Origin of the sequence: Daejeonella sp. JGW-45 (assembly GCF_029360805.1) — a bacterium.
Classification (GTDB): domain Bacteria; phylum Bacteroidota; class Bacteroidia; order Sphingobacteriales; family Sphingobacteriaceae; genus Daejeonella.
The window spans coordinates 517,893-575,563 of the sequence record NZ_JARKNC010000008.1; the positions used below are offsets into that span (position 1 = coordinate 517,893).

General features: G+C 43.6%; 58 protein-coding genes and 1 tRNA gene (1 of these 59 only partly in view). 23 read left to right on the plus strand and 36 right to left on the minus strand.

What is annotated here, in order from left to right:
* Positions 1–98 precede the first annotated feature (98 nt).
* From P2W76_RS11865 to P2W76_RS11875, 3 genes are all read right to left on the minus strand, one after another.
* A complete protein-coding gene (locus P2W76_RS11865) occupies positions 99–380 on the minus strand; it encodes a hypothetical protein (protein ID WP_276348040.1) in 282 nt (93 codons plus the stop codon).
* Positions 381–443: 63 nt separating this feature from the next.
* Complete coding sequence (locus P2W76_RS11870) at positions 444–668, minus strand: DUF1456 family protein (protein ID WP_276348041.1); 225 nt, start codon at positions 666–668, stop codon at positions 444–446.
* Between the two features lie 2 nt (positions 669–670).
* Entirely contained in the window at positions 671–1,972 is a 1,302-nt protein-coding gene (locus P2W76_RS11875; protein WP_276348042.1) for a DEAD/DEAH box helicase, read from the minus strand.
* 149 nt (positions 1,973–2,121) lie between these two features.
* Here P2W76_RS11875 and P2W76_RS11880 point away from each other — a divergent pair, with 149 nt between their 5' ends.
* The 3 genes from P2W76_RS11880 (at position 2,122) to P2W76_RS11890 (ending at position 4,570) form a co-directional block, all read left to right on the plus strand.
* On the plus strand, positions 2,122–3,003 hold the full coding sequence (locus P2W76_RS11880; RefSeq protein WP_276348043.1) for a polysaccharide deacetylase family protein: 882 nt from the start codon (positions 2,122–2,124) through the stop codon (positions 3,001–3,003).
* A gap of 69 nt (positions 3,004–3,072) precedes the next feature.
* On the plus strand, positions 3,073–3,585 hold the full coding sequence (locus P2W76_RS11885) for a DUF2911 domain-containing protein (protein WP_276348044.1): 513 nt from the start codon (positions 3,073–3,075) through the stop codon (positions 3,583–3,585).
* An 85-nt stretch (positions 3,586–3,670) separates the two neighbouring features.
* The gene (locus tag P2W76_RS11890; protein ID WP_276348045.1) at positions 3,671–4,570 is read left to right on the plus strand and encodes an alpha/beta fold hydrolase; all 900 of its coding nucleotides are present in this window, start codon (positions 3,671–3,673) and stop codon (positions 4,568–4,570) included.
* 1 nt (position 4,571) lies between these two features.
* Here the strand turns inward: P2W76_RS11890 and P2W76_RS11895 are convergent, their stop codons facing one another.
* Together P2W76_RS11895 and P2W76_RS11900 are read right to left on the minus strand one after the other, a co-directional pair.
* Positions 4,572–5,024: a 3-oxoacyl-ACP synthase gene (locus P2W76_RS11895; RefSeq protein WP_276348046.1), complete on the minus strand. Its 453-nt coding sequence runs from the start codon at positions 5,022–5,024 to the stop codon at positions 4,572–4,574.
* A gap of 68 nt (positions 5,025–5,092) precedes the next feature.
* Positions 5,093–5,635 carry a hypothetical protein gene (locus P2W76_RS11900; protein WP_276348047.1) on the minus strand — a complete coding sequence of 181 codons (543 nt, stop codon included), beginning with the start codon at positions 5,633–5,635 and terminating at the stop codon, positions 5,093–5,095.
* Between the two features lie 91 nt (positions 5,636–5,726).
* Here P2W76_RS11900 and P2W76_RS11905 point away from each other — a divergent pair, with 91 nt between their 5' ends.
* Entirely contained in the window at positions 5,727–7,355 is a 1,629-nt protein-coding gene (locus P2W76_RS11905; protein ID WP_276348048.1) for an ATP-binding cassette domain-containing protein, read from the plus strand.
* A gap of 63 nt (positions 7,356–7,418) precedes the next feature.
* Here the strand turns inward: P2W76_RS11905 and P2W76_RS11910 are convergent, their stop codons facing one another.
* The 3 genes from P2W76_RS11910 to P2W76_RS11920 all read right to left on the minus strand — a co-directional run bounded on the left by P2W76_RS11910 (position 7,419) and on the right by P2W76_RS11920 (position 11,960).
* On the minus strand, positions 7,419–9,329 hold the full coding sequence (locus tag P2W76_RS11910) for a family 20 glycosylhydrolase (protein ID WP_276348049.1): 1,911 nt from the start codon (positions 9,327–9,329) through the stop codon (positions 7,419–7,421).
* A gap of 66 nt (positions 9,330–9,395) precedes the next feature.
* Positions 9,396–9,893 carry a peptidylprolyl isomerase gene (locus P2W76_RS11915; RefSeq protein WP_276348050.1) on the minus strand — a complete coding sequence of 166 codons (498 nt, stop codon included), beginning with the start codon at positions 9,891–9,893 and terminating at the stop codon, positions 9,396–9,398.
* Positions 9,894–9,932: 39 nt separating this feature from the next.
* Entirely contained in the window at positions 9,933–11,960 is a 2,028-nt protein-coding gene (locus tag P2W76_RS11920; RefSeq protein WP_276348051.1) for a thioredoxin domain-containing protein, read from the minus strand.
* Between the two features lie 167 nt (positions 11,961–12,127).
* On the opposite strand from P2W76_RS11920, the gene P2W76_RS11925 reads away from it, so the two are divergent.
* Positions 12,128–13,225 (plus strand): dipeptide epimerase, encoded by a 1,098-nt coding sequence (locus P2W76_RS11925; RefSeq protein WP_276348052.1) that lies wholly within the window; start codon positions 12,128–12,130, stop codon positions 13,223–13,225.
* A 52-nt stretch (positions 13,226–13,277) separates the two neighbouring features.
* Here the strand turns inward: P2W76_RS11925 and P2W76_RS11930 are convergent, their stop codons facing one another.
* The 3 genes from P2W76_RS11930 to P2W76_RS11940 all read right to left on the minus strand — a co-directional run bounded on the left by P2W76_RS11930 (position 13,278) and on the right by P2W76_RS11940 (position 15,191).
* On the minus strand, positions 13,278–14,648 hold the full coding sequence (locus P2W76_RS11930; RefSeq protein WP_276348053.1) for a dipeptidase: 1,371 nt from the start codon (positions 14,646–14,648) through the stop codon (positions 13,278–13,280).
* Between the two features lie 101 nt (positions 14,649–14,749).
* Positions 14,750–14,911, minus strand: coding sequence for a hypothetical protein (locus tag P2W76_RS11935; RefSeq protein WP_276348054.1), 162 nt, complete (start codon positions 14,909–14,911; stop codon positions 14,750–14,752).
* A gap of 34 nt (positions 14,912–14,945) precedes the next feature.
* A complete protein-coding gene (locus P2W76_RS11940) occupies positions 14,946–15,191 on the minus strand; it encodes a hypothetical protein (RefSeq protein WP_276348055.1) in 246 nt (81 codons plus the stop codon).
* Positions 15,192–15,307: 116 nt separating this feature from the next.
* On the opposite strand from P2W76_RS11940, the gene P2W76_RS11945 reads away from it, so the two are divergent.
* From P2W76_RS11945 to murA, 4 genes are all read left to right on the plus strand, one after another.
* Positions 15,308–16,765: a tetratricopeptide repeat protein gene (locus P2W76_RS11945; protein WP_276348056.1), complete on the plus strand. Its 1,458-nt coding sequence runs from the start codon at positions 15,308–15,310 to the stop codon at positions 16,763–16,765.
* Between the two features lie 98 nt (positions 16,766–16,863).
* Complete coding sequence (locus P2W76_RS11950) at positions 16,864–19,134, plus strand: UvrD-helicase domain-containing protein (RefSeq protein WP_276348057.1); 2,271 nt, start codon at positions 16,864–16,866, stop codon at positions 19,132–19,134.
* 64 nt (positions 19,135–19,198) lie between these two features.
* The gene (locus P2W76_RS11955; protein ID WP_276348058.1) at positions 19,199–19,888 is read left to right on the plus strand and encodes a DUF4290 domain-containing protein; all 690 of its coding nucleotides are present in this window, start codon (positions 19,199–19,201) and stop codon (positions 19,886–19,888) included.
* Between the two features lie 132 nt (positions 19,889–20,020).
* Positions 20,021–21,346 carry a UDP-N-acetylglucosamine 1-carboxyvinyltransferase gene (gene murA, locus P2W76_RS11960; protein WP_276348059.1) on the plus strand — a complete coding sequence of 442 codons (1,326 nt, stop codon included), beginning with the start codon at positions 20,021–20,023 and terminating at the stop codon, positions 21,344–21,346.
* 126 nt (positions 21,347–21,472) lie between these two features.
* Here the strand turns inward: murA and P2W76_RS11965 are convergent, their stop codons facing one another.
* From P2W76_RS11965 to P2W76_RS12000, 8 genes are all read right to left on the minus strand, one after another.
* Positions 21,473–22,834 carry a pyridoxal-phosphate dependent enzyme gene (locus P2W76_RS11965; protein ID WP_276348060.1) on the minus strand — a complete coding sequence of 454 codons (1,362 nt, stop codon included), beginning with the start codon at positions 22,832–22,834 and terminating at the stop codon, positions 21,473–21,475.
* 100 nt (positions 22,835–22,934) lie between these two features.
* Complete coding sequence (locus tag P2W76_RS11970) at positions 22,935–23,801, minus strand: AMP nucleosidase (protein ID WP_276348061.1); 867 nt, start codon at positions 23,799–23,801, stop codon at positions 22,935–22,937.
* Positions 23,802–23,850: 49 nt separating this feature from the next.
* Positions 23,851–25,089, minus strand: a complete 1,239-nt coding sequence (gene clpX / locus P2W76_RS11975; RefSeq protein WP_276348062.1) for an ATP-dependent Clp protease ATP-binding subunit ClpX — start codon at positions 25,087–25,089, stop codon at positions 23,851–23,853.
* Positions 25,089–25,790 carry an ATP-dependent Clp endopeptidase proteolytic subunit ClpP gene (gene clpP, locus P2W76_RS11980; RefSeq protein WP_276348063.1) on the minus strand — a complete coding sequence of 234 codons (702 nt, stop codon included), beginning with the start codon at positions 25,788–25,790 and terminating at the stop codon, positions 25,089–25,091. The genes clpX and clpP overlap by 1 nt, the downstream gene beginning before the upstream one ends.
* Positions 25,791–25,882: 92 nt before the next feature.
* The gene (gene tig / locus P2W76_RS11985; protein ID WP_276348064.1) at positions 25,883–27,229 is read right to left on the minus strand and encodes a trigger factor; all 1,347 of its coding nucleotides are present in this window, start codon (positions 27,227–27,229) and stop codon (positions 25,883–25,885) included.
* Between the two features lie 67 nt (positions 27,230–27,296).
* Positions 27,297–27,378, minus strand: a tRNA-Leu gene (locus P2W76_RS11990).
* Between the two features lie 118 nt (positions 27,379–27,496).
* The gene (locus P2W76_RS11995) at positions 27,497–28,294 is read right to left on the minus strand and encodes a helical backbone metal receptor (protein ID WP_276348065.1); all 798 of its coding nucleotides are present in this window, start codon (positions 28,292–28,294) and stop codon (positions 27,497–27,499) included.
* 11 nt (positions 28,295–28,305) lie between these two features.
* Positions 28,306–28,686, minus strand: a complete 381-nt coding sequence (locus P2W76_RS12000) for an SRPBCC family protein (protein ID WP_276348066.1) — start codon at positions 28,684–28,686, stop codon at positions 28,306–28,308.
* Between the two features lie 357 nt (positions 28,687–29,043).
* On the opposite strand from P2W76_RS12000, the gene P2W76_RS12005 reads away from it, so the two are divergent.
* From P2W76_RS12005 to P2W76_RS12020, 4 genes are all read left to right on the plus strand, one after another.
* Complete coding sequence (locus P2W76_RS12005; protein WP_276348067.1) at positions 29,044–29,478, plus strand: hypothetical protein; 435 nt, start codon at positions 29,044–29,046, stop codon at positions 29,476–29,478.
* 15 nt (positions 29,479–29,493) lie between these two features.
* Positions 29,494–30,363, plus strand: a complete 870-nt coding sequence (locus P2W76_RS12010; RefSeq protein ID WP_276348068.1) for a helix-turn-helix domain-containing protein — start codon at positions 29,494–29,496, stop codon at positions 30,361–30,363.
* A 132-nt stretch (positions 30,364–30,495) separates the two neighbouring features.
* On the plus strand, positions 30,496–30,951 hold the full coding sequence (locus P2W76_RS12015; RefSeq protein WP_276348069.1) for a nuclear transport factor 2 family protein: 456 nt from the start codon (positions 30,496–30,498) through the stop codon (positions 30,949–30,951).
* 97 nt (positions 30,952–31,048) lie between these two features.
* Positions 31,049–31,954, plus strand: coding sequence for a hypothetical protein (locus tag P2W76_RS12020; protein ID WP_276348070.1), 906 nt, complete (start codon positions 31,049–31,051; stop codon positions 31,952–31,954).
* A gap of 7 nt (positions 31,955–31,961) precedes the next feature.
* Here the strand turns inward: P2W76_RS12020 and P2W76_RS12025 are convergent, their stop codons facing one another.
* From P2W76_RS12025 to P2W76_RS12035, 3 genes are all read right to left on the minus strand, one after another.
* A complete protein-coding gene (locus P2W76_RS12025; RefSeq protein WP_276348071.1) occupies positions 31,962–32,927 on the minus strand; it encodes a helix-turn-helix domain-containing protein in 966 nt (321 codons plus the stop codon).
* 134 nt (positions 32,928–33,061) lie between these two features.
* On the minus strand, positions 33,062–33,241 hold the full coding sequence (locus P2W76_RS12030) for a histone H1 (RefSeq protein WP_276348072.1): 180 nt from the start codon (positions 33,239–33,241) through the stop codon (positions 33,062–33,064).
* A 192-nt stretch (positions 33,242–33,433) separates the two neighbouring features.
* Complete coding sequence (locus tag P2W76_RS12035) at positions 33,434–34,207, minus strand: ThuA domain-containing protein (protein WP_276348073.1); 774 nt, start codon at positions 34,205–34,207, stop codon at positions 33,434–33,436.
* Positions 34,208–34,400: 193 nt separating this feature from the next.
* Here P2W76_RS12035 and P2W76_RS12040 point away from each other — a divergent pair, with 193 nt between their 5' ends.
* Entirely contained in the window at positions 34,401–34,736 is a 336-nt protein-coding gene (locus P2W76_RS12040) for a metalloregulator ArsR/SmtB family transcription factor (protein WP_276348074.1), read from the plus strand.
* Between the two features lie 6 nt (positions 34,737–34,742).
* Complete coding sequence (locus tag P2W76_RS12045; protein ID WP_276348075.1) at positions 34,743–35,171, plus strand: SRPBCC domain-containing protein; 429 nt, start codon at positions 34,743–34,745, stop codon at positions 35,169–35,171.
* A gap of 91 nt (positions 35,172–35,262) precedes the next feature.
* On the opposite strand, the gene P2W76_RS12050 is transcribed toward P2W76_RS12045, so the two are convergent.
* From P2W76_RS12050 to P2W76_RS12085, 8 genes are all read right to left on the minus strand, one after another.
* Positions 35,263–36,417, minus strand: a complete 1,155-nt coding sequence (locus P2W76_RS12050) for a serine hydrolase domain-containing protein (protein WP_276348076.1) — start codon at positions 36,415–36,417, stop codon at positions 35,263–35,265.
* A gap of 274 nt (positions 36,418–36,691) precedes the next feature.
* Positions 36,692–37,873 (minus strand): cystathionine gamma-synthase family protein, encoded by a 1,182-nt coding sequence (locus tag P2W76_RS12055; protein WP_276348077.1) that lies wholly within the window; start codon positions 37,871–37,873, stop codon positions 36,692–36,694.
* Between the two features lie 67 nt (positions 37,874–37,940).
* Positions 37,941–39,308, minus strand: coding sequence for an amino acid permease (locus P2W76_RS12060; RefSeq protein WP_276348078.1), 1,368 nt, complete (start codon positions 39,306–39,308; stop codon positions 37,941–37,943).
* Positions 39,309–39,311: 3 nt separating this feature from the next.
* The gene (locus tag P2W76_RS12065) at positions 39,312–40,376 is read right to left on the minus strand and encodes a dipeptide epimerase (protein ID WP_276348079.1); all 1,065 of its coding nucleotides are present in this window, start codon (positions 40,374–40,376) and stop codon (positions 39,312–39,314) included.
* A complete protein-coding gene (locus P2W76_RS12070) occupies positions 40,373–41,413 on the minus strand; it encodes a DUF1611 domain-containing protein (RefSeq protein WP_276348080.1) in 1,041 nt (346 codons plus the stop codon). Before P2W76_RS12070 ends, P2W76_RS12065 begins: the two co-directional genes overlap by 4 nt.
* A gap of 16 nt (positions 41,414–41,429) precedes the next feature.
* Positions 41,430–42,992, minus strand: coding sequence for a serine hydrolase (locus P2W76_RS12075; RefSeq protein WP_276348081.1), 1,563 nt, complete (start codon positions 42,990–42,992; stop codon positions 41,430–41,432).
* A gap of 159 nt (positions 42,993–43,151) precedes the next feature.
* Complete coding sequence (locus P2W76_RS12080; protein WP_276348082.1) at positions 43,152–43,604, minus strand: cold shock domain-containing protein; 453 nt, start codon at positions 43,602–43,604, stop codon at positions 43,152–43,154.
* Between the two features lie 123 nt (positions 43,605–43,727).
* The gene (locus P2W76_RS12085; RefSeq protein WP_079704009.1) at positions 43,728–43,919 is read right to left on the minus strand and encodes a cold shock domain-containing protein; all 192 of its coding nucleotides are present in this window, start codon (positions 43,917–43,919) and stop codon (positions 43,728–43,730) included.
* 270 nt (positions 43,920–44,189) lie between these two features.
* Here P2W76_RS12085 and P2W76_RS12090 point away from each other — a divergent pair, with 270 nt between their 5' ends.
* On the plus strand, positions 44,190–45,071 hold the full coding sequence (locus P2W76_RS12090) for a DMT family transporter (protein ID WP_276348083.1): 882 nt from the start codon (positions 44,190–44,192) through the stop codon (positions 45,069–45,071).
* A 66-nt stretch (positions 45,072–45,137) separates the two neighbouring features.
* Here the strand turns inward: P2W76_RS12090 and P2W76_RS12095 are convergent, their stop codons facing one another.
* The 4 genes from P2W76_RS12095 to P2W76_RS12110 all read right to left on the minus strand — a co-directional run bounded on the left by P2W76_RS12095 (position 45,138) and on the right by P2W76_RS12110 (position 47,884).
* Entirely contained in the window at positions 45,138–45,698 is a 561-nt protein-coding gene (locus P2W76_RS12095) for a type 1 glutamine amidotransferase domain-containing protein (RefSeq protein ID WP_276348084.1), read from the minus strand.
* A 210-nt stretch (positions 45,699–45,908) separates the two neighbouring features.
* On the minus strand, positions 45,909–46,370 hold the full coding sequence (locus tag P2W76_RS12100; RefSeq protein ID WP_276348085.1) for a hypothetical protein: 462 nt from the start codon (positions 46,368–46,370) through the stop codon (positions 45,909–45,911).
* Positions 46,371–46,458: 88 nt separating this feature from the next.
* On the minus strand, positions 46,459–47,046 hold the full coding sequence (locus P2W76_RS12105; RefSeq protein ID WP_276348086.1) for a hypothetical protein: 588 nt from the start codon (positions 47,044–47,046) through the stop codon (positions 46,459–46,461).
* Positions 47,047–47,050: 4 nt separating this feature from the next.
* Complete coding sequence (locus P2W76_RS12110) at positions 47,051–47,884, minus strand: hypothetical protein (protein WP_276348087.1); 834 nt, start codon at positions 47,882–47,884, stop codon at positions 47,051–47,053.
* 225 nt (positions 47,885–48,109) lie between these two features.
* On the opposite strand from P2W76_RS12110, the gene P2W76_RS12115 reads away from it, so the two are divergent.
* Both P2W76_RS12115 and P2W76_RS12120 read left to right on the plus strand, forming a co-directional pair.
* Positions 48,110–48,283 (plus strand): hypothetical protein, encoded by a 174-nt coding sequence (locus P2W76_RS12115; RefSeq protein ID WP_276348088.1) that lies wholly within the window; start codon positions 48,110–48,112, stop codon positions 48,281–48,283.
* A gap of 106 nt (positions 48,284–48,389) precedes the next feature.
* Positions 48,390–49,139, plus strand: a complete 750-nt coding sequence (locus tag P2W76_RS12120; protein WP_276348089.1) for a hypothetical protein — start codon at positions 48,390–48,392, stop codon at positions 49,137–49,139.
* 135 nt (positions 49,140–49,274) lie between these two features.
* Here the strand turns inward: P2W76_RS12120 and P2W76_RS12125 are convergent, their stop codons facing one another.
* Positions 49,275–50,699, minus strand: a complete 1,425-nt coding sequence (locus P2W76_RS12125; RefSeq protein WP_276348090.1) for an MATE family efflux transporter — start codon at positions 50,697–50,699, stop codon at positions 49,275–49,277.
* A 215-nt stretch (positions 50,700–50,914) separates the two neighbouring features.
* Between P2W76_RS12125 and P2W76_RS12130 the strand changes: the two genes are divergently transcribed.
* From P2W76_RS12130 to P2W76_RS12140, 3 genes are all read left to right on the plus strand, one after another.
* Positions 50,915–51,841 (plus strand): sugar phosphate isomerase/epimerase, encoded by a 927-nt coding sequence (locus tag P2W76_RS12130; RefSeq protein ID WP_276348091.1) that lies wholly within the window; start codon positions 50,915–50,917, stop codon positions 51,839–51,841.
* A 39-nt stretch (positions 51,842–51,880) separates the two neighbouring features.
* On the plus strand, positions 51,881–52,912 hold the full coding sequence (locus P2W76_RS12135) for a sterol desaturase family protein (protein WP_276348092.1): 1,032 nt from the start codon (positions 51,881–51,883) through the stop codon (positions 52,910–52,912).
* 471 nt (positions 52,913–53,383) lie between these two features.
* A complete protein-coding gene (locus P2W76_RS12140; RefSeq protein ID WP_276348093.1) occupies positions 53,384–54,100 on the plus strand; it encodes a cupin domain-containing protein in 717 nt (238 codons plus the stop codon).
* A gap of 40 nt (positions 54,101–54,140) precedes the next feature.
* Here the strand turns inward: P2W76_RS12140 and P2W76_RS12145 are convergent, their stop codons facing one another.
* Entirely contained in the window at positions 54,141–55,028 is an 888-nt protein-coding gene (locus P2W76_RS12145) for a dienelactone hydrolase family protein (protein ID WP_276348094.1), read from the minus strand.
* 269 nt (positions 55,029–55,297) lie between these two features.
* Between P2W76_RS12145 and P2W76_RS12150 the strand changes: the two genes are divergently transcribed.
* Positions 55,298–55,927 carry a DUF6266 family protein gene (locus P2W76_RS12150; protein WP_276348095.1) on the plus strand — a complete coding sequence of 210 codons (630 nt, stop codon included), beginning with the start codon at positions 55,298–55,300 and terminating at the stop codon, positions 55,925–55,927.
* A 37-nt stretch (positions 55,928–55,964) separates the two neighbouring features.
* On the plus strand, positions 55,965–57,671 hold the 5' portion of the coding sequence (locus tag P2W76_RS12155; RefSeq protein ID WP_276348096.1) for a hypothetical protein. It continues 399 nt past the right edge of the window; 1,707 of the gene's 2,106 nt are visible here — the first part of the coding sequence; it begins with the start codon at positions 55,965–55,967; the stop codon falls past the right edge of the window.

A 57,671-nucleotide genomic window follows, 5' to 3' on the forward strand; every position in this document is an offset into this window, starting at 1 on the left:
GGATGAAGAAGCGCTCAGGCAAAACAAAAAGGTTATTCCCCATGTTTGGAAAATAACCTTTTTGATCAGCCTGATGGAATCGTACCGGGTTCAGGTATCTATTCATCCAGATCCTGCTCGTCTTTACGCTTGTTGGGATCAACCTCATTTGGAGCGTAGCTCCCGCCTTCATACTTCTGCTTCCCGAGCATGTGATTTTCTTCGTTTTCGCGAATACCGCGCACATTAGCTTCAGGAACCTTCGCGCGCTCAACCATTTCATGAAAGCTGCCTTTTGGTTCTCTCTCAATTCCGCCCGCCCCGCCCAGGGTTCCGTTATTATTTCTTGAATTATCAGAATTCTTTTCTGTAAATCCGCTTTTTCTGTCTTGTGTTGCCATGACGTTAAATTTATACTAATACAACACACCAAAATCAGGATTGTTCAAAACACGTTCAGACAACTATTGAGGTTTGGGACCTCTTTTGTAAATTATTAAGCCGTTAAGAAAATTTCGCAGGATCTGATCACCACAGGGTTTGAAATTTTCGTGCTCTTTATTACGGAATATTGCTGCAAGTTCGGATTTAGTGATCGCAAAATCCACCAGCTTCAGTATTTCTATTATTTCCTGGTCGTTAAGCTTCAGCGCTACCCGAAGCTTCTTCATGATATCATTATTGCTCATATTTATCTTGAAATTTCAATTTTAACTCGTCGGTTTTTGATCTTCTCGTTACGGATGAGCTCTAATACCTTTTCAACCTTAGCTCTGCGTACTGCTGCATAAGAAGAAAAATCCTGCACTTCAATCAGCCCGAGCTCATCTTTCTGAAGCTTCCCCTTTTTCATTAAAAGTCCGACAATGTCAATTTTGTTTATTTTGTCTTTTTTCCCTGCTCCGATATATAGTGTAATCCAGGGTGTATTAGCAGGAGTCTTTAAATTGAGCGACAGATTCCCAGGCTCCGCCTTACCCATTAAGAATGCAGGTTTCTCATCCTCAGTAAGAATTACATAGGCAGTCCCTGCCGCATTCATTCGGGCTGTCCGTCCGTTTCGGTGAAGGAAAGCTTCTTCGTTATGAGGTAACTGATAATGCACCACATTTTCTATCTCGGGAATATCCAGTCCGCGTGAGGCAAGGTCGGTGGTTATAAGAATCCTGTAACTGCCGTTTCTAAACTTCAATAAAGATTTTTCACGCTCGTCCTGCTCCATTCCCCCATGAAAAACACCATGATCCAAGCCCATATCATGCAATACGTCACTAATACGGTCCACCGCCTCACGATGATTGCAGAAAACCAGGGTTGATCTGTCACCGATAGTGCAAATCAGCGCGAACAGGCTTTCCAGTTTATCTGCGGCTTCAGAAATAATGTATTTGATCTTAAGATCTGGTATCACATTACTATCCTTCAGGAAATTAACTTCAAGGGGATTCTCTATTCCGACAAACGAGGGCAGTTCCTCCATTCGGGTTGCTGAAGTAAGAATTCTACGTTTGAGATTTTTAAATCTGCTGATTATGAAGTCCATATCTTCCTCGAATCCAAATTCCAGGGCCTTATCAAACTCATCTAATATAAGTACGTGAACGGACCCTGGAACAAAGTTTTCATGTTGAATATGATAGGCAATACGCCCGGGGGTGCCGATCAATACCGCAGGCGGTTGAATAAAATTATTCTTTTCTACTTTGACAGGATGACCTCCATAACAACAATTCACTTTATACCCGGTACCCATAGCTCTGAAAACCTGCTCTATTTGTAAGGCTAATTCCCTCGATGGTACCAGGATCATAGCCTGCACACCTGGCTTATCCGGATCGAGCAGGGAAAGAACCGGAAGCAAAAAAGCCAGTGTTTTGCCAGATCCTGTTGGAGAAAGAAGTACTACGTCACTCTTTAATGATGCCTTGATAGCAGCACGCTGCATTTCGTTAAGAGCTGTGATTTTTAAATTCCCCAGTACTTTGTCTATCATGATGCAAAGGTAGTGCTTTCCGCGCGTGCCCTGCTACGCTTATCATCACTAAAAAGTGGGCTTTTATTTTACGGCGACCAGTGTGAAGCAGGAATTTTCCTTATTTTCGCTGGAAGGAAAACAAACTCTCAATACTTACGTTTTCAAACATGATTAAGAAAATATTCCCTTTGTTTCTTCTTACAGGCACGCTTTATTTTGCTGCCTGCCAATCCAATTCTAAGTCGATAGTGTCTACCGACAGCCTCAATGTTCAAACTTCTGGCGATACTTCTTCGCAGGATATTGCAGCCGATGAAAAAGTTGTGCAACAAAAAGGGGGTAAAATTGCCAGTGCCGCCGAGATACTCGCGAGGCCCCAGGTACCGATACTTTGTTACCACCAGATTAGAAACTGGACAGCCTCAGATGGGAAAGTTGGCAAAGATTATATTGTTCCGGTAGCGGAGTTTAAGTCGCAAATGAAAATGCTGGCAGATAGTGGCTACAATACTATCCTTCCGGACCAGCTTTATAATTATCTCGCATACGGGGCTAAATTACCTGAAAAGCCTATCATGCTTACGTTCGATGACACAAAGCTCGATCAATGGACGGTTGCAATTCCTGAGTTGAAAAAATATGGATTTAAAGGAGTGTTTTTCATCATGACTGTTTCTCTGGGCCGGCCCAACTATCTGAGTAAAGACCAGGTAAAACAGATGTCAGACGCGGGACACATTATAGGGTCTCATACCTACGACCATCAGAACGTTAAGAAGTACCAGGGTGACGACTGGGTAACGCAAATTGAGAAGCCGACCAAGACTTTACAGGAAGTTACGGGTAAGGATATAAAATATTTTGCTTATCCGTTTGGACTTTGGAACAAGGAAGCCATCCCTGAATTAAAAAAGCGCGGATTTAGCTCGGCGTTTATTCTTGCCGAAAAGCGGGACGAGAATGATCCGTTGTTTACAATTCGTAGAATTATTGCAAGCGGTTATTGGAACACGAAGACGCTCCATAACAGCATTGTAAAAAGTTTCTAAGGGTAACAATTTCATTTGTTAATATTAGGTAACTCTAATTCAGTTATATTAGTAAATAAAAAACCAGTTATGAAAAGAATATTAATTTTAACCCTGATAGCAGGGCTTATTACCAGTTTTAATGTATCCGCTCAACAGGATAAAAGCAAAAGGCCAAGTCCTCCTGCTAAAGTTTCACAAACTCTGGCATCTGGTGCAGCTATTTCGATTGATTACAGTCAACCATCTCTTAAAGGCAGACCTTTGAGCCAATTGGCACCTGAAGGAAAAGTATGGCGTACCGGGGCAAATGAGGCGACAGTATTTGAAACCTCCAGGGATGTCAAAATTGAAGGAAAAACTCTCCCGGCAGGGAAGTACAGTGTTTATTCTATTCCTGGTGAAAAGGAGTGGACGATCATTTTCAATAAAACATGGAATCAATGGGGAACAGCACACAAAGCGGAGGATGACGTTTTACGGGTTAAGGTGAAGCCAGGTAAAGCGCCTAAATTTGCAGAAGTAATGGCTTTCGACATCAATAAGGCGGGTAACGTCTCGCTTACATGGGCAGATACGCAGGTAGATTTTAAAGTACAATAGAAAATTTTATTATATTAGAAGGGCTTAAGTTGATTACTTAAGCCCTTTTTTATTGCCTGAACTTTTTAAAACTCTTTAAACTTGTATGAAGCTTATTTGCGGTTATATTTTGGTTCTTTTTCTTATTCTTTCGTGTATCACCTCATGCAAGTCAGGCTCACAAAACAAAAAACCCAATAACAACTATTTAGATAATGACTTTAAGCCCGACCCGCTTTACCCGGCAGGACAGGTAGAACTTATCATCCCATCATCAGGTTCTGATATCTATGGCCTTGCCTATACCGCTGATGGGAAAGGCCCTCACCCTACTGTCATACTTTCACACGGCCTTCCCGGAAATGAACGGAACCTCGACCTTGCGCAAAGTATAAGACGAGCCGGCTACAATGTGATATTTTACAATTACCGTGGCTCGTGGGGAAGCAAGGGGACATTTGGTTTTAAGAATTCCATTGACGATGTGGCAGCTGTGCTTGATTATATTACAGATTCGTTAAACAAAGCGACGCTAAGAGTCGACGAAGATCGAATAGCGCTCTATGGTCATAGTATGGGGGCAAGTTTTTCATTATTTGCTGGCTTGGACGATCCCAGAGTAAAAGGAATTGCCGGCACTTCAGTTTTTAACCCCTATACCTTACTGCAGGGTGATGAAGCTAGAGGAAACCTTTTAAGCCTGAAACAATACCTTTTAACTCTCAAAATGCTTAACTGCGATCCGAACGAGTTTCTGACTGATATTCTCACCGATGTAGGTCAATATAATATCGCAGACAAGATTTCAAGGTCAAAGAAACCCATACTTATTATCGATGAACACATGAACAACCAGGAGTTTACGAAATTTAACAAAAAGAAGGACTTTAGTTATAAAATATGGAATACTGACCAGGCTTTTTCGAATCGTCGCGTGGCACTAACTGTAGAAATTAAGAATTGGCTGGATGTAACTATTCCGCGTCCGGAAGAACCTGCAGAATAACTTACTCTATTTTCTCTATCCTCAGTTGCTTACCGTTGAAATCAAACTCGTGCCCTTGCTGCTGCTTCATAAGTTTCAATCCAATTGGTGAGGCCGCTGAAACAGCAAAATAATTACAATTATCTACCTGGATCTGCCCGCAGCTTATGCTGATATAAAACTTTCCCAAATTTGTGCTGACAAGACTTCCATTTTTCACCACTGAATTTTCTTTCGACGGATTGATCTGGTTTAGAATCAGTTTTAACTTTTGCGATTCCTCCAGCTGCTTCCGGTTGCGGTCTATTTCCTGCTGCATCATTTCTCTACCCGTTTCATACTTATCACCGGCACTGCTTTTAGTATCATCGTTCGCCGATTCCCGGGCAGCTTTCATTGCATCTTCAGCACTCGCGATACGTTTCTCAACATAATCCATACAAAGCTGGTGAAGTTTTTCCTTGATTTCAGGCATGCACAAAGAAGCACAATTACGAAACTAATTTTCCGAAAAGATATTCACAAATCGACACAGCGAAATTTTTAACGGCGCTTTAACAATCTGTTAAGGACCCTCGTTCCGCGGCTTTGCAATGCCGCCGAACCATTCCTCATCTGAAATTTTATCTGAGCCGCCAGCTCATCCGGTATCCAGTCATGTTGCTCCCGAAGATTATATAGAATATCCATGCAATTTACGCGTACAGCAACAGGAGTGTCGGAATCGATTAACCATTGGAATGTTACGCAAACTACCGGTTCCAGATCCATGTTGGTCAATTGATACCGGATATTTGCAGGTAATGATAAACACATCAATATTTTAGTATAGTGTCTTTGGCAGCTTTGATTCTTTAGATTAAGGTATGCTTCAATAAATTCAGGGACCAATTTTTGAAACTCGGGGCCAAGGTTAAATGCAATTTGTTCAAGAATCCAAGCAGCTCTGAAGGCTACCTCATGGTTACTATGCAAGGATAACTCTATCAGATCTCTTGCTGAACCAGGGCTTTCAGCGGCGATACCATCAACTTTCTTTTTACTGATGGGGTTAGAAATTATTTGCATGATAGTAGCCGCATCCACGCCCAAATTTAAATTAATTCCTTTAAACCCAGAGCTTCCGAACCTTTTAAATACGTTGAAAATTACCTACCTTTGCACTTTATTTAAAACTATGATTACAGTATCAAATCTGTCTTTACGTTTCGGAAAAAGAACTCTCTTCGAGGATGTAAACCTAAAATTTACCCAGGGAAATTGCTACGGAATAATCGGGGCTAATGGCGCAGGTAAATCTACATTTCTGAAGATACTTTCCAAAGAGATAGATCCAAGCTCAGGATCGGTATCCTTTACCCCTGGCGAACGGATGGCGGTGTTAAGCCAGAACCATTATGCATTCGATGAATTTCCGGTTATTGAAACCGTGATGATGGGACATAAAGAGCTTTACAACGTGATGAAAGAAAAAGACGCATTGTATGCTAAAGAGGATTTTACTGAACAGGACGGAGAACGTGCAGGAGAGCTGGAAAACATATTCGCCGAGATGGATGGCTGGAATGCAGAGAATAATGCTGCGACTATGTTAAGCAACTTAGGTATTAAAGAAGAATTTCACTATAGCCTGGTTAAAGACCTGGACGGTAACCAAAAGGTAAGAGTGTTATTAGCACAAGCCTTATTTGGTAAGCCGGATATTCTTTTATTAGATGAGCCCACCAACGATCTTGACATTCAAACCATCTCATGGCTGGAAGATTTCCTTGCGTCATACGAAGGCATAATACTCGTTGTATCCCACGACAGGCACTTTTTAGATACGGTCTGTACCCACGTACTGGATATAGACTTCAACAAGATGACGATCTATACCGGTAATTATACGTTCTGGTATGAATCAAGCCAGTTAGCATTGAAACAACGCGCCGATCAGAATAAAAAGACAGAAGAGCGTGTTAAAGAGCTTCAGGAATTCATTCGCCGGTTCAGTGCAAATGCTTCTAAATCCAAGCAGGCGACAAGTAGAAAGAAAGCCCTGGACAAGATCAATATCGATGAGATCAAGCCGTCTAATCGTAAATACCCGGGAATTATTTTTAATCATCAGGGACGCGAAGCCGGGGATCAAATCCTGCAGATTGAAAACCTTAAAAAAGAGCTTAACGGTGAAGTACTATTCTCCGGGATCAATCTGATGGTAAATAAAGGAGATAAGATTGCAGTCCTTTCGGAAAATAGTTTGGCTACAACTGCCTTTTACGACATCCTGACAGGAAGAGATAAGGATTATAAAGGAGAGTTTAAGTGGGGTGTCACCATCAATACTGCAGACATACCAAATGACAATTCAGAATATTTCAAAGGCAAGGATACAAATCTGGTTGATTGGCTGCGCGAGTATTCAGAAGGCGAAAAAGACGAGCAATTTATTCGCGGATTCCTGGGCCGTATGCTTTTCTCCGGCGAAGAAGTCTTGAAACAATCTTCAGTACTTTCAGGTGGCGAGAAAATGCGGTGTATGTTTTCGAGGATGATGCTTCAGCAGGCTAATCTGTTGATGTTCGACGAACCGACGAATCACTTGGATCTGGAGTCTATTACCGCTCTGAACAATGGCATGAAAGATTTCAAAGGAGTGATCTTGTTTACTTCAAGAGATCATGAGCTAACGGAAACGGTAGCAAACAGAATTGTAGAGCTGACTCCAGGCGGTATCATTGACAAGCTTATGACTTATGACGAATATATAAACAGCGATGTTGTCAAGCGACAGCGTGAAGAGATGTATTCTTTAGCCTAAGGTTAATTGATTAAACTAAAAAAGCCATTGATTTACTCAATGGCTTTTTTAGTTTAGCTATTTTTAGAACCTGGCTCTCGCCTTTAACTCAGAAATTGGCATTGTCAGCATCCTGCCTACCGGTTTACCATCTTTATAGGTAATAAGCTTGAACTGGGAAGCGTCAACTGGTGCTGTTAACGGAGTTGTATACTTTGGATAAAACTTATCCGGGAACGAATTGTCGAAACTGTAATGGATGCTTAAGCCTGGCACTTCTGTACTCAGCTCTATCTTTAGACGGTTATCAGCCGTTTTAGTCGCCTTAAATATCGGATCGTATACACTAGGCGCATACTTCGTTTCGGCAAGGTCGAAGCGTTTAAAATGGCTTTCAACCCTGGCGAAGAAATGGGGCCAGTTCTTCTTTGCCTTTGGTGACCAAACCGACTCAGCGATCGCGAACCCTCTTGGCCAAGTCATGTATTCAGCCTGGCGAATATTGTAGATCTGTTCCGTCCACAGGTTGCCCTGCCCCCCCTTGATATATTGTGGGTCCACCCCATCAGGAACAGGCTCGAACTCATACGACTTGTTTAAGCGTAACGACGCGTAAACCCGGGGTTCGGAGATGACATCGGATTGCATATAATCGAGGTATGCATAAGTGGTGGGACTCATGACAACCTGGTGCTTATTATGAGCAGCCTCTATTCCATATTTCATTCCTCGCCAGCTCATCACAGCTGTTGACTGGCTGACACCCCCTTCCAGGACCTCATCCCAGGCCATCATCTTTTTACCCTTTGACTCGACGATCTTCTCTACACGCTTAGTAAAATATCCCTGCACGTCCTTAATATCTTTCATACCCTCACGCACCATCAGGGCTTTCACCTGATCGTTGCTTTGCCAATAATTAATTGGAGCCTCATCACCGCCCAGATGGATATACTCAAATGGAAATAGCTGGGCAATCTGGGTTATAACTGTATCCATGAAAGAATAAACCTTTTCGTTAGCGGGGCACAGTGTATTGTCAATCAGCGCCTTTGGGGGTGCTCCGCCCGACCAATCCATGATTTGCTCGCCGAACCGCGGTTTGTAATTGATAGCCTCGGGAGTACACGACAGGTCTGGATATGAGGCCACGGCGGCAAGGCTGTGACCGGGAACATCAATTTCTGGCATAATATCAACGAAGCGATCCTTTGCATATTTAATAAGCTCTTTGATATCTTCCTGAGTATAATAACCTCCATAATCGCGCGGCTCATCCGGCGTAGCTGGGATAAAATTACCAAAAGTGCCCGTTCTGTTTACACGCCATGCGCCTACTTCAGTCAGTTTAGGTAAGCCCTTAATCTCAATCCTCCAACCTTCGTCGTCTGTGAGATGCAGGTGAAGCAAATTGTATTTATATCGGGCCATCACATCTATATACTGCTTAACCTCGTCTTTTGTAAAAAAATGACGCGCTACATCAAACATTAGCCCCCTCCAGCCCAGCTTTGGATAATCTATTATTTCAGCAACAGGAATTGTCCAGTTTGACCTGTTAACCTGAACCTTGCTTTCTATCTCCTCGGGAAACAGCTGAATAAAACTCTGCACACCATAGAAAAGCCCGGCAGCCTTATTTGCTTTGATAACTACGTGCGATGCCGTAACAGATAAACTATACCCCTCCGTACCTAATCTCGCATCAGACTGAGTATTTAGTTGAAGCTTTATTGTCGGATTGGAAGAGGAAGTTACTGAAATAACCCTGTAACCGGTTGGTTCAGAGAGCCTCTCTCGAAGAAAGGCGACTGTATGGGCCAGCTCAGGGCTGTTTGCCGCCTGGATCACAACGCTTTTGGGAAGTATGAAATGCCCGGTATCCTTAATAATGGAAACGGGTTGGGGGATAATCGCAATTCCTGATGCAGGAGATTGCCCAAAAGCTGTGATGGAAAATAACAGAAAACAAAGTAGATGAATTGTATTTTTCATAAAAACCGGCGAGATGTTGATTTTGCAATTTGTTATGGTTTCCCCTCCCATTATTGGTACGATCGCTTAGTGGCCAGCGTGACCGTCAGCGCCATGTGCGTGGCCATGGGCCAATTCCTCGGTGGTTGCTTCTCTCACTGAAATGATCTTTCCGATAAAATGCAGATCCTGTCCAGCCATTGGATGATTGAGATCCACTGTAATAGCAGCATCCGATACGCCCGTCACTTTTGCGCGAAACTGATTCCCTTCATTATCCTGTAATGGCAGAATTGATCCGATCGCCGGCTTTTCCATTTCACCGAACATATCCAATGGAAGCTCTGTAATAGCATTCTCATCTTTGGCACCATAAGCGTCTTCTGCGACAAGATGAAAGTCGTAGGTGTCTCCAGGTGAAAGCCCTTGCAGATTCTCTTCAAATTTAGGCAGCATCATTCCGACAGCATACAAAAATACAAGTGGATTTTGCTCATCTGCTTTCTCAACGAATACTTCCTCGCCGTTCTCTTTTGTGTACAGATCATAAGTCAGCGCAACAACGCTGTTTGGTTGAATATTCATTGCTTTTTTAATATTAAGTAATATGCTGAAAAATGGATGTTAATCCTGGCTTCCCGGCGTTGTACTTGGGTTATTGATTTGTTTAATTGCGTCAGCTACCTCAGTAACAGGTAACAAACATGTTCTGCTTTGGCATACATACACTTTTGTTTCAGCGTGCCATTTATCCTGCAGTAAAGGTAGTGTTCCTGTCGATCCTCCCAAAAGAATTTTATTCGGAACGTAATATTTTTCCAGTTCGAGCCTTTTTTGTTGTGCCTCAGAACCAGTTATGGCAATTTCAAATATCCCAAATATCTTAAAAAGTAACAAAGACGCCCAATTAGAATAGCCAGGGGGGTATTTGATAATATACGGTTGAACAGTTCTTGCCATCTGGTCAGATATCTGCAAATAATACTCATTGTTGAAAAAATGGCCTGATCTAAAAAGGTTGTGAGCCATAACAGAGTTAGATGACGAGGTCACATTGTCCGTAATTTCTTGCTTTCTGGCTATCAGTTCTTCACTTTTTGATGATGTATAAAAGAATAACCCATTCTCCTCATCATAAAAATCAGAAATAGCATGATCCGTCAACCGCCGGGCGAAATCCAGCCATTTTTCGTCAAAAGTCGACTCATACAGGCCTGTGAGACCATCGATGACAAAAGCATAATCATCGAGGAAAGCATCGGATCTGTCGCGTGAGCCATAAACTCTTATCAGATTGCCCTCCCGGTAAAGCTCGCGTTTGATAAATTCAGCACTCCTTAATGCACATTGGAGAAATTGATCGTCAGCAAATACCCTGTAAGCATCGGTATAAGCTCTGAGCATCATTCCGTTCCATGAGGCTAATATCTTATTGTCCAGCCCTGGAGGTATACGAACAGAGCGCGCCGCAAAGATCTTCCTCTTCGCATCATGAATATCCCGAAGCAGGTCCTCCTCTGTTTTACCCAGCTTCGCCGCTAAGTCTGCATCATCGTGCTTCCTGAAGAAAATATTAGTCCGCTCCTCTGCCCAGTTGCCTTCAGCGGTTATATTATAATAAATATTAAATATCTCAGTAGCATCGCCTAAAATGCTTTGTATTTCGTCTTTAGTAAAGGTGTAAAATTTCCCTTCAACACCCTCACTATCCGCATCAAGGGCTGAGTAAAACCCACCTTCCGGAGAAGTCATTTCGCGCTCAATAAATCCTAGTGTTTCATAAACAACCTGCTTATAAAGCAACTTGCCTGTATATTGATAAGCTTCAGCATACAGCGACACGAGTTGTGCATTGTCATAAAGCATCTTCTCAAAATGGGGAACATGCCACTGTCCGTCCACTGAGTACCTGGCAAAGCCACCGCCTATATGGTCGTATATACCGCCGAAAGCCATCTTCTCAAGCGTAATATTGACAGCCACATGAGCCGAATTATCGTTCATGAGGTGTGCATAACGTAAAATAAATTGCCAGTTGTTAGGCAAGGGGAATTTTGGCGCACGGTTGTAGCCTCCCTCCACCATGTCGAAGGAGCGCTTCCATGGCTCAAAAATTTCACGAATATCCCCGGTGGTAAATTCCTTTGAAGACTTAACCGGAATAAGTTGCTCGCTCTGCCGAATGCCTTCTGTTAACCTTACAGCATATTCTTCGGCCTCCCCAGGTTTATTTTTCCAAAAATCTGCCAGGTTGTGAAGCAAGCTTATCCAGTCCTGCTTCCTGAAATAGGTTCCACCGTAAATAGGCCGTTGATCAGGTAGACAGAAGCAATTCAATGGCCATCCCCCACTGCCGGTCATCAATTGAACTGCATTCATATAGATCTGGTCAATGTCAGGTCGTACCTCTCTATCGATCTTAATACAAATAAAGTGCTCATTCATAACGCTCGCAACCTGCTCGTTCTCAAAACTTTCATGCTCCATAACATGGCACCAATGGCATGCCGAATACCCAATACTAACAAGAATAAGCTTATTCTCAGCCCTGGCGCGGGACAGAGCTTCCTCACCCCAGGGATACCAATCAACAGGATTATTTGCGTGCTGAAGAAGGTACGGTGAGGTCTGGTCTTTTAATCTGTTGGCCATGGAAATAAAATTATGACGCAAATTAGCAAAGCCTATCCTGCGCCCAAATGAAATATGATAATATGATATACTAAAGACTAACTGATAGGAAATGCTAAAGTTTAGATTTTTTATTTTTATGCATAAAAGTTAAGACTTAATTTCGGCCTTTAAACCCGCATGTTATCATGAAGATTACCCACACCGAGATCTACCGATTTAGCATTCCAATGGAGCCGTTCGTTATTGCTACGGGGGTCATGGATTACGCCCAAAATGTTTTCATACGTGTCTATACAGACTCGGGCCTTCACGGTGTTGGAGAATGCTCAGCGTTCCCGATGATCGTCGGAGAAACACAGGAGACATGTCTTGCCATGGCAAAAGATTTCGCAAAAATATGGAAGGGTAAAGATGCCGGCAAAATAGAGCAACGCATACAGGATCTGCATAATGTTGCGGCTTATAATCCGACTATCAAAAGCGCCTTTGATATGGCGCTGTATGATCTCGCTGCAAAAGCGGCAGGCCTGCCACTTTATAAATTCCTGGGTGGAGATAAGCGAATTGTGGAGACAGACATGACTATTGGGATTGGTACAGCCGAAGAAATGAGTGAACTGGCTCTAGGCTATAAAGCCCAGGGAGCAACAATCTTAAAGATCAAGTTAGGCAAAAAGCCTGATGATGATCTTGTGCGCATGCGGAAAATACGGGAAGCCGTGGGTTCTGAAATGACCCTTAGAATTGATGCAAACCAGGGATGGGATTATGATGCAGCAATAACATGTCTGAATGGGATGCAAGCGCTCGGCATCGAGTTCTGTGAACAGCCTATGCGAACCTGGTACGATGACCAGCTACCAGAGCTAAGAAAACAGACGTCGATAAAGATCATGGCTGATGAAAGCTGTTACAATCATCATGATGCGAGAAAGTTAATAAATTCAGAGAGCTGCGATTACATTAACATAAAATTTGCCAAATCAGGCGGAATACATGAAGGCTTGAAGATCCACCATGTTGCGTCAGAAGCCGGCATACCGTGTATGATTGGAAGTATGCTCGAAAGCAGAATAGCCTTAAGCGCCAATTTACATTTTGCTTATGCGTGCGATAACATTAAGTATTTCGATCTTGACACATGTCTTTTAGGCCATTTGGTTGACCCGGTGACAGGTGGCCTGACTTATAAAGGTTATTTCCTGGATCTCCCCGAGGCCCTTGGAATTGGAGCTGACGCAGATGAGGAATTCCTCAAGAGGTGTGAAAAATTTACTGTTTGAAAGGAGAATTGAGAATGGCATTCACCACTCACAACCCTCCTGTCGCATTAAACTATTTGCTTAGCTCAGCGAAATATTTGTGAAACAAAGGGATCGTTTCAATGCCTTTGTAAAAATTAGCGATATCGAACTTCTCATTTGGAGAGTGCAAGTTGTCACTATCAAGTCCGAATCCCATTAAAACCGTCTTTATACCTAACTCCTTTTCAAACAAGGCCACAATTGGTATACTTCCTCCACCCCGAGTCGGAATCGGTTCTTTACCGAACGACTGTAGAATTGCCTTTTGTGCTGCTTGATAAGCGATACTATCCGTTGGCGTAACGACAGGTTCTCCTCCGTGGTGGGGACTAACTTTTACTTTTACACTTTTCGGAGCTATCATCTCAAAATGATCCTGGAAAAGCCTGGTAATTTCATCAGAATTCTGATTTGGCACCAGTCGCATTGAGATCTTAGCGAAGGCTTTAGACGGCAGGACAGTCTTCGCCCCCTCCCCTATATAACCTCCCCATATACCGTTCACTTCCAAAGTCGGCCGTGTACCCGTTCTTTCTAAGGTGCTGTAGCCCTTTTCTCCCCAAAGCTCTCCCACTTCAAGATCTCTTTTATATTCAGCCTCATCGTACGGTGCCTTATTAAGGTCCTCCCTTTCCTTCTGACTCAATTCTGTAACCTTGTCGTAAAAACCAGGAATGGTTATATGGTTATTCTCATCATGCAATGATGCTATAAGCTTAGCAAGAATCGTCGCTGGGTTTGCCACGGCACCACCGTAAACACCAGAATGAAGGTCGCGGTTCGGACCTGTTACTTCAACCTCCACATAAGATAATCCGCGTAAGCCAGTTTCGAGAGATGGGTGCTCAAGGCTTATCATCGACGTGTCGGAAATCAGCACTACATCAGATTTAAGCCGTTCCTTATTTTTGCCCACAAAAATACCCAGGTTGGCAGAACCGACTTCTTCTTCACCCTCTATCATAAATTTGATATTGCAGGGCAAGGTATTAGTTTCCATCATAAGCTCGAATGCCTTAACGTGCATGTAGAATTGACCTTTGTCATCGCAGGCACCGCGGGCGTAGATCTTTTGATCGCGAATCGTTGGCTCAAACGGTGGCGTTTCCCACAATTCGAGGGGATCAGCGGGCTGAACATCGTAATGACCATACACTAAGACTGTAGGTAATGATGAATCTATAATCTTATCTCCGTATACAATTGGATATCCGTCGGTAGGACAAATCTCAACATTGTCAGCCCCGGCGACTTTCAACTTTTCAGCAACGTAATCAGCTGTTTTAAGAACATCTCCTTTATATTTAGGATCTGCACTTATAGAAGGAAAGCGGAGCAGCTCAAAAAGCTCGTCCAGGAAGCGCTGCTTATTATCGCTTACATATTTTCTAATCTCTTGCATATAATTGGTTTTATACAAAGATAGAAATCTATAAATAGCCGTCCCATAAATGGTAAATAAATTACCAGGTGGAACGGCTATTAGATTAAGCTGAGGACTAATTAATCCCAGCTCGCCAGTCTTTTCTCATCAAGTTTATGAGAAAAATCCATTTTTTCTGAATTCAAAGGCTTGGTGATCTTACTTTCAGGAGTATTGGTAGCTATAGTGAATCCTAATGAGAGAAAGCCTGCTGCTGCGATTATTGATAGTAATTTTTTCATGGCTATATTGTGTTAACTTTGAAAATATTGTGAATTATTTCTTACTTTTCCCTGTTTTGGCAGGTGCACTGGTTGAGTCTGTTGTTGTCGGAGATTCTACTCGCATAGTACTTGCTTCTGGATCTGGCTCGACGATATCCCACTGACCGCAGCCACCGCACATTTTTAGGTCATCTGCTTTAAGCGACGTCTTTTCCTCAGGAGCAATAGTTTCATTTTTTTCGCATCCACTTAAAGAAATTGTTCCTAATACAGCTAGTGTTAATAATACTTTTTTCATGATTTTTGAGGTTTGTTTTATTGTTTATAATGAGTGTTCTAATCTGGTTAAATAAAATTCCCTGCGATTTGGTCGAATTGTCTAAATTTATTTTAATCTTACAACCAAATACGGGGATGAGAATATTGAACTTAATATTGTTATTTATAAGCTTCAATGCTTATACGCAAAACATTGAAAAAAGTTCCATAAATCCCGGCGCTATCTCCGATACTTTAGAGATTATAGCACTTAATAATCAGGCATTTAAAGCTAGGTTAATTAATCCGGATATTACAATATCAAAAGCAAATAAAGCTCTAAAATTAGCTTTAAAGTTGGACTATACCAATGGGATTGCAGAGTCTTACAGGGTAATTGGAGTTGGGAAAAGTTATCAAAATTCGATTGACGCGGCTGTAGAAAATTATTTAAATGCTCTAACCTATTTTAAAAAAGGCAACAACCTGGAAGGTGAAGCAAAAATATATAATAACATAGGCAACCTTTACCGTGATATAGATACTCAAAAATCGCTTGATAATTTTAATAAAAGCTTACAAATCGCTAAAAAATTAAAAATCAATGACCTTATAGCAGGCCTGTATTTGAATATAGGCACGGCCTATCAAAAACTAAGAAATTATCCTAAAGCTCTCTCTTACTACAGGGTATGCTTGTCAATGTTCAAAGACTTAAACAATAAGATCGGCCTTATCCAAAGCCATCAAAACCTGGGAGTTTTATACCTTAACCTTAGGGAGTTCGAAAAGGCTGAGCAAAACCTTGAGGAAGCTTTATTTAAAGCTAAAGAAGAAAAATTAACTAATTCTCTGGCGGCCATAAACCTCACCCTCAGTTCAATTAATATTGCCCAAAATCAATTTAAAAAAGCGGAAGAAAATATCAGAGAAGGTCTGATCCACACCCGTTTGCTTAAAGATGCCAGGCTGGAGTACAATTACACCCTCATATCCTACCAGCTCGAAAATAAGCGCAAAAACTATTTCAAAGCGTTAAGTTATCTTCAGCGAGCTTATAAGCTGGATAGCGTGCTTTATGCTAATAACATTTCAGACAAAATTAGTTTATTAGAATCTCAGCACGTACAACTGGAAAAACAACGGGAAAGTGAATTGATAATCGCCCGTCAGAAGTATACTCAGATACTATTCTGGGCTACCAGCATTGTAGCGTTACTGGCATTCTTCGTGATTTTCCTTCTGGTCAGGAACGTTAAAAAATCATCTCAGACGAACATGGAACTCACGCGGTTGAACAAGGAGGTATCCAAACAAAAAGACGACCTTGACCGTGCTAACCAAAACCTGGAAGAACTCATTGAAGAGCGAACCATTGACCTAAAGAAGAAGAACAAGAAGCTCTCAGAGTACTCATCTCACCTTTCTCATCAAATCCGAAGCCCGGTTGCTACTTTAAAGGGACTTATGCTGCTTGAAAACGATGATCTGATTGATAATGAGGAATTTATTGAGCAAATGGAAAAATGCATCAACGATCTCGACGATAAGATCATTAATATCAATGAGAACTTAAATAACCCTGGTCGGTCAAGTTTAATAAACGAAGATTAAGCTCACTTGTTTTCTAAACAATTTACGATTCAGAGAGGTGGCCCAGCCATATTCTCAAATCTCTTTAGTAATTTAGCGCAGAAAAACAGGAGCGAAATTTGGATTATTTAGACGGCTTAAACCCTTCACAAAAGGCGGCGGTAGAACAGACGGAAGGGCCAGTGATGATTGTAGCGGGAGCCGGCTCAGGTAAAACCCGGGTTATTACATACCGCGTTGCTCATCTCATTCGTAAAGGGATTGACCCTTTTAATATTCTGGTACTTACTTTTACGAATAAGGCTGCCAAAGAAATGCGTGAACGCATTATGAAGGTGGTTGGAGCTGAAGCTAAAAATATCTGGATGGGCACCTTCCATTCGGTTTTTGCCAAACTTCTCAGAGTCGAAGCACAGAAAATCGGCTATCCGAATAACTTTACTATTTACGATACAGACGATAGCAAAAGCCTCATAAGGGCTATCCTGAAAGAACTTCAACTGGACGACAAATTATACAATGCAAATTTCGTTTACAATCGAATATCGTCTTCAAAAAATAATCTGATCTCCCCTGCCGAATACCTGCAAAATGAGCACATTCAAGCTGAGGATTTGTCATCCGGACGAGGGAAAATGGGGGAGATTTACCAGATATACTCCCAAAGATGTTATAAGGCAGGTGCAATGGATTTCGACGACCTTCTTTATAAAACAAATGTATTATTAAGGGAACACCCTGATGTACTTTACAAATATCAAAACAAGTTTAGGTACCTGATGGTAGACGAGTACCAGGATACTAATTTTTCGCAGTACCTGATCGTAAAAAAGCTAGCCGCAAATAACGAGAACATTTGTGTTGTCGGTGACGATGCCCAGAGCATTTATGCCTTCCGGGGAGCGAATATCCAGAATATCCTTAATTTTGAAAGGGATTACCCGGACCTGAAAATCTTTAAGCTTGAACAAAACTACCGTTCAACCAAAAACATTGTTAATGTTGCCAACAGCATTATAGCCAATAACAAAAATCAGCTCAAAAAATCTGTTTTCTCTGAGAACGAAGAGGGAGATAAAATTAAAGTTTCAAGAGCCTTCAGTGATAATGAAGAAGGAAAAATAGTTGCAGAAGCTATTGCACAGGAACAGGCTGTGAAAGGTTCAAGATATAGTGATTTTGCTGTCCTATACCGGACCAATGCTCAATCCAGAGCTATGGAGGAATCGCTGCGAAAACTAAACGTTCCATATAAAATATACGGCGGCACTTCTTTTTATCAACGGAAGGAGATAAAAGATCTGATCGCCTATTTCAGGATCACCTTCAATCCTAATGATGAAGAAGCTATAAAAAGGGTCATTAACTATCCGCGCCGGGGTATTGGCGATACTACTATTGAAAGGATTATTATAGCCGCTGACCAGCATAATATTACTTTATGGGAAGTTATTTCTGAAGCACACCGTTATCTTGATGCAAGAAGTGCGACAGCTGTCAGCAATTTTGCATTAATGATTCAGAGCTTTCAGGTCATGACCAAAACTCATTCGGCTTATGATACTGCCCTGCATATTGCCCAACATTCCACTATATTAAAAGACCTGTATTCAGATAAATCGATAGAAGGATTGAGCCGGTATGAAAACATCCAGGAACTCCTGAATGGTATCAAAGAATTCAGTGAACGCGAGGATATTGAAGAAAAGGGCTTAGATGTCTTCATGCAGGACGTTGCCTTGCTCACCAATGATGATAACGATAAGAATCCCAATGCCGACACAGTATCTCTCATGACGATACACTCCGCCAAAGGACTCGAATTCGACAACGTTTTTGTTGTAGGACTCGAGGAAAATCTTTTCCCGTCACAAATGTCTTTGAGCTCACGTAGTGACCTCGAAGAAGAAAGACGTTTATTTTATGTTGCAATTACACGAGCGGGAAAAAAGCTCACCCTATCTTATGCGACCTCAAGATATCGCTGGGGAACTTTAACGAGCTGCGAACCAAGTCGGTTTATAGATGAGATCGATGCAAGTTACCTTGAACTCGATTTCAAACCGAAACAAATAAATACGGGCAACCCCTTCTTCGATGGGGAAAGGTCGGCGTGGCAGCAAAAAGAATCATTCACCAAGCCTAAACCTGCGTCCGCTGTTAAAACAACTTCGATATTACCGAAGGCTCACGTACCGAGCGCAAATTTTGCCCCGTCCGATACGTCGGGTCTGCAGGTTGGCATGGAAGTGGAACACGAACGCTTTGGCTTTGGCAAAGTTATAAACCTGGAAGGCAGTAAACCTGATGTTAAAGCCACTATCTTTTTTAAAGATTTAGGACAGAAGCAATTATTGTTAAAATTTGCTAAATTGAAAATTGTTAAATAAAACCAAAATGCCGCTCTGTTGCTCCAAAACCACATGTTTGAGCTAGCGGAAATAACGAATCGCCATGACATTTGATTATAATACCACCAGGAAAAAGCTGATTCTTGCCGAATACGGACGAAATGTGCAGAATATGGTTAAATATATCGTCGACCTTCCAACCAAGGATGAACGCAATCGGTATGCACAAGTCGTTATCGACCTGATGGGCTTTTTAAACCCGCACTTACGTGATGTCGCTGACTTCAAACATAAACTTTGGGATCATCTGCACATTATCTCAGATTTTAAAATAGACGTTGACTCGCCTTATCCAAAGCCTTCAGAGGACGCCATCCGTTTTAAGCCGGCTCCGCTTTCTTATCCCCAGCAGCGGATTAAATATAAACACTACGGCAAAACGGTCGAACTGATGATCAGCCGGGCCAAGGCAATTGAGGATCCGCAAAGAAAGCAGCTTATGATCCAGTCAATAGCGAATTTTATGAAAATGGCTTATGTGACATGGAATAAAGATAGCGTCGCTGATGAAACCATTATTAAAGACCTTCGCGAAATGTCCAATGGCGCCTTGCAGTTAGAAGACAACGTCAACCTGCAGCGTATTGAGGTTCGTCAAACGAATCCTGCAAGCCGGCAGCGAAACAGTAATCAGAACAACAAGAACCGTCAAAACAGCAACAGTAATAACCGGAATAACCCAGGCAGTTCAAACCGTCAGAGGTCAAATAATTCCGGAGGTAAAAGATATTAGTGAGGTTAACAATGAAATGAGGTTAATGGCATTGAGCAATGAGCTGTGAAAGATGAGCTTCCACCATGTCATTAAAAAAGATTATATATTAAATAATAACAGAGCTCACAGCTCAATGCCCATAGCCCATAGATGAACGCATTTGAAATTGTTGGTGGAAAACCGTTAAAAGGAGAAATCATCCCGCAAGGAGCGAAAAACGAAGCATTGCAAATTATTTCGGCCGTTCTTCTGACCTCCGAGAAGATAACGATCAGCAACATTCCTGATATCAAAGATGTGAATAAGCTAATCGAGCTGATTGGAGATTTAGGAGTTACAGTTGAGCGTCTAAACAAAGACACCTATACGTTTGAAGCTAAAGATATCGATCTTGATTTTTTCCATTCTGAATCATTTCGCTCAAAGGGAGGTAGTCTGAGAGGATCAATTATGATTGTCGGTCCATTACTGGCACGTTTTGGGAAAGCGGCGATTCCCAAGCCTGGCGGCGACAAAATTGGTAGAAGACGGCTTGACACACACTTTCTTGGTTTTGAAAAGCTTGGAGCCAGATTCATCTACGATAAAAAGACCAATTTCTTTAATGTTGATGCAAGTGATTTGAGAGGAGCTTATATTCTCCTGGATGAAGCCTCTGTGACCGGAACCGCTAACGTGGTTATGGCTGCGGTGCTCGCTAAGGGGGTAACCACCATATATAATGCCGCATGCGAACCATATCTGCAGCAATTGTGTAAGATGCTTAACCGCATGGGCGCAAAGATAACCGGGGTTGGCTCAAATCTGCTGACGATCGAGGGTGTCAAAAGACTGGGGGGAACAGAACATAGACTGCTTCCTGATATGATCGAGATAGGATCTTTCATTGGTTTAGCGGCAATGACGGAATCGGAGATTACGATCAAGGATGTTAAATTCCAGGAACTGGGCATGATCCCGGAAGTTTTCAGGAAACTCGGAATTCAATTCGAACTTCGGGGTGATGATATTTACATCCCTTCCCAGAAGCATTATGAAGTTGATACTTTCATAGATGGATCGATAATGACAATAGCCGACGCGCCATGGCCGGGTTTTACACCCGATCTGCTGAGTATCATGCTGGTAGTTGCAACACAAGCGAAAGGCAATGTATTGATCCACCAAAAGATGTTCGAAAGCCGTCTCTTCTTTGTTGATAAACTGATTGACATGGGCGCCCAGATCATTCTATGTGATCCGCATCGTGCTACAGTAATAGGTCTGGACAAAAAAGTAAAGCTTCGCGGAATATCGATGACATCACCTGATATTCGGGCCGGAGTATCCTTGCTTATTGCTGCGCTCTCTGCACAGGGTACATCCACTATATTCAATATCGAACAAATAGAACGAGGCTATCAGGATATAGACATCCGATTGCGGACACTAGGGGCAAATATAAAACGTATTACGGCTACTGATAGCGGGCATTAGACGTCAGATAGTCAGTGAAGGTAAACGGTAATCAGTAATCAGTAATCAGTAATGAGTGCCACCGATTACAACTTTTTACTGAATACTGATTACTTCTTTTTTACTGAATACTGATCACTTCTTTACTCAGGCTGAAATCGCATTGATAATATCATATTGAGTAATAATCTCGATCTTTCCTTCTTCATCTTCAACAAGGACTGCCATATTATCCTTGTTTATTATGGAAGATATCTTATCCACTGATGTATTGATATCTATAAACGGAAAGGATGCTGTCATGATTTCTTTCACACTCCCTGATTTCAGGCCCGGATTCTCCAACACTGAGTTAAGAATGTCGCTTTCCGTTAATTTTCCAATGATCATTCCCTGCTGGGTCACCGGAATTTGAGATATATTCAGAGACTTAATTGTATTTATAGCTTCCAGAACTGATTTTTCACAATCGATTGTAATAATATCCTGCCGCTCGCGCCTGTTTAAAATAGATTTTGCTGTTAGCTTCTCGTCTGTGAGAAACCCTCTCTCCCGCAGCCAGTCTTCATTGTACATCTTGGCCATATACCTCGAGCCATGATCGTGAAAAATAATCACCACCAGATCTTCCTCCCTTAACTCATTCTTCAACTGCAGCAGCCCGGCAACAGCAGAACCCGCAGAGTTACCTGCAAAAATCCCTTCCTTTCTGGCTATCTCACGAGTCATTAAAGCCGCATCCTTATCGGTCACCTTTTCAAACCGGTCAATTACATCGAAGTCCACATTCTTAGGTAAAAAATCTTCACCTATGCCCTCAGTTATATACGGATATATCTCATTCTTATCAAACTCGCCGGTCTCCTTGTATTTCTTAAACACAGAGCCATAGGTATCGATACCCCAAACTTTGATATTGGGATTCTTTTCCTTCAAATATTTACCTGCACCAGAAATAGTTCCCCCGGTACCCACACCAACTACCAAATGCGTAATTTTACCTCCCGTTTGTTCCCAGATCTCCGGCCCTGTTTGTTCGTAATGAGCTCTTGTATTTGAAAGGTTATCATATTGGTTGGGCTTCCATGAATTAGGCACCTCACGCTCAAGACGCGTTGAAACAGAATAGTATGATCTTGGATCCTCTGGCTCTACGTTCGTAGGGCACACGATTACTTCAGCTCCGAATGCACGCAGCGCGTCCACTTTCTCCTTGGATTGCTTGTCCGTTGTGGTAAAGATACATTTGTAACCTTTGATCACTGCTGCAATGGCCAGGCCCATCCCGGTATTACCCGATGTTCCCTCGATTATAGTTCCGCCAGGCTTTAGTCTTCCGTCTCTTTCTGCATCTTCGATCATTTTAACAGCCATCCTGTCCTTAATAGAATTTCCTGGATTTGTTGTTTCAATTTTAGCCAATACAGTAGCTTTAACATCTTTCGTTATCGCATTTAATTTGACCAAAGGAGTATTTCCTATAGTTTCAAGAATATTGTTGTACCACATAATAACGAATTTAAGGAAATAAGACAGAAGCAGCATTTTAAATGCCAAAACCGGATACCCGCTTTCTGCACTTTAGCCCTAATTAAAGTTTGGAGCATTCTCAGAATCGGAGATGTTTTACGGTAAGACCATTGTTGATCAATTGCATCAGGGAGTCAATTCCAATTCTTAAATGAGTTTCTACATATTGCTCAGTAACCTTTGAATCACTCTCCGCGGTTTTAACACCCTCGGGGATCATAGGCTGGTCAGATACGAGCAACAATGCCCCTGTCGGAATCTTATTAGCAAAACCTGTAGTAAATATTGTCGCGGTTTCCATATCCACAGCCATCGCACGAAGCCCCTTTAAATATTTTTTAAACACTTTATCATGTTCCCAGACACGCCGGTTGGTTGTGTAAACAGTTCCCGTCCAGTAATCACGTGAATGGTCACGGATGGTCGTTGATATCGCCTTTTGCAAAGCGAATGAAGGCAATGCGGGCACCTCGGGCGGAAAATAATCGTTCGAGGTACCTTCTCCCCGTATCGCCGCAATTGGCAGGATGAGATGGCCTATATCGTTCTTCTTCTTTAACCCGCCGCATTTTCCAAGAAACAGCACAGCTTTAGGCTTGATCGCAGTAAGAAGGTCCATCATCGTTGCTGCCATCGGACTGCCCATTCCAAAATTTATCAGGGTTATGCCGTTTGCGGAAACACTTTGCATGGGTTTATCCAGACCGACTATCGGAGCGTCGTCGTGCCATTCTGAGAATAGATTTACATAGCGCGAAAAATTGGTCAAAATGATAAAATCTGTGAAGTCCGCAAGAGGCCTGCCAGTATATCTGGGCAGCCAGTTGGTCACTATATCCTCTTTATTTTTGAGCCCGGGCTTAACCGGAGACTCAACTTCCTTATTCTTCTTAGGTTTTACTGCTCCATCAACAGGATCCTTTTTTACTGCTTTCTCTTCGTTCATAACTTAATTTTTTGTGTACAAAAAACCCCCGATTAAATCGGGGGCTCTTTTATGCTACTTTTAATTTCTTAAGGTCGGATTTTTCAAATTTATCCGTTGCATAATCGAGGGTTATGAACAGCTCCTTCGTATTCTTCCCCGAGGGAGTCTCATACATGGCATCGATCATTATAGCTTCACAAATAGACCGGAGTCCCCTTGCGCCTAATTTAAATTCCATCGCTTTATCCACAATAAATTCCATTACAGCTTTATCGAAGTCGAGCTTTACATTCTCATACTCAAACAACTTCTTATACTGCTTGATAAGGGAATTTTTAGGTTCTGTAAGAATACTTAAAAGGGTTTCCCTGTCCAGCGGGTTCAAGTGTGTGATAACAGGCAAACGGCCAATCAGCTCCGGAATAAGACCAAAAGATTTAAGATCCTGTGGCGTGATGTACTTATATAGATTTTTCAGATCAATGTTCAGATCCTCTTTATCCACTTTATAACCTACTGTTTGCGTGCGCAACCTGTTAGCGATCTTCTTATCGATACCATCGAAAGCACCACCACAAATGAACAGAATGTTATTCGTGTTCACAGCTATCATCTTCTGGTCGGGGTGCTTTCTTCCACCCTGTGGCGGTACGTTAACAATAGTCCCTTCTAATATCTTCAATAAGGCCTGCTGCACTCCCTCACCCGAAACATCACGGGTAATTGAAGGATTATCACTTTTACGCGCAATCTTGTCAACCTCATCGATGTAAACGATTCCACGCTCTGCAGCAGTTACATCATAATCAGCAGCCTGAAGCAAACGCGTTAAGATACTTTCCACATCCTCCCCTACATATCCGGCTTCTGTCAGAACAGTGGCATCACAGATACAGAAAGGAACGTTTAAAACACGGGCGATAGTCTTAGCTAAAAGGGTCTTACCTGTCCCTGTTTCCCCCACCATGATAATGTTGGATTTTTCGATCTCCACTTCGTCTTTGCCGATTTTCTGATTAAGACGCTTATAATGATTATATACGGCTACCGATAATACTTTTTTTGCCTGATCCTGACCAATAACATACTGATCAAGGTGAGACTTAATCTCAAGCGGCTTTAAAAGCGTTTCAAATGTTTGAGTGGACTTGGTCTTACGGACATTAAGCTCCTCTGCCAGAATCTGATTAGCCTGTGCGACACATTTGTCACAAATATGGGCATCAAGGCCAGCGATCAACATCAGCGTGTCCTGCTTTCCCGAGCCGCAGAATGAACACTTAATATCTTTATTTCCTTTACTCATTATTTCTTGTCTCCGGTTCCTGCTAACACCTCATCAATCATACCATATTCTTTCGCCTCTGGGGCTTTCATCCAGTAATCACGATCTGAAGCCTTTTCAACCCATTCATAAGACTGGCCCGAGTGGTTCGCCAGGATATCATATAATTCCTTTTTCAATTTAAGCATTTCCCTCAGATTAATCTCCATATCTGAAGCTACCCCCTGTGCACCCCCGGACGGCTGGTGAATCATCACTCTTGAGTGAGGCAGGGCTGCCCGCTTTCCTTTGGTACCGGCGCACAACAATACAGCTGCCATTGAAGCCGCCATCCCGGTACAAATTGTAGCTACATCCGGCGAAATATATTGCATTGTATCATATATCCCAAGCCCTGCATAAACCGAACCTCCCGGAGAATTTATATAGATCTGGATATCTCTCTTTGCATCTGTCGATTGAAGAAACAATAACTGAGCCTGAATAATATTAGCAATACCTTCATGCACAGCGTCTCCCAGGAAAATTATACGGTCCATCATTAAACGTGAGAACACATCCATTTGTGCCACATTTAACTGGCGTTCTTCGATAATATAGGGTGTCATGGCAGCAGGCAAAGTGTTGTTATTTACCCTGCCGATGAAACTATCTACATGCTGACTGCCAATGCGATGGTGTTTAACTGCGTATTTACGGAATTCGTTTCTATCTATGTTCATATTGAATTTATAATTTAAGTTATGAGTTATTTTGTAATTAATAATGAAATTTCCTAAAAATTAGAATCAATAACCCATAAATAAATCATAGGCTACTTCAATTCTAAAAACTTATTGTATTCTATTTCTTTGGTTTCTAAAGTAAGCACGCCTTTCAAATAATCAAAAACATGCTGTGCTTTCACCTCCTCGAAAATACGGTTAGCATTTTCTTTGTCCTGCAAAAACTGCGTCGTATACTGCCCTAACTGCTCCTCTGAAAGCGGCTGCGGACTATACATGCGGAATTGGGCATCAAGACGCTTCTTCGCGGTTTCAAAAACCTGCTCATATTTGATTTCAAGCTTGTTGTCCTTGATGATCCTGTTCTCAATAAGTGTCCATCTCAGGTTACGCGCAAAATCATCGTAGCCCTGGGCAAGTTCCTCATCACTTAGTTTCTCATTCGTTGCTTTCAGCCAGCGTTTCAGAAATTCATCAGGCAGGTTCATTTGCACTTTGTCTAATCCAAACTTCAGCATATCCGCCTGAAGCTTCTGATCAGAATTCTGAACCATCATCGACTCTAATTCCTCCCTTATCTTATCCCTGAACTCTTCCTCGGTTTTAACAACATCTGCACCAAATAATTTATCAAAGAACTCCTGGTTCAGATCGCCTTCTTCCAAACGGTTAATATTCTTAACAGTTAGCTGGAATTTCGACTTCAGGTCCTGCGCATCTTCTTCTGAAATATTTAACAGCTTAGCTATTATCGTAGCATTGCTATCAAAGGCTTTCCGAATGTCTACATCAACAACATCGTCTTTTTTAAGTCCGATAAGTGTCTTTTTAATCTTAGCGTCATTTACCTGATCCAGGCGCACAGATCCTGTATTGCTTATACCCTCTTCAAAAACAGCACCATCAGCTGAAAGTTGCTTTAAATCCGCATACAAAACATCGTCTTCTGCCGATACGTCAGGGTTTGACATTTTGCCATAAGATTTACGCAGATTGGTAATACGCGATGCTAACGTTTCCTCATCAACTTTAACCTTGTATTGCGTCAGCTTATCTTTCGAAGAAAAATCCAACTCAAACTCCGGAGCCAGTCCAAGCTCGTAAATGAATTCGAATTCGTCTGTAAAGTCCCAGTTAAAGTCTTTACTGTCGTCGATCTTCGGCAGTGGCTGGCCAAGAACTTCTAGTTTATTATCGCTGATATAATTATTAAGCGTATCGTTTAATATATTATTGATCTCATCAACCAGAATATTCTTTCCATACATTTTCTTAATGTGTGATGCAGGAACCATTCCCTTACGAAACCCGGGAAGCTGAGCCTTCTTAGCCTGTGTTTTGATCGCCTTCTCTACGCGTTCTTTGTAATCGTCAGGATTAATCTTAACTGTGAGTACAGAATTTAGATTGTCTAGTTTGTCCTGTGTAATGTTCATTTTATGAGATTTAATCGTTTTCTGTTATAAAAAAATTCCCCGGTTTTGTAGCCGGGGAATTAATCAGTGCGGATGAAGGGACTCGAACCCCCACGCCGTGAAGCGCCAGATCCTAAGTCTGGTGCGGCTACCAATTACGCCACATCCGCATGTTTAGGATTATTTTCGATCAATCTTATTCAAATATCAACGATGAATTTAGATATATTTCGGTCGGCAAAAATATGGTTTTTTCAGTTAAGTGCAAAATGTAATCCATTAATTATTTCAATAATTTGAATTTATTTTTTCATGTATACCTCTGAGATATTCTGGCACCTGGAGCAACCTGCTTCCATACCACGAAAACATCTCACCGTCAACCAACATTACTGTTGCGGCCGGACAAATACGCTGCATTTCCTTAACATGCACATCTTTAAACGGATAGGGCTCCGATGAAAGAAATATGATATCAGGATCCAGTTCTCTAAGCTCTTCCGGGCTTATCTCGGGGTACCGGCTCGAAATGGAAACATTTTTCAATCCGGCTCTTTGCAATATATCATCGATAAAGGTATCCGGGCCTGCTAGCATATACGGATCCTTCCATATAAAGTAGGCGGCATTCAAACCCCTTCCGTAGGAGGGCAGAGATTGAAACCGCTCCTCAATCTGAGAAACGATACCCCTGGCATGTTCACCGGTGGCTGTAAGCTCTCCAAGCTGTTCTATCATTTCAAGCGCGTCGCTGAGATCTTTGATATCGCTCATCCATACCGGAAATTCCTTCATCAACTCCTCTACCTGGCTTTGGTCATTCTCCTCTTTATTACCGATAATGAGATCCGGCCGGATATCACGGATCTTGTCGAGTTTTAGATTTTTAGTCCCCCCTACCTTGGTCACCCTTTTATAAACCGCTGCCGGATGAATACAAAATTTGGTAATTCCAGCCAGCTGCTCATCAAGCCCCAGGTCGAAAAGCAACTCTGTCTGCGAAGGCACCAGTGAAATGATACGTCGTGGCGGGTAGTTGATGGAAACTGAACGCCCCATCTGGTCGGTAAACCTCAGCGGGTCCATATAAAGGGTATTTAGTCCTCGTAGAAATCTTGCAGCGAACCAAAGTAATTAAGGTTCCACCCTTCGATCATATCATCGATATCAGAATCAGGAATATTGGTATGCCGCAGTTCAACCGATGTTCCATTCTTGTCAGGATGCAAGATAAAGGTCACGATCGACTCTTCAGGCTGATCTCCGAAATACCATTGCTGCACGATTTTCTTATTCTCCACGAACTCAATATTTCGGCCAACGATACTATCGTCCCATAACGAAAATTCTGAGCCTGGCTCGGTGCTCATAACCGCCTCTGCTCCCGTCCATAATGAAATGGTTAGAGGATTGGTCAGCGCAAGATATACATCTTCGGGGGGCGCTTGAACGAGATAATAGCCTTTATAGTTTTTCATAAACGAACACAAATTTACAAAAATGTCCCGGTTCACCTACAGCACCCACGCTATGTTCATCATATAAACGGTCTGTTCATCCCTTTTATTCAGCAAATCATCACATTTATTACCGGCTCCAATATCCATGCGTTAACATTGCTCCCGGGCTGGTACCTGAAGCGTATCGTGAGCTTTCGTTTGGCAATGTGCGAAAATCACTTTTTTTCAAATTTCCAGCAACATTTGAAGGAACGTGTCGTCCTATACTCAAAGTTAACGGAAAGCTGATGATAAGAGATGAGCGCGCCTTCAACAGCAACAAAAGTGAAGATATAGTTTAATTTTTTAATCAAATAAGATATAACAAACGCTGATATGTCGATCGGAGCTTACAACAATGATGAACCGGCACAAGCCACACAACCAAGGGTGTTCAGCCTCCGCGTAAGTTATACCACCGAACTGGCGGCTCAACTTGATACAGCCTTGCAATTTGTTGTTCGTAAGATTGGATTTAAACCCTCCGGGCCGTTCACTTATAGCATCCCGTCAGAAGATAATTTGATTCTCGACGACACTAACGGAAACCGGCTGATTATCAATTGTCAAAAACTCGAAAGCAACGATAAAATAAAGAATATTATATTTTATACCGACGACTGCCTGCGGGATTATCATAAATATATTCTTCTCGGTGTTGAATTTACCAGCCGCCCCGAATATAACGGATCGGGTCTCCAGGTAAATTTCCTGGACCACGCAGGCAACTGCTGCACTTTGCTTGAAGAAAGAATTTATACCGAAACCTGATCAAACCAAACGTATATGAAATTTCTACGTGTACTTAAGAACGAAAATCAGATCTCAGGAGAAACTGTACAGCAGGCCTATTATCCTGAACATGTAAGCAATTTTTCAATTAAGACTGTCTTTAGCGGAAACAGGACATTCAATATTGGTAAAAGGCAATTGAGCTTGTATCCCGACACCTTTGTTGCTATAAACAAAGGGACTACTTACTGGAGCAAAGTTGATTCCTCTGTACCCGTAAACACCCTGTCCATTTCCTTTTCGCCTTCCTTTCTCAGCGACTTCCAGCGTCTTCAAAAAAACAATCACAGGTATCTTCTGGACGAACCTTTTCAAAGCGGCGAGCATCCCGACTTTTCCTTTATGGAAACAATCTACCCCTTCTCGGGCGATATGAAATATAACATCCTGCATCTCAAGGAACATCTTGAAGAGGGCATACCTAACGACATGCTGATAAATGAATATCTGCACCACTGCCTGATCAATTACTACAAGGTGTATAATAAAGAAGTCGTCGACAAATCAGAAAATTTAAACTTTTTAAACAGTACGACTAAGGTAGAGATTCTTAAAAGGCTTACCCTGGCTAAGGAATTCATCATAAGCCACTACAATAAGGATATCGAACTGGAAGACATCGCGCAGCACGCCTGCCTGTCAGTGAATCATTTACTCAGGACTTTCAAACAGGCGTACGGACAATCACCGCACCAATATTTAATCAGGGTGCGGGTCGACAGATCGAAATATTTACTAAAAAACACGAAATACACCATAAATGAGATCGTAGAGATCATTGGCTTCGAATGCCCAAGTTCGTTTATCAGGCTCTTCAAGGGATTGAATAAGGTGACTCCCGGGAAATACAGAACAGGGAATTAAATATCCGCATGCATGAAACTGGTCACGTCTGAAAAAAAACCCTAACATTTAAATTACAGATCTATAATGGTGATTTCTGCCTATGTACAAAGCCACTCTTCACCAGAAATTTGACAATAAAAACAAACTAATATGAAACTGAAATCTTTCTTCTTATGTACAGTACTAGGTGTTGTACTTATGACCACTACTTATGCCAGTAACCCGGTTGCCGCCGACGCTAAAGCCGTCCTAAAGGCATATGCCGAAAGCCACATAAATACCGACGCTAATATGCTCGAAAAGATACTCAGTGCCGACGCATTAATGAAATTTTCAAAAGGCAATGAAGTTATGTCGCAAAGCCAGTCGGCTATTGTCAAGCTGATGCGGCAAAACCAGGGCATTAAACAAAATTGCTCTACGCTTGTAGATGTTCTGGCCAGCAGCGATGCAATGATTCTGGCACGGGTCAACTTCGTATACGAAGGATTCACAATTGAGAACTATCTGACACTTGAAGCCGACAAGAATCAAAACTGGAAGATCACCCGCATCAATAAATTCTACAATAACAATGGGTCGGTCAAAGTTCTTACTAAAGAATAATGCTGACAGAGCGTAACAGTTAACGGAGAGTTATCGTCTTAAAGAGTACTGTAACTCTCCATTTTGCATGACGTTGACAAATACATACCACTACCACATGAACAAGGCCGAACATAACATCCGATCAGAAAGATATAGTAGCAGATACACCAGAGGGTTTTTAAAGATGCTTGTAAACGACGGACAGGTTGAGACTGATAAATACGTAACACAGTTCTACAGCTCAAAAAATTACCAGGGCAGACTGGAAGCCATCAAATATCTGATAGGAGTAATAGGGAAATATCCTTTCCCCGAAAGCATTTTTCTGGATGCTCTAAACGACTTTTGCTCACAGGTAAAGGTGTATGTTCTTCAGCATTACGATTTCTCGCTAGGCAACCGCGAACAGATTCAGGCATCGCTGGTAGATATTGCAAAGAATGATGAGAAAGTTCAGTTAAGGGCTCTTGCGATGGAACGGCTAGCCAGCCTCGACGCGACCGAACACTATGAGCTGTTCTTTTCTACGTCTTTATTAAAAAGTTCAAAAGAGTCGGCCGCCGGCCTTTTAGGTTTGCACAAGATTGATAAGGAGAAGGCCTACCAAATGGCAAAGTTCAGAGCCGAAACCTCAAGCGGAAACCTGGATCTTGCTATAGCTCAAATATTTGAATCAGAAGGGAATTCTGAAGATCTCGGCTTCTTCAAGACGCGTTTACAGCAACGGACCAAATTCAATAAAATAGACCTCACCCGTATATACCTGAGATTACTAGGCAGGATCGGGATAGAAGCCGTCACAAAGACCCATATTTTATATATCTGTGAGAATGTCGCAGCCACAGGGAATACAGAGGTGGTTCAGCGTCTTATCATGGAGCTGTATCATTTCATCTCTGATAACAAGGTTTTCCTGGCCGAACACGACGAACTGCTTAAGTTTGTAAATAAAACAATCGATCTGTTACTGGAAAAAGATTATCTCAAAACCAGGAAGCCAGATCCTTTCGGCCCCTTATGAGCGGCATTCAGGCAGCCTGAAACTTTGCCCGGTATCCGGTGGGGGTCATGCCAACGGTCTTGCGGAAGATCTTCCGAAACGCCTTGGGGTCATTATAACCGGAACTCAGCATTATTTCGAGCATCTGCTGATTGGTTTGCTCCAATAACCTTTTTGCTGCTTCAATCCTCGTTTTCTGCAGATATTCTATAGGCGTGAGCCCGGTAACGAGCTTGAACCTTCTGGCTATATTTCTACGGCTGGCCGGCACATCCTTGATCATTTCCTCGATAGTCGACCCATGCTGATAGGCGGCTTCTATTTTTCGCTGCGCCATCGCAACAATCTCATCGTTATGGTTTTGTGCGGGCACAAATGTTCCGAAATAAGACTGATTTACCCTGTCCATATCAACGGCAAATAGTTTGGCTGTCCTTACCGCGATCTCTTTGCCGCAAAAACCCTGGATCAGATGCAGCAATAAATGAAAACTCGAAGTCGCACCGCCACTGGTAAACAGACCGTGATCCCCGGTTACTATTTTATCTCTCATCAAACAAACGTCGGGGAAGTTCAGGCTAAACGCTTCGCATGCATCTATATGCGTCGTTGCCCGCCGGCCATTTAGCATGCCCGTGGCACCCAAAAGAAATGCACCGGTACAGAATGTAGCTATTTGCGTACCTCCGGCAAATTGTTCCTTTAGCCATGGAATGAGCGCCCCATTATCCTGGATCGCTATCCTGATATTTTCGGTGGAAAATGCAGGGATCATAATTAAGTCCAGCCGCCCAGCCGCCGGTACTGAAAGTACCGGATAATTTGAAAATGTAGTGGCCTGAGCATCGGCATCAGGAGATATCATAGTAATACTGAAAGGCAGCGGCCTCCCGCTTTCCCGGTAAAAGCCATTTACAGATTCAAAAACGTCGAGTATGGCAGCAACGCTCAATAAACGGTATTGCCTGGTAAGAAGAATGCCTAGTTTTATCATAGCTATAGATTTGCCTCTCACTAAAAATAGACAATTTGTCTCAAATGCCCCCTATTTCTATATTAAACTCAATAAACTTCAATAAAAAACCCACACTGAAATCAGTGTGGGTTTAATCTATAACAGATCTATAATTATTTGCCGCTATTTTTCTTAGCAGTTACTTCAGTTCTGATGTCCTGAGCCAGGTTTTTAAGATCTTGCATACCTTTACGAACTCTCGTTCCGGCTGCACTGTTACCTGAATTGTAGAATTTATTCGCATCAACTTCAATCGAAGCGAACAGGTCTTTCATTTTTGTAAACTTATCCATTGCTTTTTCTTTTTTAATAATTTGATTAAGGTTTAACAAATCTAATTTATTTACAGGTATTGGCAAATCCTTTTTTAATTATTTTTCGCCACAATTTAACATCTTGCATGAACGGAAAAATACCGCTGCGCTGTACCACATTTGCCGGTTTTCGTTTGAGTCAGTCACCCTTATTAAATCCATACCGTGCAATTACTTCTTTGACGCAGCCCAAAAAATCGCGTTGCTATACATCCTTGTGTAAGAAGGATTTACAAAGAGCTCCGGACCATGTCCCATAAATATATACACATTCCGGGCTTTCATTTTTGTATTAGTCCACACCACCGGATGGTCACCCATTTTAATGTGACGTACCGGTACATATGTATTCTCATCTACGCTCGCCAGTACCCTGATATCCTTGCTCAGCCTCGGATTTCTGGTGTAAGTGTACCATTCTTCCCTTAAGACCGGGAAAGAAGGCGGAACATCTTTCATTACCGGATGCCTCCGATGTTCAACATTTACTGTTGCAGCTGCAAAATCGGCAATATAGCTTTTGAACCTGATCCCTCCCATAAAGTCTGAAAACCATTGCCACATAGGAAATCCATCGAATGTGCCTAAGAGGCTGGCATGATGGAAGCCGATCCAGCCACCCCTGCCCTCTTCGATATAGTCAATAAATGCCTCTTCGGATTCACGGCTCCAGCCATAAGGAGGATAATCTATCTGGATAAATAATTGATATCCCTCCAGGAAGCTCTTCGTTATCGGCGCCGAATTGGAATAATAATCGACCGTGAAGTTACTATCCGCAGCCAGTTGATCAAGCCAGGTCCTGGCTGCCTTCGTATGCAGGATATGATGGCCGCCATTTTCGCCAATGGCCAATACTTTAAACCGTGGCGTTTTCTCCTGCGCTCTGGCAATATCCCCAAGAAGCATTGTAATTAAATACAACAGTATATGTAATCGTTTCATGTTTGATCGGTAAAGTCTTCTCCGGCATCCTCATCGTAAACCAAAATACGATTTAATATTGGACAGTCAGGATCAAATTTCATCGCCGCCGCTGCTTAACCCAGGCTCTTAAACGACTCATAGCCAAAAAAGATAAAAACATTTGCGTAACCGGATGATTACATATACATTTGGGTAACCACATAGTTACCCAATGGAACTAAGAAGAGATGTTTTCCAGGCAATAGCCGATCCTACCCGCAGGGATATCATTAATTTACTAAGCCGCAGATCATTGAATTTGAACGCAGTAGCCGGCCATTTCGATGTCAGTAGACCTGCAATCTCACGGCACATTAAGATCCTGACCGAATGCGGAATAATTACGATCCGCCGGGAAGGCAGGGAAAGGTATTGCCGCGCCGACCTGCAAAAATTAAAAGAAGTAGACAAGTGGCTCGATAATTACAGGGAATTCTGGAACCGCAAATTGGATGCATTGGGCGACTTTCTTGAAAATAAACCGGAAGAGAATATTAACATAAAGTAAAAAAAAATGGAAACAAAACCACTGATTGTAGAACGCACATATCACGCGCCGATAGAGCGGGTGTGGAAAGCCATTACCAACAAAGACCAGATGAAGGAATGGTATTTTGACCTCTCAGAATTCAGAGCTGAAAAGGGTTTTAAATTCAGCTTCGTGGGCGGTGATGAACATGTGCAATATGTCCATCTCTGTGAAGTTATCGAGGTTGACGCACCTAACAAACTGAGCCATACGTGGACCTATGAAAATAATTCAGGTCATTCTATAGTAACGTGGGAGCTATTCAAAGAAACCGAATCGACCACAAAGGTAAGGCTTACTCACCAGGGAGTAGAGACATTCGCCAACGGCGACCCTAACTTCGAGGTAGCAAGCTTTAGCCGGGGCTGGAACTCCATTCTGGGTGAATCTCTGAAGAATTATGTCGAAAACTGAATCTTTATCCGCGAGGATCTGAAGGGGAAACAGATTGCTTATGAGTTAGACGTTATCAATGCTGCACCTGAGCCTCATAACGCCTAGCTCATTATTTAATCAGATTATCATACAAACTATTAACAGTTCTGTACATGATAGTCCGCAGTCCCTTAGTGTTCTGGCCTGCAGTGCTGCTGCCGTTTACAATGACCACGAAGCCAAAATCCTTCTTTTGGTTAAAGAACATAATGCTATATAATCCGTAGGATGACCCGGTATGGCCCGTCATCTTCTCACCGGGGATTATATCTTCCCGGTTAATACCGAGCGCCAGTCCGTAGTTCTCCACATTAGCGATCCTGGTCTGCATTACCCTCGAGCTCTTCTTTGAAATGATGCGCACCCCATCCGATTTACCCTGGTGCATGTGCATCCGCATATATTTTGCTAGATCGTTAGCAGATATCTTCATCCCACCTGTGGGAGAAAATACCGGGGTGGTATAGCCCATCACATACTTGGAAATGATCTCACCGCGCGACGCGTATGCCTGGGGAGATGGAGTAAACTTCTTATTCTTTGCATCATGCTCGTAAAGGGTTACGAACCTGCTCTTATCCAGTGAATCAACATTATAGCCTCCATAAAGGCCGAGCGGGCTTAGTATATGGCGTTTAATATAATTATCAAAGCGCTCTCCGGATATCCGCTCAATTACGGTGCCCACCATATTATAGTTTAGGTTACAATATTGATAATCGGCCCCCGGGGCATATTTATTATAGCATTTTGCCCAATCGGGATTCTTGTCAGGGTTTATCACGTCCAGGTTGAAATAACCCTGGCTATCGTTTATGCTCGATGTATGCGACATCACCATTCTTAAGGTAATTACCGCATCGGGAAAATTCGGGTTTCGCACTTTAAAGCCAACCAGCTTGCTGAAATCATCATCCAGCGACAGTTTCCCCGCCTCCACCAACTGCATAATTGCTGTGGCTGAGAATGATTTTGATATCGAAGCGATCCTGAAGATGTCTGTATTACTTAGAGAAGTATTGCTTTCAATATCCTTATATCCGAACGAGTTCGTGTAAATGATCTTGCCCTCTTTAACCACCGCGAGCGACATACCCACGATGTCCTGGTCTTTCATGATTTTTCTGATGTCTTCCTCGGCTTTGCTGAATTGCGCAGACGACGAAAGAGAAATAAAAAGAAGCACTGAAGTTGCCAAGAATGACCTAAAGATTTGAGTCTTCATAGTTATATATATTACTGTCCGGTTAAAATTAATCGTCTAGTCCAATCCATTCACTATATCGCTGCAATGGGACTTTTATTGATGTTGTTAAAAGCAAACCCCTATCTTTCCCGAATGAGGTTCCAGCTTCCGCTGGAACCTTCTAACTCTTCATCGAATTCCATATCAAACTTTCCCCGGGCACTGCTGATTATATATATATATGTGAATTTAGGATTTCAAATTAAATATCAGCACTTAACTTCTCCTCCCGGACAAAAACGTACAACCTGAGTTACAACTTCTCAAGTCCCTGCTCCAGATCTCCCAACAAGTCATCTACATTTTCAATCCCGACCGAGTACCTGACTAAACCTTCAGGGATTCCCAGTAAAGCGCGCTGCTCTGCAGTTAATTCAACGTGGCTCGTTGTACGGGGCGGGCCGGCCAGTGAACTTACCGAACCCAGGCTGGCGGCGAGATGAACAAGCTTTAACGACGGCAGGAACTTCTCTACCAGACCGTACCCGCCATCAATGACGAAACTTAGCATTCCGCCAAACCCGCGCATCTGCGACCTTGCAATTTCATGCCCAATATGGCTTTCCAGGCCGGGATAAAATACATTGCTGATTTTAGGGTGGCTCTTCAGATATCTGGCAATCGTAAGAGCCGAATCGTTCTGCCTTGAAATACGCAGATCCAGGGTTTTCATACCCCGGGCGATCATGTAAGCCGGGTCTGCCTGCAAACTTGCACCATTTATCTCCCGGAATTGGAAAACCTGTCGTACCAACTCTTTCTTTCCGGCAACAAGACCGCCCATGGCATCAGAATGCCCGTTCAGAAATTTAGTTGCACTGTGGATTACCAGGTCTGCGCCAATATCCAGCGGGTTCTGGTTTATCGGCGTAGCGAATGTATTATCGACCACCACAATTGCGCCGGCCTTCCTGGCAGCGGCGGCAATCCGTTTAATATCAATGATCTTAAGCGTCGGATTGGTTGGTGTCTCCAGGTAAACCAGGTCACATCCTTTAGCGATCTCCCTTTCCAGTTCTTCATGGTTGCCGGTCTCACAAAGCTTCACTTCTACCTGGTAGGCCGGCAGGAAATCAAGGAACATTTTGCTCGTACCACCGTAGGTATCTTTAACGGACACTACCCGCTTTCCCGGCTTCAGGAATGTGAACAGGGTATTACTGATGGCTGCCATACCGGTAGCAAAGGATGTCGCAGCTTCCGCATTTTCAAGGACCCGGATCTTTTCTTCCAACGCAGCCACCGTCGGATTGGTGTTACGGCTGTAAATAAATCCTTCAGCTTTACCAACAGACACATCATACCATTCCTCGAGATCGGTATATGCAAATGCTACACTGTTAACTATCGGCGTTGTTGCCGCACCTTTGAAAAAAGGACTATCTTCACCTGCCCAAACAGCATCTGTTGCTTTAGAGAATTTTTTTTGTTCCATTTTATTCTATTCAATTAAAAGGCAAAGAGCCACGATCTTTGTTCTTTATTCCTTGTTCTTTATTCCTCTACGTTTTCCGCCCGGAAAAATAAAGATAAACCGGCACACCAGAGAAAATAAGAGTTAAACCTACAGCTGCCTGAACAGGGTTCTGAATGATGGTTACTATAACCAGCGTGAGACAAAACATGGTAAAGATAACAGGTAAAACCGGATAGGCTATTACCTTATAGGGTCTTTCATCATCAGGATATTTATAGCGCATCACCATCACTCCCAAAGCAGTCGCGCCATAAAAAATGAATGAAGCAAAAATCAGCAAGTCGGTTAACTGGTCGAAACTGCCTGACCATACCAGTACAATAGACCAGCCACATTGCCACCATAAAGCCCGGGACGGTGAATGATATTGAGGATGCACCTCGCCCGCGTTTTTGAAAAATAATCTGTCGCGGGCAACGGCGTAGATAATACGTGAGGACATTAAGATCGTGCTATTGGTACAGGTGAATGTCGCTAGCACAATTAGAGCCGACAAAATTATTGCTCCCCCGGTTCCGCTGATCACCCGGGCGACTTCTACACCGGCAATCTTGTTAGTCATTGAACTCAAAGCAGCCAGTTGTTCCACAGGAATAATGTATATGTAGGCTGCATTTACCAGCAGATAAAGAATGATCACACCAAACGTACCTGCAGTTAACGCAATAGGTATATTCTTTTGCGGCTGCTTTACTTCTTCGCCGAGATAACCGATGTTGCTCCAGCCCTCGTAGCCCCAAAAAGCGCTAACAGATGCTGCAAAGAACGCTGCGATAAGCGCCCAGCCCGTCGGCGGATGGGAAACCGCAGTAAAATTGCTTGCAGTGCCCTGTGACGAACCCAGTGCTGCGACACAAAAACCAAGTATAACCACGATAATACCGGCAATGAGATACCGGCTTAGTCTCTCGCCAAACACAACGCCACGGTGGTTAATAAAGCTTAAGAAAACAATAAGAAGCGAAGCAATGATCTTCGCACCCGAATTCACGCCTAAAAAACCAAGGCCGGGAATATCCCAGACCGGGATCGAAAAGAGGCTATGGAACGATTCAGAAAAGATATAGGCGAGGGCTGCAATTGACGCCGACTTCATAACGGTCAGATTTCCCCAGCCGTACAGAAAAGCAAAGAACTTACCGTAGATCTTCTTGAAATAGACATATTCGCCCCCCGAGCCCGGCATCATAGCCGCAAGTTCTGCCGTACATAAGGCTCCTATCAGACTAAATATACCGGCAACAAGCCAGCAGAGAAGTATCCAGCCGGAGGAGTGTAATGCTTCCGACATGGGCGCGATCTTCTTAAAAACCCCCGAGCCCACGATCGCACTGACAACAAGAAGTATTGCCGGCCACCTGGTTATGGTCCTGTCTAATGCTGGTGCCGCCATCTGTTATAGTTTCGTTAAACCAAATCCGCTTCTGTTGTTCGTCATCAGGTATCCGTCTTCGAGAATAAATCCACCCTCCGCAAGGTCTTCGGCAAGATCGAAGCTACCGTCCAGGTCCAGGAATTTCGTATGCTTGCAAGATAGTGCGGCATGCAAGGCGGCTGTAATACTGATCAGGCTCTCATCATTACATCCCCAGAACAGGTCAATAGTGGCATTCTTCGCAATATCAGCAATCTGCAACGCCGGACAGATACCGCCGCATTTCATCAGCTTGATGTTGAATATCCCGTAGGGCATATCTTTCGTTAGGGCAAGGGCGGTTGCCGGGCTGGTAAGCGATTCGTCCGCAGTAAATATCTTTCTTAATTCCGGAGTAAATTCCAGGAGATCTTTATCCCTTCCGGGGAGGAAAGGCTGCTCGACAACCTCCACATTCGAGTCTTTTGTAAGATCCAGGAACTGCGCAAGTTCATCGATATTGTAGCCGGTATTCGCATCAACGCGGATACTGAAATGGTCCTTAAATCTCTCCCGCAGTTTTAAAATACGCTCGGCGTCTTCCTGGGGATCAAGCCCTGTTTTAACTTTTAACGCTTTAAATCCCTGGCTATAGTACTCCGTTGCTTCTTCTATAGTTTCTGCAACATTCTTGATCCCAATCGTAATAGAAGTAAGCATTTTCTGATGTTGCCTTCCGTAGAAATCCACCACCGGTATATCCAGAAACTGCCCGAAAGCGTCATGCAGCGCAATATCCACCGCTGCCATTGTGCCCGGAAACCTACCATAATATCCTGAAACAGAAGAAATAAGACCTTTGAATTCACGGATATCCTTTCCTATTAATGCGGAGATTTCATCCGATTCCAGGTTTTTGATGGTCACATCTGCCGTCTCTCCTACTACTGCGCCCTCCGGACAGGCAGCGCCCAGGCCAATCATGCCATTGGCAAGCTCGATTTCAAAAAAAATATTCTCCGTATTGTAAAACGTATCCCGGGCAATGGTATAAGGCTTTTTGAGTGCCAGCGATCTCTTGTATGCTTTCAGGGACCTGATCTTCATATCAATTCTTTGATCAGGGGAATCAATTCGTCACAGCCTTCCTCAAGCGGCAGCATTACCGGCAATTTATATTTCCGGTGAAACTCTTCCTTAAAAGCTATTGCTTCTTCCTTACTGCAATCTTCGGTATTCAAAGCTATAGCTATAACCTTCGAGCCGTATAAACGGATCAGTTCGATCTCCGATGTCAGTCCGGGGATAGCTCCCCAGGCGGGATCATGCTCGTAATACTTACGTTTAGGCGCGTGAACCAATACCACATGTTTTGCATTGCCTGAGATCAGCATTTCCGAACCACAGGGCCCGCTCGGATTTCTAAGAGCCGCCTGTCCTTCAATAAGCACCACATCCGGAGCTGTTTCACGGACACAGGTGAGGATCGCATGCTCCATCTCCCCCCCTACAAAATCGTTCAGGGTGGAATCAAACACAAACCCATATTTTCCGCCCTGAAGCCAGCCTGTCTGACCTGTATAGATCATCTCCGCGTGGATATTATGATCGGCGCAAGCCTTTAGAATGAATCGTGTCGTGGTACGCTTTCCAAGGGAACAGTCTGTGCCCAGCATGGCAATGACCGGAGTTTTAAGCTTTTTGATCTCGCCCGTCCAGAAGTGCAGATCAGCCCTGTTTTTCGGGCGCCGGATATCAATCAGTTCTACATGATATTCTTTTGCCAACTCAAGCATCTCCGGACGGTCATTCAAATAATCATGCAGCCCGTTCACCACCGACAGCCCATTTCTGATGGCTGTTTTAATATCAGTAAGCATGCTTTCCGGAAATATGCCTCCTGTAGTGGCAACGCCGACAATACAGTAGTCAGGTTTGGTTTGCATGGCGTCTTCCAGGCTAGCAAACACGGGCAGGTTACGTCGCAGGCCATCAAGGACCTCGCCCGCATCTCTGCCTGCATTTACGCTATCTACGAATCCGACAATTTGAAAACGCTTACTCTCCCGGATCAGTCCATGAGCAGTTTTAGCGTCAGAAGTATGGAGCAAACCTCCAGTGAGCACCAGCGCGTTAGGTATCATTTAGTATAATTATTGATTATTTAACAGGTTTTAATAATACATCCTGGTAGGTATGATCTGAGTCGGGATCAATGATCTTCATTTTGATCTGATCTACCGAACCGTCAGGATTAAGTGAGAATGTGACGTAGGCATCACCTTTAAGGCTCTTGTTCTTCAATGTTGATATAAAGGTGTTATACTGGTAATACTTAAGCTCTCCGTTAAAATGTGGAAGGTCCTTAAACTCCATGCTCATCCCATCGCCGGAAGGCTTCAACGTTACATCTCCGTACACGGCATCCCTATACTCACCTGCCAGCTTGCTATTCGACAGATCAAATTTACCGGTTGTATCTGCCGGAACAAGATTTTTTTGCTGAGATTCCTTTAATCTTGCAAAGGCCCGGTCCTGCTCGCCTTTAAATGCGCCGATCCAGTCAAACTTGTCGTTTTTAGCATAAAAATCAAGCACATGATAGATGATAGCCCAATATGCGGCGGTTGATTCCTGGTTAGTAAATACCGTTATTCCGAGGTTCAGGTCAGGAACCATAGCTACCTGTGAAACAAAACCGGCAAGTTTGCCGCCGTGACCAACAACCTTATATTTCTGGTAGTTATACACGCGGAAGCCAAGCGCATAGCCCCAGAAATCCATTTGCGAAGGTTTTAATGCCGGCGCAACCCTGCTGATGGGGATCGGCCGGACAATATTCCAGAGCTGCCTTGTTGTTACAGGCTTAAATAGCCGGCCACCGCCTGGTGTACGCCCCGAATCCAGTTGGGTGATCATCCAGTTCGAAATATCGCTGGCATTAGACAGGATCCCGCCCGCGGGATTGCTTGCGTCGCCGGTATTCTGCTCCAGGAAATCATCAACAAGTGTGATTTTGCCGTTTAAGCGGTTGTGTGCAAATGAAATATTAGGTTGTGAGCCAAACTCCGAGTAACGCGAAACACTGCCCGGCATTCCCACTTTATCAAATATTCTCGTCTTGACAAAATCTTCCCATTCCAGCCCGCTTACGGTCTTTATTATTTCACCGCATGCGAGATACAGGATATTATCATACGCATAGGTGCTTCTGAAATCATACACCAGGGGAAGTTTCTGAACTTTCTCCAAAATTTCGCGGCGGGTAAAGGTCGATGGGGGGAAAAGCATCAGATCACCTGAGTAAGCCAGCAAACCGCTCTGGTGAACCAAAAGATCTTTTACCGTAAGATTGGTGGTAATATAATTATCGGCCATCTTAAACCAGGGCAAATGCTGGATAACACGGTCATCCCATTTAAGCTTTCCCTCTTCTACAAGCAGGGCAAGGGCTGTCCCCGTGAATGCTTTTGAATTGGACGCAATTGAAAAAAGCGTATTGCCGTCTACTCTATCATCCGTTCCTATCTTTTTTACACCATAGCCCTTTGCCAGTAATACCTGTCCATCTTTAACTATGGATACACTTAAGCCGGGCACCTCAAAAATATTAATGACTTTTTCAATGTACTTGTCCAGCCCGGGCGGCAGACCGGTCTGCGATTTCGCTGATACGGATATTAAAAGACAAAGAATTAAAGCTGGAATATATCTTAGAGACATAAGGATTACATTAATTACATGACCGGGCTGGTTCGCTTCTTCCCGCTTTCTAAAGTAATGTTTTAATTATAATTTTGATCCCCAAAAAGCCCGGGCACTTATTCTGCAAATATCATATTGCCTTAATTGGAAAGCATAATGTATTATTAAATCTCAGCCTTAAATCTTTTTGACCCTCACGGCCGTCATACCCTTCTGGCCCGGCTCAATTTCGAAAGTTACTTTGTCATTTTCGCCAACTGCTTCCGTCAATTCATTTATATGAACAAATATGCTTTCCTGGGTTTCTGAGTCCCTGATAAATCCATAACCTTTGGATTCGTTAAAGAAAGTTACCTTTCCTTTCCGGATAAGGTCGCCCGGCTGGATAGCCTCTTGTTTGGGAATAGCTATCTGTATGTCCTCTGTGTTGATCGTCTTTTTCTTTGCAGGATCCGGCGGAGTTGACGTAATGTTCCCATTCTCGTCCACGTAAGCCATCATCTCGTCAAGGGTTTTCCCCTTTACTGCATTATCTTTCCGCTCTTCTGCCTTTTCCCGCTTTTCTTTCTGCTTCTTTAATCTCTTTTTTTCTTTTTCTTTTTTGTTGAATGTCTCTGTTGATCTGGCCATAGTTTAATTTAACAGTCTTTTTTTAGTTAATAATTGTATTTACTCTACCGTGGAAAAGAAATACATCAATAAAAAAGCATCCTCCAAAAAGGAGAATGCTTCACGAAATAATTATATAGTATACTAAGCTACTTTTACATTTACCGCGTTAAGCCCTTTCCGGCCTTCTTCTACATCGTATTGAACGGTATCATTCTCGCGAATGTTGTCAATCAGACCTGAAGTGTGTACAAAGATTTCACTTCCACCATCGTTAGGTGTAATAAATCCGAAACCTTTAGTTTCATTAAAAAATTTTACTGTTCCTTGTTGCATTATATTGTGTTTAATAAGTCGGCAAGATACGCATAAAATCCTTAATATTCTAATTTCCAGCAAGAAACACTGATAAATTAACTGGTCGCGTTGAGCAGAAGCACATTTTTATTGGCACCCCGCTATGCAGAAACCAGATTCGGATGCAAAAAATAATGCCTGTCAGTACCCGATTGAGATCCACTCTGTTTAATTTCCTTGTATGCTCCCTTGCAAGATGTGGATCTGTAGTGCCAGCAGAATTTCTTAAGTTTACGGCGATAAGTCCTCATGACAATCCTGAAAATTCCGAACATTCCCCCAGTAGCCGCCGTGTTATTAGCCATTGTGAGCGTTCAAGGCGGGGCCGCGATTGCTAAAAGCATCTTTCCTGTATTGGGAGCTGTAACAACTGCAACGTTCAGGATCGGGTTATCAGCCCTGTTTCTTCTTTTTATGTTCAGGCCGCAACTAGATAAGCTAAGCTCTGCACAATGGAAAGCCGTAATACCCTTCGGACTCTCTCTGGGTGCGATGAATCTTATTTTCTATTTATCGATCGAACGAATTCCTGTAGGACTGGCTGTAACGCTGGAGTTCATCGGTCCCCTCCTGCTCGCAGTGTTTAGTTCAAGGCGTGCATCTGATTTTGTATGGATCTTAATTGCCGCAGCTGGCATTGCGCTGATAGCTCCCTGGAATGAGCATCGCATTGATATTACCGGTGCTTTACTTGCTCTGTTAGCTGGCGGGTTCTGGGCGGCCTACATCCTGCTTGGAGGCAAAGTCTCCAAAATAATGGATGGCAATCAGGCCGTGGCCGTCGGGATGATATTTGCAAGCCTGCTCGTTATGCCCTTTGGCTTTACTTCGCCCGGTTTGCAGAACTTTACCCCGGGTTTGATCTTCGCCCTATGTGCTATCGCCATATTATCAAGTGCCATTCCATTCCTGCTTGAGATGAATGCCTTAAAAGTATTGCCGGCTCAAACCTTCAGTATCCTGATGAGTATGGAACCGGCAATAGCCGCATTATCGGCAATGGTATTCCTGGGAGAACACCTTAAGATCAATGAATGGCTGGCGATAGCTTTGGTGATCTCAGCCAGCGCCGGCGCTGCGCTCACTAAAAGACGGAATGACAAAAAAGCCGAAACACAAATCCCCCACTAATAATAATACCGGCCACCGAAACCCGCCCTAGCCCAACTTTCAACTCTCAACTTTCAACTTTCAACTTTAAGAGTGCTGCCCCTCATGCACGCCTTCAGCAAATTCCTCACACATCTTCTTATTGAAGGCAGGAAGGTCACCCGGGTTTCTGCTGGTTACCAGGCCCTGGTCTACCACCACCGCGCGGTCCACCCATAATGCGCCCGCATTTGCCAGGTCTATCTGAATAGACGGATAGGATGTCATCTCCCTTCCCCTGACCACGTCGGCGCTGATCAGAGATTGAGGACCGTGACAAATGGCAGCTACCGGTTTACCTGCATCAAAAAAAGCTTTGATAAAAGAAAGCGCCTCTTCATTCATTCGCAGCTGATCAGGGTTAAATACACCGCCGGGAAGCATCAGGCCATCATATTCATCGGCACTTGCTTCGGAAATATGCTTATCCACAGCAATCTCGATCGACCACTGATGATCTTTCATAGCCATAACTTTGTCTTTTTGAGGGGATATCACATCAACCGTTGCTCCCGCCTCTTGCAAAGCTTTCCTCGGACTTGTAAGCTCCGTTTCTTCAAAACCATTCTCTGTAAGAATAGCTATTTTACGATTACTTAAATTAGTCATAATGATTTCATTTAAACTGATGAATTCTGTCCTAATTTAACAGGAGCGCCCGGAAAGATGTTTTGAAAAGTTGTAAGTTGTAAGAACTAAAACTGAAATCATACAACAAAAAAGCTCAAACATCTTTGGTGGATGTCTGAGCTTTTTAACAATGTTTGTACATCTAAAAACAGTCAACCTATTTTAGGACGTTACAATGACTTCAGATTTTTAGTCGCGGTCCCCGCGCCCCTTACCTTTTTTTGATTTTCCATATCTGCTGTCGTAGCGACTATCGTATCCATTGTCGTAACGGTCATCGTATCTGTTGTCGTAACGATCATCATATCTGTTGTCATACCAGCTGTTCATTTTTTTACGCTGTCCGGGAGGCATGCCGTGGGGATGGCCTTTCTTATATCTATTGCCACCCAGGTAAATTTTAACCCGCTCAGCTCTCATTTCATAATGACCCGGTACCCTGCGGCTTCCTATGCCGAAGATTCCGGAAGTACGGTATTCAGGTATCCAAACGCGCCGTTCGCGAATTTCCCACCTGTAGTCTCCCCGGTTATCACGATAAACCTGGCCGTCGTTGGTAACATAAACAGATTGCGTCTGCCGATACTGCGCTTGCGCATTCATAGTCCCCGTTGCTGCAAAGAGGGCTACCACTATTAGGATCTTTTTCATAAAATATGTATTACCATAAGCCTTCGTGGCTTATATATTACATACAATATCAACGCCAAAGATGAAGCGGGGATGAAGTTTTAAAAATTTAATTCAGCTTTTGTGCGATCAGGGCAACAGGGATACTGTTTGCCAATTTAATAATATCATCCGCATAGTTCTCCGTTTTTACGGTGATAAGTGCCGACCCGAGAGGCACCTGTATCTCATAAACCGGATTTGCGGTATCTGAACCCCTTTGAATAAGTGCTTTGTAGCCGTCAACTTTTATTACTTTCTGATCACCATTTGACCCGGTTCCCAGGAAAGGCAAAGCTAATATGGCGTTGATAGAACTTATCAAAGGAGAATTACTAATGATTTCCAGGGATGCCTTTTTATCACCCGCTTCATATTCCCGGTGTATAACAGCTCCTGCAAAACCCGCTGCACCACTTACCTCGTCTTCGGCTATCTTCGCATTTAAACCTCCCAATGTTTCCGGCAATATTTTTAAGGTTTCTTTGCCGCTGATAATATCGAGCTCCTGCAGCATCTGCTGCATAGCAAAACGTGAACCTTCCAGGTTACCTGAGCTGTACGACTGCCGGGCAGTCTGAATGTTTGCATTGAAGTCCTGCCCGCTGGCAATATAGCTCAATGCCAGGCCCATAAGGGTTAATGTTAACTTTCTCATTTTTTTATTTTTCGCCTAAAGTTCTTTTAATTTCATCAATATTAAACTGGCTCACTGCAGCGACCATCTCCTGTTCATTGGCAAAATTGATCCCCTCATAGGTAAGCAGCGACGATTGGCCAAGCGGTATACTTACCTTATATCCGCTTGATGCATCATACTCTATAATCGCCTTTTGACCTTTGATCATAATTTGCTTCCATTTCTGCTCACCGTTAGTAGAGGTCTGTGCATAAGCGCCGTTAACAATAAATTGATTTATTGCAGATAACATACTGTTATTAGCTATCGCGAACTTGAACTGCCTGCTATCCGATTGGTAGGTGCGCTGAATATTCAGTCCGGCCCATCCCCATCCTGAGCTGGATACCTGATCCTGATTTGCTTCCCTGGCCAGCCCTGCTACAGTTTCGGGGAGCGACTTCAAAAGCTTGTTGCCAATTTCCATTTCGACTCCCAGTATTGCCTGCTGTATCGCATAACGGGAATCACCATAATTCTGAGCTTTAAAAGCAGTTTCCGCACTGTTCAGGTTTTCTTTTACATCCGGGGGCGTCGTTACCAATCCGGCGCCCTGGGTGTTTCGCATCCGTCCGCTGCTGCTTCCCGCAGCCGGCGACCCGGAACCGGTGTTCGTTCCCGAAGGACTTGCCGTGCTGCCATCAGAAGAGCTTTGTCCGTCTCCGCCGATCAGCTTATCGGTTTTCTGCTCGATCTTTTTGTCGATCACTTTCTCAGCAGCGTCGGCGGCCTTCTGCTGAAGTTTTTTCAAAAACTGCGCATTTGCAGAAGCCTGGAATAGCAGGATGATGCCCAGGCTTATAAATACTTTTTTCATTTTATTTTTTGTTTTGGTAGAGTCGGTTAAGCTCATTTTCTCCTAAGTTTAGCTTAACCAGTTTTCGTCTTTTATTAAAGTTAAAAATTATTAATTTTTGAAATGTATTTCTTCGCGGAAAATCCGTTGAACTGCATTTTTCGTATTTAGATAATATGGCAGCTTTTTTGTTACGCATTAGTATAATATGACCAGTGACAGAAACTAATTTTATTCATTATTACGATGCTAAAGAAAAGAAACACACCAAAAAAAACAGCGGTCAGCGAGGAAATTGAAACTTCTGTAAATGACGAATTACTTCGTATCAGGCGCGAGAGAGTTAATGAAGCCATCGAAATCGTAGGCTACGACCCGGTTAAGATCGAACAGTACCTGAACCGCAAGCACGTAGCTTAAGGAACAGTCCCGTATTCTGAATTCCTTTCCGAACTGTGTGAAAGCATTTTGTTCTAAATTTATTGTTTTTATATTTATTCCTCGTCTGGGAACAGGCACCGGATAAATGCATAGAATCATTTTAAAGTTAACGCTGGCTCTCGTTATTTTTCTGTCTTTCACCTCTGCTGCTGCCCAAACCAATAGCCTGCCAGCCGACACCTCCCGTGTACGCAAGAAAACAGGCAAGTTCACCCTCACCAACCTCTTCAACACCGGGAGTATGTATTATTTCACCGGAGTAGTTTCCGACCATAAGCCCTCGTTTGATATGCGCTTGACCTATGATAATACGCGGGGGAATTGGGGAGCGCTGCTGTTTAAATCATTCGAACTCGTAGAGCACAACGCACCATTTAATTATGCACTGGTGGTACTCAACAAACGCTATTTCATAGGACCGCGTATCATGATCAGTCCACAGGCTGGGGCACAGCTAAACCAGATAGGGACTATTGCAGGCGAGGGTACTGATTTTCTGACCAACCTGACTATCTCCTACCGCTTTGCTAAAAACCTTTCGATCAGCAATGATGCAGTAATGCAGAACCTGGCGTTAACCAACCGGGCCAATTGGACAAACCGCATCAAAGTTCAATATCAGAAAGCAAGTTTTGTCGCATCCGCCTCCATTTGGGACCGCAACCGCATCTTCGGTAATCCTGGCTATTTAGCAGCCGGCACCTTCCTAGCCTATAGCGGGATTAAGCTTTCTTCGAATATGAACCTCGTAATGACTTTCTCCCAGATTGAAATAATCAGCGCAGACACCCCCAGGAAAAGCGGCATGATGTTATCCGCAGGAGTGGCTTTTTGAGTGATACGTTGTAAGTTTTACGTTGTAAGTTTACTAAACGCCGTACCAGCTTGGCAGGAGCCGGAAGTTAAAACAATAGAGTTTATCCGCCCAGACGTATAACTTATAACGTATCACGTACAACTTAAAACCTCCCTACACCTTCACCGTCTTCCACTTCCCCTTGCTAAACAGCCACAAGGTGAACAATCCGACCGAGGTTTCTGAGAAGAACACTGCCCAAAACACACCAGACTCCTGCCAGCCGAGAGAAATGGCCAGGTACCAGGATAAAGGGATCTGTATCAGCCAGAAAAATACGAGGTTGATATAGGTAGGCGTCTTCGTATCACCGGATCCGTTAAATGCCGCTGTAGAAACCATCCACCAGCCGTATACGAAATAGGAAAATGAGAGTATCCTCAGCCATTCAGCACCAATCTCAATGACCCTGCTGTCATCCGTAAAGATGCGCATCAATGAATCGTTAAAAATAAAATACACCACCGACACAATCAGCAGGTAAACCATATTATATTTACCCGTCGTCCAGACGGCCGATTCCGCCCGGCCGGGGTTACCGGCACCGAGGTTTTGCCCGACCAGGGTAGTTGCTGCATTAGAAAGCCCCCACGCTGGCATCATGGTAAACATCATAACCCTTAGCGCGATTGTGGCGCCCGCCACAGCTTCGCTCCCTACCTCGGCAAGGATTCGCATAATGAAAATCCAGGAAGTCATGGCCACGATCATCTGGCCAATGCCGCCAAGTGACGTACGCAGGATACCCAGCATGCTTTTCGCATCCCAGTAAAATTCGGAAAGTTTTACCCGGATGCGTTTATTACCTTTAAAAAGGAACCAAAGCTGGGTTAGCACACCGATGCCGCGGCCAATATTGGTGGCTATCGCTGCCCCTTCTATTCCGAGCGCAGGTACCGGCCCAAACCCTGAGATAAGCACCGGGCATAAGATGATATTGATCCCGTTCGAGATCCACAGGACCCGCATAGCGATCGCCGCATCCCCTGCTCCCCGAAATACCGCATTGATCACGAACAGGAGCATAATAACGGCATTCCCGCCCAGCATCCATTGGGTGTACCGGTAGCCGTGGTCAATAACCCACTGGTCGCCTCCCATTAATGCCAGCAGATCCTTGGCAAAAAATATCCCGGCAAGCGAAAAAGGCACCGAGGCCATAATAGCCAGAATGATCGACTGTATAGCAGAAGTCGATGCGCTCTCCCTGTTCTTTTCACCGATACGGCGTGCAATGATCGCGGTCACTGCCATAGCTAGTCCCATGGCGATAGAGTACAAAAGAAAAAGGTAAGTTTCCGTCAATCCTACCGTGGCAACCGCCGAGGCACCAAGCTTGCTTACAAAATAGATATCCACGACTGCAAAAGTCGACTCCATTATCAGCTCCAGGATCATCGGCACAGCCAGCAGGAAGATCGCCTTCTTCAGCGGGATAGAAGTATAATCTGCTTCGGTGCCGGCAAGGGCATTTTTTATATGCTGCCAGACCGAAACTTTAGGATCAAGGGCAGGTGGGCTATGTTCAACTCCGTTCATAAGGTATTATATACGATTTATGTTAAAACAGTGACCTATTAAATCTTCATAGATCATATCTGTCATAAAAGTAGTAAACCTGGAAGAGACCAGGGGTACGAGTTACGACAAAAAGGAGGGGCGTACGCGACAATCTGATCCCCGAAATATTTATAAAAATAAACAGCTGAGCGAAGTAAAATTTTGTACTTTAATTATTTAAAGTACTATCTGTCATGCCGTATAACCGGAGGAATTTTATAGAAAGGAGCGTTGCAGTTACGACAGCTTTATTTTTAAGTTCACTTGAAGGCTTTGCCTCATCAGTTGCTGCCGTTCAGAAACCATCCGCTGGATTCGGCTTAAAGATCATGGCACCTTATTGGGGCTTCAGCGGTTCAGTGACAGAGTTCTGCAGAAAGGCAAAAGCCGACGGATATGATGGTATAGAGCTCCTTTGGTCGCCCGATATAGCCCGGGAGCTTTTTGCAGCATTAAGCAAATACGAGTTAGAAGTGGGCTTTCTTTGCCGGGGCGACGAGCCAGCTTTGCCGGCACACTTCAGCACGTTCCAGAAGGTTCTCCGTGAAGCCGTCGAACATCAGTCGCAACGACCCCTGTATGTCAATGTTCACTCCGGCAAAGATTTCTTCAGCTATGAGGACAATAAGAAGTTCATTGACTTCACAATTAAGTATGCCCGGGAAACAGGAGTACCTATTTATCATGAAACCCACCGGTCGCGGATGCTCTATTCAGCTCCTGCCTCACGCCTTTATCTGGAACAAAACCCGGATCTGAGAATAACTCTCGACATCTCTCACTGGTGCAATGTGAGTGAGAGCCTGCTGGAAGACCAGGCCGAAACCGTTGCTTTAGCCATTTCGCGCACCGATCACGTACACTCACGGGTAGGTCACGCCGAAGGCCCGCAGGTAGGCGATCCACGTGCGCCTGAATGGCAGCCGGCTGTGGAAGCACATTTCGCCTGGTGGGATAGCCTGGTGGCTCTCAAAAAAGCCGAAGGTAAAACACTAACCATGCTGACAGAATTTGGCCCGCCCTCTTATATGCCCACCATCCCGTTCACTAATAAACCGGTAGCAGATCAATGGGCGATTAATGTGTTTATGATGCAGGCGTGGAAAAAACGATACTTGTAAGTAATACCCTATGGAATTTGACAAACAAATATGAATACCATGAACATTTTACAGACACTTTATGAAGAGCTGACAGGCTTCTTTGGTATCGGCGGTATCATCCAAATAGTAAAATCCGGCGACTATAGCGTATTATCGACCTTCGAAGGAATACGGCACCTGATGGGTCCGATTATTCCGCTGCTGTTGTTACTTGAAATCATCAGGGCCGCCTTCTATAAACGGTTTAAGATCGATGAATATAAAATCCCATTCCTGGTGTTTATCCTGAACCGATTCATTTCCCGGTTTATATCAATCGCGGCAGTTGCTTTCTGCATCGGGCTATTAGAACCCTACGCCATCATTACCACGACATTTACCTGGTACTGGCTGATCTACGGATACATCGTCTGGGAGCTTGCCCATTTTGCTTACCATTATTTCGGTCACAAGGTGCGGATCCTGTGGTGCCTCCATTCTACCCACCATGCACCCCAACAGATGAACCTGTCCGTGAACTTTGCGCACTTCTTCCTCGAAGCACCTTATGCAGATGTTATAAGAACATCGATATGTATATTGCTTGGGGTAAACCCAGCCCTGTTATTCTTCATCATGTTTGTTGATGGCTTCTGGGGTTCCTTCATTCATATCGGCGAAAATGTGATCAGGGATGGAAGGCTCGGTTTTTTAAATAACCTGCTGCTGACACCCTCGCACCACCGCGTCCACCACGCAAAGAATCCCTTGTACATGGATACTAATTTCTGCAACCTGCTGAATATCTGGGACCGTATCTTCCACACCTATCAGAATGAGCGCCGGGACATTAACATAGAATATGGCATCACCAGGGAAATGAACCCAAACAGCTTATGGGATGTATATTTCGGCGAATTTGTTTGCCTTGGCCGGGATATCGCATCTGCACCGGATTTTAAAAGCAAGCTCCTTTATATCGTCATGCCACCGGGATGGAGTCCTGATGGTAATCACAAAACCGCAAAAACGGTACGCGATGCTTTTATCGAAGAAGAAAATATCATCAAAGATGTAGAGGCTGTTAGCACCGTCAGGGCAACTGCTTAACAACTTCCTGTATCAGCAAGGCGGCCACCACTGATTGAAGATATAAATTCAAAAACAGAGAAGCATACGACATCCCGGTCCCGAATTTTGAATTAATAAGAAATGGACAAAACCCTATAAGCTTTTTTGGAAAGCAGGGCCCGTAATAGTCATCCGGGCGGGCACCTTCAGGGTGGCTATCTATGATAGTAGGCAGCTGTAATTCCCAGAATCATATTCCAACTTCTCAATCCCTAACTAAAATATCAGTATGCAGTTTCAACCCTGTGCTGGATCAATAAACTTAGTAACAGGCATCACTTTTTTATTGGTTCGCAGTCATTACTTTCGTTTGGAAGGATGTATTGAAATCCGCATATGAATGCGGCGGTTGCCCGGACGATTAGCGCCCCGTAACCCTTTTTAATGAACCATTCAAGTTATCCGATGTTATACTAACAAAAATCTTATCCAAACCCTTAAACGATACGTATGAATACACTTACCACACTTAGCGAAGTTTTAAACCAATTGAAAGAACGGGGTTATACAACAGATTTTAACGTAGGTGATAATTGTCTGATCTGCCATGGCAACTCGCTCGAACTGCATCCCGACGAATTTGTCGTAGACAGACATTACCGTTTTGAAGGTTCCACGGATCCGGGCGACCAGGCTATCGTTTATGCAATTTCGTCTTTAAAGAATGATGTGAAAGGCGTATTAGTCAATGGATATGGAGTTTACAGCGATCCAATGACCGACGAGATGGTCAACGCGCTGCGGACAAGGGAAGACTCAGCAGATACAGACAGCGAAATAACATTTAATGAAGCCACGCCACAACGCCCTGAAGGCGACCGCCCTATAAATGCTGAACTTATAGAGATTGACCTGATAGCTACAAAACAACAGATCAGAAATGAAGCACCTTGGGAAAACAGCGACAGGAATGCCATCACCTTATTCAAAAATGAAAATATGCGGATCGTAATGATCGCATTGCATGACGGTGCGGAAATGAAAACGCATACCGCGTCGGGGGTTATAAGTGTGCAGGTACTCGAAGGCGGCATTAGCTTCCGAACTGAAAAAAAGTCATCAGATATTAATGAAGGCCAGATGGTTACACTCCAGGCAGGAGTACCGCACAGCGTCTTTGCCCGCAGCGAATCCGTATTCCTGTTGACGCTCGCCTTAAAGATCTGACACTTCCCTTGTGCCGGCACGCTGAACTACGAAGAACCTCCTATTTCAATTTTTTCTCAAAAAAATCAATCGTCCGTTTCCAGGCAAGTTCCGCAGCCGCTTTATCATAACGCGGCGTAGTATCATTATGAAAACCATGATTGGCATTCTCATATATGAAAGCCTCATACTCTTTACCATTGGCCTTTAACGCCGCTTCATAAGCAGGCCATCCCGCGTTAACACGGGTATCGAGCGATGCATAATGCAATTGCAGGGGCGCCTGGATCTTCGGAACGTCGGCTACAGCGGGCTGTCCGCCGTAATACGGAACCGATGCAGCCAGTTCAGGTAACCTCACCGCCATGGAATTGCTGATGGCGCCGCCAAAACAAAATCCGACCACGCCGACTTTGCCGTTGCAATCTTTATGATTTTTCAAGTATTCAAATGCAGCTATAAAGTCCTCCAGCATTTCTGCACCATTTCTTTTAGCCTGCATGGTCCGGCCCTCATCATCGTTACCCGGATAACCACCCAGCGGCGTTAACGCATCAGGCGCGAGCGAAATAAAACCTGCAAGCGCCGCTCGTCTTCCAACATCCTCGATGTAAGGGTTCAGGCCCCGGTTCTCATGAACAACAACGATACCGCCAAGCGGCTTCTTTCCTTTAGCAGGTCTTGATAATAGCCCTTTGATTGTGCCGCCGCCTTTTGGCGAAGAATAATTAATATATCCGGACTTCAGACGCTTGTCATCCGGTTTGACCTGGATATTACCCTGATAATCGGGCATGAGGAAGCTCATCAAAGATGTGAGGGTAAGTCCCCCCACCGCATAAACGGATAACTCCTGCATAAATGAGCGGCGATCGATCCGGCTATGTGCATAATCGTCGTAAAGGTCAAACACTTCCTGTTTGATATCTTCTTTTTTGATTTCGTTCATAGTCTTACTAAGTTATTAAAATTCAAACGAAATTCCGAGGAATCATGTCCTATAGCCACTCCGGCTATACGTTCCTATCTCTAGGGTAAATTCAGGCAGAAATTATTTATATAAACACAGACTAAACCCGGACTAAACGCGGACTAAACCCGGATGAATGCCGGATATATCCCTGTTTTTTACGTGTTTAATTAGTGTTTACTTTTATTTTAATTTTGATTTATCCTGGAAATCTCCTACATTAAGGATACAATTAACCCCCAAGTCATATGGGAAGATTAATAAACGGGCCTAACGGGCCTTTCATAGGCAAAGCAGGAAGTTTTGTCGGCTATACAGTCAACGGTGTTGGCTATATCAAAGGGTTATACAAGCTGAGAACCAAGCCTCCAACAGAAAAGGAAGCGTTCAATCAAAAAAAATTCGCAGTTGCGCAGAAGTGGCTGCACCCTCTTACAATTTTTGTCAGAGCAGGGTTTAGAGGTTACAATGAACGGTTTCAAGGTTTCGTAGCAGCCAAATCGTACCTGATGAAGAATGCCCTTAAGGTCATTGATGATCAAATAGTTATTGACCCCGCCCTCGTCAGGATCAGTTCAGGAACCTTGCCATTACCTGAAAATTTAGAATGTACGTTTCAAGAACCTGATATTTTTCGTTTTGCCTGGACACCTTCGCTGTGGGAAACACATGGGTATGATCAGTTAATAGTTTTGGTCTACGATATAGAAAACGGGCAAGCTTACGGGAAAGTTTATGGGAAAGACCGAAGCTCCGGTGAGCAGCTTTTGAGTGTTGGTAACCCTATTGGTAAGACCTTTCATGCTTATGCGGGGTTTATTGCTGCAGACAGAAGCCGGCAATCGGATAGTGTGCATTTTGGGAAGTTTGAGTTTTAAGCGGATTTTCGTCACATACAGATCAATGCCCCGGCAAATGAATCAAACTATTACCAAAGCATGCGGTCCGGGGATCAAAGCGCTTATCGTCTTATGCGTATCAGTAAGTTTCTGTGGAGGCCTGGTTAACAGGGTGTCAGCCTCCGGCAATACAAGGGATACTATTATCTTAACCGATAGTGGCCCTATGCTCAATTTCAAGCAAGGTCCTCCGATTGAATTAAAGTGGGATAACGGTCCGGTATCATTGGGTATGGTAATGGATATGAGCCTGGTTAGGGCGTCGGGCAAAACTTCGCAGGATCTCATGATAAGCCGCATCTGGGATGGGCTGCATATATTTCAGTCCAATAGCTTTTCTTCAAAAGACCTTTTCAAGCCATCTCAGCTTGTTGGAAAAGCCGGCATCCTGTTGTTTCAGCCCTTGGATTGGAATAAAGACGGCGTAACAGATCTCATCGCCTCCAACCGGGATGGTTTTCTCTATTTTATGCCCGGGACAGGGGTATTTCCTAATACGAGGTATGAAGAATCGCAGGCAGAAGTTCTGCGGGACCCGGTAAATGGTCTCCCTTTCAATGTCCCTTACGAAAATCCAAACTACCCTGAACAGGACGACCTGGGCGGGTATATTGATGCGCAATACTATAATTACACCTATCCGAAGGTCTATAGTTACCCGGCGTCTAAACACAGAGACCTGATTATTGGCGATTGGGGAGGTAATCTTTGGTGGCTTCCTGATCTATCTGATGGCAGTGGACGTCCATCGTATAAAGGCATAAAATACCGTAAGGAAAAAAGCATTCACAAGGCAGGAAGTCAGTATCAGAAAGACCTTGGCCTCGATTATGTTAAACCCGCAGAGAAAATAACAGATGAATCCGGTCAACCGTTCTTATTGGGAACAGGAAAAGCAGAGGAACTTATTTTCAAAGGCGCAAATACCCGGCCTATCGTTTATCCTGACGAGTCGTGTAATCCTGGTTTGCTAATTATAGCCGGCTCCTCCCGTCAGCAATTCTTTTTTCTGAAACGGGTTAATTCACTTAGTGAACGCAAGCCTGTGTTCAGAAATATGGGCGAAATACATATTGCCGGGCTGGATAAATCCAGGCTTAACTTTCATGCAATACTCACGTTGTTCGAAAATAAAGGCAGGAACGATTTGCTGCTGGCTACCGACAATTACCTTGCTGTGATCGAAAACTCTGGCTGGGAAAGAGGTTTGCCGCGCTTAACATTCCGCAGCTGGATGAGCGGGCCGGATGCTACCGGGTCATTCTATGCTTTCAACGATATGCTTACTGATAAACAGGGAAAAAGATATATCGTTCATTTTGCCGGGAAGTCCTGGAATTTTATACCTCTTGATAAAACTCCCCATGGTATACGCCTGCGTTATACCGATTCGCTTCAGTTAATGGATCAAAATGGCGTGTTCCGCGTGGAAGGAGAAACCGACCCTCAATTGTCGCCGGAATGGGGTTATCACAGAATTACACGCTGGGACTTTGATAAGTCTGGTCGTAATCACCTTATAGCAGGCACAGACAAAGGGCTCTTTTATCTTTTGAAAGATGATCCTGCAACGGCAAAGCCCGGCAAGTTTATTTACCACTCCTCCGGTCCTTTAAAAGACTCGGCAGGCAATACCATCAGGATCCACAACCGTGCGGTGGCTGCAAGCCTTGATCTGAATGAGGACGGCTTGGAGGACCTGCTGGTTGGTGGCATAAGCTAT

Coding starts and splice junctions, on each gene's coding strand:
- P2W76_RS12145 (WP_276348094.1), bottom strand. CDS start 55,028: ATGAACGAAATCAAAAAAGAAGATATCAAACAGGAAGTGTTTGACCTT.
- P2W76_RS11970 (WP_276348061.1), bottom strand. CDS start 23,801: ATGAACGAAGAGAAAGCAGTAAAAAAGGATCCTGTTGATGGAGCAGTA.
- P2W76_RS12030 (WP_276348072.1), bottom strand. CDS start 33,241: ATGGATAAGTTTACAAAAATGAAAGACCTGTTCGCTTCGATTGAAGTT.
- P2W76_RS12020 (WP_276348070.1), top strand. CDS start 31,049: ATGAACAAGGCCGAACATAACATCCGATCAGAAAGATATAGTAGCAGA.
- P2W76_RS12100 (WP_276348085.1), bottom strand. CDS start 46,370: ATGAAAAAGATCCTAATAGTGGTAGCCCTCTTTGCAGCAACGGGGACT.
- P2W76_RS12010 (WP_276348068.1), top strand. CDS start 29,494: ATGAAATTTCTACGTGTACTTAAGAACGAAAATCAGATCTCAGGAGAA.
- clpX (WP_276348062.1), bottom strand. CDS start 25,089: ATGAGTAAAGGAAATAAAGATATTAAGTGTTCATTCTGCGGCTCGGGA.
- P2W76_RS11940 (WP_276348055.1), bottom strand. CDS start 15,191: ATGAAAAAAGTATTATTAACACTAGCTGTATTAGGAACAATTTCTTTA.
- P2W76_RS12130 (WP_276348091.1), top strand. CDS start 50,915: ATGCCGTATAACCGGAGGAATTTTATAGAAAGGAGCGTTGCAGTTACG.
- P2W76_RS12140 (WP_276348093.1), top strand. CDS start 53,384: ATGAATACACTTACCACACTTAGCGAAGTTTTAAACCAATTGAAAGAA.
- P2W76_RS12040 (WP_276348074.1), top strand. CDS start 34,401: ATGGAACTAAGAAGAGATGTTTTCCAGGCAATAGCCGATCCTACCCGC.
- P2W76_RS11875 (WP_276348042.1), bottom strand. CDS start 1,972: ATGATAGACAAAGTACTGGGGAATTTAAAAATCACAGCTCTTAACGAA.
- P2W76_RS12000 (WP_276348066.1), bottom strand. CDS start 28,686: ATGAAAAACTATAAAGGCTATTATCTCGTTCAAGCGCCCCCCGAAGAT.
- P2W76_RS11930 (WP_276348053.1), bottom strand. CDS start 14,648: ATGCAAGAGATTAGAAAATATGTAAGCGATAATAAGCAGCGCTTCCTG.
- P2W76_RS12120 (WP_276348089.1), top strand. CDS start 48,390: ATGCATAGAATCATTTTAAAGTTAACGCTGGCTCTCGTTATTTTTCTG.
- P2W76_RS12045 (WP_276348075.1), top strand. CDS start 34,743: ATGGAAACAAAACCACTGATTGTAGAACGCACATATCACGCGCCGATA.
- P2W76_RS12085 (WP_079704009.1), bottom strand. CDS start 43,919: ATGCAACAAGGAACAGTAAAATTTTTTAATGAAACTAAAGGTTTCGGA.
- P2W76_RS12065 (WP_276348079.1), bottom strand. CDS start 40,376: ATGAAGATCAGGTCCCTGAAAGCATACAAGAGATCGCTGGCACTCAAA.
- P2W76_RS11925 (WP_276348052.1), top strand. CDS start 12,128: ATGAAGATTACCCACACCGAGATCTACCGATTTAGCATTCCAATGGAG.
- tig (WP_276348064.1), bottom strand. CDS start 27,229: ATGAACATTACACAGGACAAACTAGACAATCTAAATTCTGTACTCACA.
- P2W76_RS12025 (WP_276348071.1), bottom strand. CDS start 32,927: ATGATAAAACTAGGCATTCTTCTTACCAGGCAATACCGTTTATTGAGC.
- P2W76_RS12050 (WP_276348076.1), bottom strand. CDS start 36,417: ATGAAGACTCAAATCTTTAGGTCATTCTTGGCAACTTCAGTGCTTCTT.
- P2W76_RS11955 (WP_276348058.1), top strand. CDS start 19,199: ATGACATTTGATTATAATACCACCAGGAAAAAGCTGATTCTTGCCGAA.
- P2W76_RS11885 (WP_276348044.1), top strand. CDS start 3,073: ATGAAAAGAATATTAATTTTAACCCTGATAGCAGGGCTTATTACCAGT.
- P2W76_RS12070 (WP_276348080.1), bottom strand. CDS start 41,413: ATGATACCTAACGCGCTGGTGCTCACTGGAGGTTTGCTCCATACTTCT.
- P2W76_RS12015 (WP_276348069.1), top strand. CDS start 30,496: ATGAAACTGAAATCTTTCTTCTTATGTACAGTACTAGGTGTTGTACTT.
- P2W76_RS11935 (WP_276348054.1), bottom strand. CDS start 14,911: ATGAAAAAATTACTATCAATAATCGCAGCAGCAGGCTTTCTCTCATTA.
- P2W76_RS12150 (WP_276348095.1), top strand. CDS start 55,298: ATGGGAAGATTAATAAACGGGCCTAACGGGCCTTTCATAGGCAAAGCA.
- P2W76_RS11915 (WP_276348050.1), bottom strand. CDS start 9,893: ATGAATATTCAACCAAACAGCGTTGTTGCGCTGACTTATGATCTGTAC.
- P2W76_RS11895 (WP_276348046.1), bottom strand. CDS start 5,024: ATGCCTGAAATCAAGGAAAAACTTCACCAGCTTTGTATGGATTATGTT.
- P2W76_RS12005 (WP_276348067.1), top strand. CDS start 29,044: ATGTCGATCGGAGCTTACAACAATGATGAACCGGCACAAGCCACACAA.
- P2W76_RS12110 (WP_276348087.1), bottom strand. CDS start 47,884: ATGAAAAAAGTATTTATAAGCCTGGGCATCATCCTGCTATTCCAGGCT.
- P2W76_RS12055 (WP_276348077.1), bottom strand. CDS start 37,873: ATGGAACAAAAAAAATTCTCTAAAGCAACAGATGCTGTTTGGGCAGGT.
- P2W76_RS12060 (WP_276348078.1), bottom strand. CDS start 39,308: ATGGCGGCACCAGCATTAGACAGGACCATAACCAGGTGGCCGGCAATA.
- P2W76_RS11965 (WP_276348060.1), bottom strand. CDS start 22,834: ATGTGGTACAACAATATTCTTGAAACTATAGGAAATACTCCTTTGGTC.
- P2W76_RS11905 (WP_276348048.1), top strand. CDS start 5,727: ATGATTACAGTATCAAATCTGTCTTTACGTTTCGGAAAAAGAACTCTC.
- P2W76_RS11910 (WP_276348049.1), bottom strand. CDS start 9,329: ATGAAAAATACAATTCATCTACTTTGTTTTCTGTTATTTTCCATCACA.
- P2W76_RS12075 (WP_276348081.1), bottom strand. CDS start 42,992: ATGTCTCTAAGATATATTCCAGCTTTAATTCTTTGTCTTTTAATATCC.
- P2W76_RS12105 (WP_276348086.1), bottom strand. CDS start 47,046: ATGAGAAAGTTAACATTAACCCTTATGGGCCTGGCATTGAGCTATATT.
- clpP (WP_276348063.1), bottom strand. CDS start 25,790: ATGAACATAGATAGAAACGAATTCCGTAAATACGCAGTTAAACACCAT.
- P2W76_RS12080 (WP_276348082.1), bottom strand. CDS start 43,604: ATGGCCAGATCAACAGAGACATTCAACAAAAAAGAAAAAGAAAAAAAG.
- P2W76_RS11945 (WP_276348056.1), top strand. CDS start 15,308: ATGAGAATATTGAACTTAATATTGTTATTTATAAGCTTCAATGCTTAT.
- P2W76_RS11995 (WP_276348065.1), bottom strand. CDS start 28,294: ATGGACCCGCTGAGGTTTACCGACCAGATGGGGCGTTCAGTTTCCATC.
- P2W76_RS11870 (WP_276348041.1), bottom strand. CDS start 668: ATGAGCAATAATGATATCATGAAGAAGCTTCGGGTAGCGCTGAAGCTT.
- P2W76_RS12125 (WP_276348090.1), bottom strand. CDS start 50,699: ATGAACGGAGTTGAACATAGCCCACCTGCCCTTGATCCTAAAGTTTCG.
- P2W76_RS11920 (WP_276348051.1), bottom strand. CDS start 11,960: ATGGCCAACAGATTAAAAGACCAGACCTCACCGTACCTTCTTCAGCAC.
- P2W76_RS12035 (WP_276348073.1), bottom strand. CDS start 34,207: ATGAAACGATTACATATACTGTTGTATTTAATTACAATGCTTCTTGGG.
- P2W76_RS12115 (WP_276348088.1), top strand. CDS start 48,110: ATGCTAAAGAAAAGAAACACACCAAAAAAAACAGCGGTCAGCGAGGAA.
- P2W76_RS12135 (WP_276348092.1), top strand. CDS start 51,881: ATGAACATTTTACAGACACTTTATGAAGAGCTGACAGGCTTCTTTGGT.
- P2W76_RS12090 (WP_276348083.1), top strand. CDS start 44,190: ATGACAATCCTGAAAATTCCGAACATTCCCCCAGTAGCCGCCGTGTTA.
- murA (WP_276348059.1), top strand. CDS start 20,021: ATGAACGCATTTGAAATTGTTGGTGGAAAACCGTTAAAAGGAGAAATC.
- P2W76_RS11880 (WP_276348043.1), top strand. CDS start 2,122: ATGATTAAGAAAATATTCCCTTTGTTTCTTCTTACAGGCACGCTTTAT.
- P2W76_RS11890 (WP_276348045.1), top strand. CDS start 3,671: ATGAAGCTTATTTGCGGTTATATTTTGGTTCTTTTTCTTATTCTTTCG.
- P2W76_RS11865 (WP_276348040.1), bottom strand. CDS start 380: ATGGCAACACAAGACAGAAAAAGCGGATTTACAGAAAAGAATTCTGAT.
- P2W76_RS12095 (WP_276348084.1), bottom strand. CDS start 45,698: ATGACTAATTTAAGTAATCGTAAAATAGCTATTCTTACAGAGAATGGT.